This is a genomic window from Bradyrhizobium jicamae, from assembly GCF_018130695.1.
GTDB lineage: Bacteria > Pseudomonadota > Alphaproteobacteria > Rhizobiales > Xanthobacteraceae > Bradyrhizobium > Bradyrhizobium jicamae_B.
Genome location: NZ_JAFCJX010000043.1, coordinates 1 through 55,212 on the forward strand (window position 1 = coordinate 1; position 55,212 = coordinate 55,212).

Genomic DNA, 55,212 nt, shown 5'->3' on the forward strand with positions numbered 1-55,212 from the left:
GTGACGTTCATCCGCCAGCACGGCCAGGCCGCCAAGGTACGCCCGGACATGAAGGTCGTGTTCTTCCAGGAATGGAAGACGCCCGAGGAGCGGCTGATCGGCACGACGGAGATCCTGCGGCAGCTCGCCGTGCTGGCCGAGAGCAAGAAGGCGGCGTAGTCGCCTCCAGTGCTTCCGATTTTGCGCAGCTAGCCCACTCATGGGAGGGAAGATAGCCGTCGATAAAATGAACTCTGCGGGTTGACTGGACTCGACTCGTGTGGAACCCGGTGGTAGCGTTTTAGAATCAGTACTCGCGTTGATTTACTTTCTTAGATTCTGTTTTGCGTACATCATTGCGTTTCGTCTCTTCCGAGGGGGGTATGCAGCGATCTTTCATTGAAGTTTTTGATGATGAGATAAATCTAAGTTCGATGGAGGTCGCAGTATTAAGAGCTGCGGGCGTTAGGTCATTTGAGGACTTACATTGTCTCGTCAATTGCTTTCCTTCGGTAAGTGAAGCCGGCGATTTCCGGTTGCCGCTATTGCAGAAGCTCGCCGAGCAAGGGGTCAGCGCGGCATTTGCAAGTTCAGCGAGTCGGCTTGCCTCAACTCCAAACTCTCACCGAACGCCGAATGGTGTATCGCACCCGCCGAATGCCCGCTGGGACATTGGAGCAACAACACCCGTCCCGATTCTTTCCGCGAGTGCCTCTTCGTCAGCAAGTGCAACCAGCAGGGGCCAGATAGCGAGTGGCCCGGTCAACGTGGTGAACCGGATTTGGCCTGTCGGCGATCAGGGCGATCGCGGCACTTGTGTGGCGTTCGCGTCGGCAGCGTGCGCCGAACTATGTAGCTGTGCCGGGTCGCTGTCACCGCCGACAGACTTGTCTGAGCAGTTTCTGTTTTGGGCAATCAAGAATAAAACTGGCGATCCGCACCCTAACATTGATGCTACGCGTCTGGAATTTGCACGCGACGCCGTTGATCAAATCGGTATTTGTCCTGAGGCGTTCTGGCCGTATAGCCCAAACATCATCCCGGGGGCCGTTTGCCATCATGGATATGGAGGCCCATCCAACGCTGCATTGGCCGCGGCCAGCAAAAACACCTTCAGGTCCAGAAATTACGAAGTGTTCAGCAAGCCAGGAACCGGAATAGCCGCGGTTTTTCGGGCGCTTGAAAAAGGTCGCCCGGTTGCGGCAACGCTACCCGTTTACGCGGACCTTCGGTTCCCGGGAAATCCGGATAATTGGAACACGGCCGTTGGTGAGAACTACGGCCGAGTTATGGATCCGCCTCCCGTGTCGAAAGTTGTTAGCGGGCATGCGATTTGTATCGTGGGTTTTGAGCCTGATCCGATGGAACAGAAAGGCGGTTTCTTTGTGTTCCGAAATAGCTGAGGAACCACTTGGGCCGCTGGCGCGCCGACTAATTCGGGGTACCACTCTCCTGGACCGGGTTACGGCGATATATCGGCTAGCTATGTTGATGATTTCATATGGGAATTGCTTGAATTATAGGGGGCCGGGAGCGATGTCGTGACGTTTAGATCACACTGTTCAACAAACTGGGAGAAGTGCCACAATAGTCAGCAGTCCGCCTACATCCTTAGCATGGAATAAACCATTTTGGGATTACAAGTTCGTTGGCAGACGAAAGGAATCGAAATGGAGCAACTGAAGATCAGGGCAGCCGAAGTTCCGGCAAAGCCTGGTGACTTCGGTGCATCCGTCGTCGGGCATGATTTAGTGGTACCGGAGCAGGTGGCGCGCATTTTCGTTGCGCACGGAGTGCGAGATGCTACCGGGATGTTGTCGTATATTGACGCATTCCCATCGACGGTCGCACACGATTTGCAGTGGAGTGTTTCGGACGTTCTTGAAGGCTTGAAGTCGCTGCGTGTGAGTTTGTCTGGGCACGTATCGGAGGCCTTTCTAAATCCACAGCGTCCCAGGCGACGCGCGTATGGTGCGCTACCGCCACGCGTTCGTTGAACTCTAAACGCCGATTTTACTCTGATCGATTGGCTTCGAGCATCCGTCAGCAGAATCTAGAAGATGCATGGCGATTGGAATCGTCGCCGAGCCAATTTCGAGAAGGTCGACGCTGGTCCGAAGGGCGCGTTGATCGCCTTCCGCGACAACAGCTTTGCCCATCCGGAGCGGCTGGTGACGTTCATCCGCCAGCACGGCCAGGCCGCCAAGGTACGCCCGGACATGAAGGTCGTGTTCTTCCAGGAATGGAAGACGCCTGAGGAGCGGCTGATCGGCACGACGGAGATCCTGCGGCAGCTCGCCGTGCTCGCGGAGAGCAAGAAGGCGGCGTAGGGCTGGCAAAGATTGTAGGGTGGGCAAAGCGAAGCGTGCCCACCACTTCTGTCACAGCAAGAAAGGTGGGCACGGCGCAAGCGCGCCTTTGCCCACCCTACGCAGTCGTCCTACGGCTGTCGCCTACTTCGGATACTTGAATTCCGGGGCGGCCTTCATCGCTTCCTTGGTGGTGTTCATCGTCGCCAGCCACTTGTTGTTCTTTTCGTCGTGGCGGACGCTGACGGACGAGGGGGCGACCGCGACATAATGCTCGCCCATGCCGAGGAAGCCACCGACCGACAGGATCAGTGCTTCGACCTGGTTGTTCTTGATCGCGATATCGGTGATCTCGCCGATCGACTCGTCCTTCTGGTTATAGACGTTGAGGCCCTTCAGCTTTGACGAGAACATCTCGTCCTTGCCGACGGTCGAATACTTGGCTTCGGCCGGCGCGGTGCCGACGGTCTTGACCTCTTCGGCGAGCACCGGCGTTGCGAGCACGGCGACGGCGGCGGTGATCAGTACAAGTTTCTTCATCTTGTCCTCCATTGCAGAATTTGCGGTTCGACAATTCGGGAGGCGAGGGCTTGTTCCTTAGAGAACGGCTTACGACGCTGCGCGCTTGTCCTGTCGGTAGAGTCGCGCGAGCAGCGACTTTGCGGAGTCGTTCGGCAGCAGCGTCGCGACGGTGACATCGGCCTCGCTGCGCGTGTCGCGCCGGCCCTGGCTGGTGTGGCGCATCACGCTGCTGAGCCGTCGGGCGATGGCGTGGGCGTTACGCGGATCGGTTTCGGCGAACACGACGACGATCGAACCGTCATCCTGCACGGCGCCAAAATCCATCTGGCGCATCAGCCTTGAGATGATCCGCGCGCCGTCGAACTGCGCGCGGGGATGGGCGTTGTCGAAGGCGAAGCGTGCGACCGACAGGCTGCCGCCGCGTTCGGTCGTCTGGTAGACGGCGGTTGCGAAGTCGCGGTCGAACGCGGTCGTCGTCAAGAGGCCGGTGCGGGCATCGATCAGGCCCTCGGCGTCGATCGCGCGCAAGGTGCGGCTGAGCCGTTGCTCAAACGCATGCTGGCGCAGCATTGGCAGCGCGATGGAGGCAGCCAGCGCAGGTGGGACCGAGGTGATCTCGAGGTTCGGCAGATCGTGGCTCGGCGCGAGATCGCCGGAGACGACCACGACCGGCAGACTGCGGAAGCGCGTGTCCTCGGTCAGCACGGTGAGGAACGCGTCGACCACGCGCGGCGAAAATCCTTCCGCCAACACGATGCCGTCGATGTCGCGGCTGTTGAGATGCTTGGCCGCCGCCTCGATGCTGAGCGCGCCGACCACGCCAGAGCGCTCGCCAAGCGCGACCGATAGCGCCGGGTAGGCGCCGCCGCGGCCGATCAGGAGCGCGGTTGCTTCTTTTGCCGCGTCGATATCGGAGAACGCAATCGGCACCGGCGGCACCAGGCGGCGCATCACGGTCGCGTGCAGGGCGCGCACGCGCAAGGCCGCATTGAGGCGCGCGATCAGGCGATTGGGCTGGCTCTCGCTCTGGACGAACGGAAGCGCGTTGTCGGGGAGCTCGGTGACGGGATCGACCGCGATCAATGGCAGATAGGGCGCGCGGGCCGCGATCAGCTTCGCCAGAGTTTCGACACGCTGCGGATCGGCGCCGGCCATGCCGGCGATCACGGCCGCCGGCTGCACTGTCTCGATCGCGCGCGCCGCTTCGCTCCAGTCGGTCTCGACGGCTGGAAACAGTTTTGCCGCGCTCAGCGCGGCGGCGAAGGATGGGCGCACTTCGGCGGAGACGACAAGGATCGGGCCTTGCTGAGACATCGCGGACAAAACTCGGGCCAATGGAACAGTGGCCGCGATGCTAGGTCCCGCCGCTTAATGCAGCGTCAACGCAATCGTCGAGTTAGCTGGATCCGGGCGATGAGCGGTCGCGAAATGCTTCCACCATCAACGGGTTAAGCCCGAGCTCGGTCAGCGCGTCGCGGGCCCGCGCACTGTCAGGGGCGCGGCCGGCAAGGCGGTGGCCGCTGAGGCGATCCGGCAGTGCCGTCAGCAGCGAGCCCTGGCCGAGCCGGCGCGACCATTCCTGGAGGTCCTGGGCGAGGAAGCGATAGCCGCCGACGGCCATCACGCCCGAGGGCGGCGCGGTGACGTGGAGGACGCCGGTCGCGCGGTCGACGCGAGCGGCGTATTCGGTGTCGACATAGTCGCGCGGCTGCGATGCGATCAGCGTGTCGCTCGGCGGAGGCGGCGGCGCATAGGCGGCAACCGGCACCATCGGTCCGCGCAGGCCGAGCGTTCCCTTCGGCGTGACCAGGATCTCGCCGGCGATCGAGGAGCTCGGGACTGCGCGCGGCGCGCCATGCGGGCCCGGCTTGATCTGCGCCGCCGCGCCGTCCTCGGCGATGCGGCGGGCGCCGAACAGGCCGGCTTCGCCGAACAGATAGACGTCGGTGAAACCGGCGCGCTGCGAGGTCCATGATGGGCTGGTGCCGACCTGTTCCGGGGCGCGCCACAGCCCGATCACGGTGCGCAGTGTCGGCATCCGCTCGGTGAGGCCGACCTCGTCGAGCCGCAACGCCAGCGGTGCCGGCGCCACCAGTGTGTCGCAGGCGTGGTCGTTGAGCTGCGTCTCCAAAACCTCGTCGTCGAAGGGATGGTGCAGCACCAGGCTGCCGCCGGTCAGCAACCAGATCACCAGCGACGAGCAGAGTCCGGCGAACGACATCGGCGCGAAGGCGGACATCACGGTTGCGCCCTGCTTGACGTCGCTTTCCAGGGAGATCGCGAGCCCACCGGCAATCAGGCTGAAATGCGCGCGGGGCACGGGGCGCAAACCCTCGCTGGTGACGTCGAAGGTGATCAGTGCGGCCTTGCGGCCATCCTGGATCACCGGGCGCGAGGTCGGGGAGTCCCGCAAGATCGCCTGATCGAGCGAGGCCATGCCCTCGGGCAGGTCGGTGCCGAAGCCGCAGACATGGCGGATCGAGAACGCCTCGGCGGCGGCGTTCATCGCGAGGTCGGAATAGGCGACGCCGTCGACCTTGCCTGATGTCACGATGGCGCGGGCGGCGGTGCGGTTGAGCGCCGAGGTCAATTCGGCCTGCCGCCACAGCAGCGGCATCGGCGCGACGACGAGGCCGGCGCGATGCGCGGCCAGCACGGTCAGCGCAAACTCCACGGTGTTCGGCAACTGCACGGCGATGACGGAATTGGCCGGCAGGCCCGACTCGATGAAGTGCGCGGCGAGCGCCGAGATCGCGCGATCGGCCTGCGCATAGGTCAGGCGCTTGCGGGTCTGACCGGTGATGCGCTGCTTGTTGAGTGGATCGACCAGCGCCAACGTCTCCGGCTGCCGCGCCAGGGTCCGCTTGAACAGGGTATCGAGCGTGGGCGAGGCGATCGGCTGGTTCACGGGCTCAACTTCGGTTGCATTGCGTCGGTTGAATCACTCAAGTCGCATCACTCAAGTCGCATGACTTGGGGCGCATCACTTGGATCTGGAATCGGCCTTTTGCCACCACGTCTCCGGCAAATAGCCGGCCAACGCCGTGGTCTTCGGTCGTTCTATCCGATTCCAGCGCGCGATCCATTGCTCGGGCGCGTTTAACACGGGGATTGCGTAGAAACCGGAGATCAAGGCCCGGTCCAGTGACCGCACCGCGGAGACGAACCCCGCACGTTCACGGGCTTCCAGCAGGATGCGGATCAGCGAATCGATCGCGGGGTCCCTGGCGCCCATATAGTTCCGCGTGCCCGGCGTATCCGCCGATTGGGAGCCCCAGTAGAAGGTCTGCTCGTTGCCGGGCGACAGCGATTGATCCCAGCGGTTCTGGATCATGTCGAACTCGTAGCCGAGCCTGCGCTGGTCGAACAGCACGGGATCGACGGCGCGCACGGTGACCGCGATCCCGGCGCGCTTCAGGTCGCGCTGATAGGCCAGCGCGATCCGCTCCTGGTCGCGGGTCGTCACCAGGATCTCGAAGGTGAAGGGCGCCTTGGTGGCGCGGCTCCGCATCACCGTGCCTTCGAGGTCGTAGCCGGCCTCGTCCATCAGCGCGATCGCGGCGCGCAGTGTGGTGCGGTCGCGGCCGGAGCCGTCGCTGACCGGCAGGCGATAGCTGCCATCAAGCACGTCGGGCTCGATATGGGCGCCAGCCTGTTTCAGGAGTGTGAGCTCGCGCTCATCGGCGGAGCGCGTATAGGCCGACAATTCCGAGCCGGCGAACACGCCGGCGCTGCGGCCGTAGAGATTGAAGAAGTAGTTGCGGTTGATCCACTCGAAGTCGAACAGCAAGGTCAGCGCCTTGCGCACGCGGATGTCGGAAAAGATCGGCCGCCGCGTGTTGAACACCAGGAATTCCGACGGCTGCGGCATCCCGGTCTTGATGGTATCGCGGATCACGGCGCCGCTCGCCGCGGCCGGGAAGTCGTAGCCGTCGTGCCAGCGCAGCGGCTCGGTCTCGACGCGGAAGTCGCACAGCCCGCGCTTAAAGGCTTCGAACTGGCCGTTGGACTCGCGGTAATAGTCGAGCCGGATCTCATCGAAATTGTAGAGCCCGCGATTGACCGGCAGATCGCGGCCCCAATAGTCGGGATTGCGGGTCAGCGTCACGCTGGCGCCCGGCCTGACCGCGGTGACGCGGTAGGGACCGGAGCCGATCGGCCCGGTCAGCGTGGTCTCTTCGAAGGTTTCAGGGTTGATGGCGTGCTTGGGCAGCACCGGCATCAGGCCGAGGATCAGCGGCAGCTCGCGGTCGTTGGCCCCAGTGAGATCGAACCGCACGGTGAGGGGATCCAGCACCTCTGCCTTGGCGACCTTGGAATAATACTGCCGGTGATAGGGCCGCCCCTTCTCGCGCAATAGCGTCAGCGAGAACAGCACGTCCTCGGCGGTGACGGGATGGCCGTCCGCGAAGCGGGCGCGCGGGTCGATATGGAAGGTGACGAAGCTCCTGGCGTCGTCGGTCTCCAGCGATTTCGCGAGCAGGCCATAGAGCGTGAACGGCTCGTCGTTGCCGCGCGCCATCAGGCTCTCATAGACGTAGTTGCGGATGTGCTGCACGGCGATGCCGCGCACGATCAGCGGATTGAGGCTGTCGAAGGAACCGAGCTGACACCAGATCAGCCGGCCGCCCTTCGGCGCATCGGGATTTGCATATGGCATGTGAGCGAAGTCGGCCGGCAGCGCCGGGGCGCCGTGCATCGCGATGGCAGTACTTTCGGTTGCCCGAGCCGGGCTCGCACAGCCGACAAGCAGCACAGCCACGCCGGCGGCGAGGCGACCGCTGAAACGTCCGATCAAACGCCCCCGAACGCGTCGATGTGATTCGGCGAAACTCACCCGAAAGCCTTATCACAAAGGCCTGTGCAACGCCGCGATGGGGCTTCAAATACGCTTGTTGGCATTGATCTTTTCGTGTGCCGCTGTATTGAAGGCGTGCAATTGATCCGGCGGTTCAGCCTGTCACGTATCCGCCTCAATTGACGGGGAGACAGCCGCGCGAGCAGCTGTGTTCCGCGGCTATGTGTCGGCGCCTGCAGCGGTTTCGGGTGCTGCCGTTCAGAAAGGGTTTTCCGCAATGAATTTCCGTATCCTGGCCGCCCCGGTCCGGCCGCGTGGGCGAATTGTCGCCTTGATGGCGGCCACCGCGTTCTCCGCCGCGATGCTGGCTCCCGCTGCGCAGGCCCAGACGCCTGCAGCCCCGGCTGCGCCCGCGGCCCCGAAGGCGGCACCCAAGGCGGCCCCGAAGGCGGCGCCAAAGCAGCCGGCGGCTCCTCCGGCTGCGCAGGCTCCTGCCGCGGGTGGCCAGGCCCAGGCGCCCGCCGCTGCACCGCAGCAGCCGCCGCCCCAGGACCAGCAGGTCCAGCTGATCTATGCGCCCTGGACCAAGTTCTGCCTCAAGGGCCAGGAAGCCAACGCCAAGCAGGTCTGCTTCACCGGCAAGGACGGCCGCATCGAGTCCGGTCAGCCCGTGATCGCGGCCGTCATCATCGAGCCGGAAGGCGAGCCGAAGAAGATTCTCCGCGTGACATTGCCGCTCGGCATGCAGCTGGTTCACGGCACCCGCATCATCGTCGACAACAACGCGCCGCTGCAGTCGCCCTATGTGATCTGCTTCCAGAACGGCTGCATGTCGGACTATGAAGCGACGCCGGAAATGATCGCCAGCCTGAAAAAGGGCCAGAACCTGGTGGTTCAGGCGATCAACTCCAACGGCGCGCCGCTGACCTTGCCGCTGCCGCTCGCCGGCGAATTTGCCAAGGCCTATGACGGTCCGCCCACCGACCCGAAGGTGTTCGAGGAGAACCAGAAGAAGCTGCAGGAAGAACTGCAGAAGCGCGCCGAAGAGCAGCGCAAGAAGCTCGAGGACGCGCAGAAGGCCGGCGGCGGTGCTCCTTCCGCCCAAAAATAAGCGCTGAGGCACATCCACAACAAAAAGGCGCCCGAAGGGGCGCCTTTTTCGTTGGAAGAGGGAAGCGAAACTCAGTTCAGCGACGGATTGCGCGGACGGTAGCCGCCCGACTTGTCCTTCACAAAGATCTCGGCGACCTGCGAGTGACGGATCGGCTCACCGGAATCATCCGGCAGCAGGTTCTGCTCTGAGACATAGGCGACGTATTCGGTCTCCGAATTCTCGGCGAGCAGGTGGTAGAACGGCTGATCCTTGTGCGGGCGCATGTCCTCCGGGATCGACAACCACCATTCCTCGGTGTTGTTGAACTCCGGATCGATGTCGAAGATCACGCCCCGGAACGAGAACACCCGGTGGCGGACGATCTGCCCGATCTGGAATTTGGCGGTGCGCGCTTTGATCATGCCTCTGCGATAGACCATGATTGTGGCCGATGCTAGGGGCATTGGCGCGGATTTAACCAGCCGTTTACTGATTCCAGCCCGGTTGAAGCGGCCGGGGCGAAACCGAGAAAACACTTCAGGAATGATCGATATCCTCAATCTGGCATTGCCATATTTCGGTTTGATCTTCGTCGGCTTTGCCTGCGGCAAGGTGAGGAGCCTGCCGGAGAGCGGGCTCGTCTGGATGAACTTCTTCCTGCTCTACGTCTCGCTGCCGGCGTTGCTGTTCGGGATCATGTCCAAGACGCCGTTTTCCGAGCTGAACAACCCGCCGTTCCTGATCGCGACCACGCTGGGAACCGTGACTGCGTTCGTCCTCGCCATGGTCGCCGGCAAGCTGATGGGGGGCTTGAGCCTGCGGGAGGCGACGCTGGCGGGGTTGTCAGGGGCTTACGGCAATATCGGCTACATGGGCCCGGGGCTGGCGCTGGCGGTGCTCGGCACCAAGGCAGCGGCGCCGACCGCGCTGATCTTCTGCTGCGACAGCATCTTCCTGTTCTCGATCGTGCCGCTGCTGATCGAACTGTCCGACCGCGACCATCCTTCGATCCTGCATGCGCTCGGCGTGGTGGCGCGGCAGATCGTGCAGAACCCGCTGATCATGTCGGCGGTATTCGGTGCGCTGGTGGCCGCGTTCCATATCCCGATTCCAGTCGCGCTCGACCGCACCATCCAGTTCCTGCAGAACGCGGCGGCCCCGATGGCGCTGTTCGCGCTCGGCGTGACGGTGGCGCTCCGGCCCTTCGAGCGGGTGCCGTGGGAGGTGCCCGGCGTGATCGCGATCAAGCTGCTGATCCACCCGCTGGTGGCGTTCGGCCTGATGCTGCTGTTCGGCCCGTTCCCGCAGCCCTGGGCCGCGACGGCCGTGCTGATGGCCTCATTGCCGCCGGCGCTGAACGTGTTCGTGATCGCCCGGCAGAACGACACCTGGATCGAGCCGGCCTCCGTCGCCGTGCTGATCGGAACCTTCGCCTCGGTGGTCACGCTGACCAGCGTGATGTGGTTCATCCAGACCGGGCGGCTGGTGTTTCCCTAATGTGTCTTATTTTTTGACGCGTTTTCTTTACGCGAACCGGTACCCACTTCGCTTGAAAACGCTTTGCTGCGCCACGACGGCGCCAGCCCTTCGCGCATCGCGAGCCGCCGCAGCGGGCCGATGGCGCCGATCAGGTGCAGGCCGGTGGCGCGGAGCGATTGCATGGGCAGGAAATCGCTGAGCAGCGAGCGGTTGGCGATGTCGATCGCAAACATCCGGCTGGTGACGTCAGGGCGACGGGCGAACTGGTAGCGCGACAGCACCGGCGGGGCGCCCGGATCCTCGCCCGAGGCGATCGCTCGCCCGACGATGTCCGCGATATCTGCGGCATCGCGCAGTCCCATATTGAGACCCTGCGCGCCGATCGGCGGCAGCACATGGGCGGATTCCCCGACCAGTACGATGCGGTCCTTGGCAAAGCGCTTCGGGCGCTCGATGCCGAGCGGGAACAGGTATCGGCCCGGCTCGACCTCGACGCGGCCGAGGATCGAATGCGACTGCTTCTCGGCGGCCTCCGACAACTCCGCGTCGCTCAATCCCTTCAGCCGTTCGGCCTCCTTCGGCGTGGTCACCCACACCACGCTCGAGCGGTTGCCGGTGAGCGGCACGAACACGCAGGGGCCGTGCGGGGTGTGAAATTCGGTCGAGATGTTCCGGTGCGGCCGGCTGTGGCTGATGTTGAAGGTGAGGGCTGATTGCTGCAGGTCGCGCCTGACGATTTCGATGCCGGCCGCCTCGCGCGCCAGCGAGTTGCGCCCGTCGGCGCCGACCACCAGCCGCGCTGACAGCGTTTGGCCTTGCCGCGTCCGCACGGAGACAGCGTCGTCCGCGGGCTCGACCGTTTCGGCCTCGTCGTCGAAGCGCGCCAGGCCTGGAAGCTCGGCGGCACGTTCTTCGAGGGCTGCGACCAGCGAGCGGTTGTCGATGTTGAAGCCGAATTGTGACAGTCCGATTTCATCGCAGCAAAAGCGCACCTCGGGCGCGCGGATCAGCCGTCCGGTGTCGTCGACCAGCCGCATGGTCTTGAGCGCGGCGGCCTTGTCGGCGCAGCGGCGCCAGACGTCCAGCCGCTCCAAAAGCTCGGTGGAGGCGCCGAGCAGGGCGGTGGTGCGGTTGTCGGCATAGGGCGCACGGCGGGCCAGCAGCGCGGTCCTGGCGCCGGCGTCCGCGAGCGCAATCGCGGCCGAGAGGCCAGCCGGACCGCCGCCGATAACGAGAACGTCAAGGGAAGGCAGGGCATCGTTCATATCGGGACAATTGACATGCCCGGCGGCATTTTCAAGCCACCAAACCCCTCAAAAGTTTCGGGCAAATCGCGCGGCGGAACGCCGCAAGTGCGGATATGCAAAGCCGGCCGATTCCTGATAGCACTGCCCGCGCAATGGATCAGATTGAACAGCGGGAGTCCCGATCGGCGTCGCAGCGTGCGCGGACGGCCGCGTTCGGCGTGCACCTGTTCACGGCGCTCGGCGCCGGGATCGCGCTGCTGGCCATGCTGGAGGCCGTGCGCGAGCACTGGGCCAACATGTTCGGCTGGCTCGGTTTGGCCCTGATCGTCGACGGGATCGACGGGCCGCTGGCGCGGAAATTCGACGTGGCGCGGCTGCAGCCGAACTGGTCGGGCGACACGCTCGATCTGGTGGTCGACTTCGTCACCTATGTGTTCGTGCCGGCCTATGCGATCACTGCGAGCGGCCTGCTGCTGCCGCTGGCGGCGCCGATCCTCGGCATCGGCATCGTGGTCTCCAGCGCGCTGTATTTCGCCGACCGCCGCATGAAGGCCGCGGACAATCATTTCCGCGGTTTCCCGGCGCTGTGGAATGCGGCGGCGTTCTATCTGTTCCTGCTGCGCCCGTCGCCGGTCGTCTCGACGCTCGCCGTCGCGCTGCTGATCGCGCTGACCTTTGCGCCGTTCCACGTGCTGCATCCGGTCCGCGTGGTGCGGCTGCGCTGGCTGACGCTGTGGCTGCTCGCGGCGTGGGCTCTGCTCGCCATGTACACCATCGCGCACGACTTTGCGGTCGACATAACCATCACCTTCGGACTCTGCGCCATCGCCGCCTACATCGTCGGCAGCGACGCGGTGATCCGCCGCATAAGAGCATTCAAGGCATGATCGAACTTCTCTCCAGCCCGGAAGCCTGGGCGGCACTGCTGACGCTGACCGCGCTCGAAATCGTGCTCGGCATCGACAACGTGATCTTCCTGTCGGTGATCGTGTCGCGGATCCCGCCCGCGCAGGCCAAGCGCGCGCGGCAGCTCGGCCTGCTGCTGGCGCTGGTGTTCCGCATTGTTCTGCTCAGCATCCTGGTGTGGCTGATCGGGCTGACCGAGCCGGTCGTCACCGTCAAGGACGTGGCGCTGTCCTGGCGCGACATCATCCTGATCGGCGGCGGCCTGTTCCTGATCGCGAAGGCGACCCACGAGATCCATGGCGAGGTCGAGGCGCGCGAGGGCGAGGACGACGCCAAGGGCAGCGCCGGCGCGTTCTTCCTTGTGATCGTGCAGATCATCATCATCGACCTCGTGTTCTCGCTCGACTCGATCATCACGGCGATCGGCATGGCGCAGGACATCGAGATCATGATTGCGGCCGTCGTGATCGCCTGCATCATCATGTACATCTCGTCGGGGCCGGTGGCGCGCTTCGTCGCCGAGCACCCGACCACCAAGATGCTGGCGCTGGCGTTCCTGGTGCTGATCGGCGTGGCGCTGGTCGCGGACGGATTCCACTTCCACATCCCGCGCGGCTACATCTATTTCGCGATCGCCTTCTCGGCCGCGGTCGAGGCGTTCAACGTGATGGCCAAGCGCAACCGGAGGAAGGTGGCGAAATAGCCGGCTCCGGACGGCTCGGTTGACAAGCCGGCCGCGATGGCATTCGCTTCGCCCCAAGCCACGACATTCAAGAAGGGAGACATCGACATGACCAAGGCCGTGCGCGTGCACAAGGTGGGGGGCCCGGAGGCCCTGACCTATGAGGACGTCGAGGTCGCGGCTCCCGGGACCGGCGAGGTGCGCATCCGCCAGCACGCGGTCGGCCTCAACTTCATCGATGTCTATTTCCGCACCGGCCTCTACAAGGCGCCCGGCCTGCCGTTCATTGCGGGCAACGAGGCGGCCGGCGAGGTCGTGGCGGTCGGCCCCGGCGTCACCAACTTCCATCCCGGCGACCGCGTTGCCTATTATTTCAACCTTGGCGGCTATGCATCGGAGCGGGTGATCCCCGCGGACAAACTCGTAAAACTGCCCGACCACATCACGTATGAGCAGGGCGCCGTGCTGATGCTCAAGGGGCTGACGGTCTGGTACCTCCTGCACAAGACCTTCAAGGTCGAGCCCGGCCATCGCGTGCTGATCCACGCCGCGGCCGGCGGCATCGGGCTATTGGCCTGCCAATGGGCCAAGGCGCTCGGCGCGCATGTGATCGGCACCGTCGGCTCCAAGGCCAAGGCGGATCTCGCGCTGTCCAACGGCTGCGACCACGTCATCCTCTACAACGAGGAAAACTTCGTCGACCGCGTCAAGCAGATCAGCCGCAACGAGCTCTGCGATGTCGTCTATGACGGCGTCGGCAAGACCACGTTCCCGGGCTCGCTGTCCTGCCTCCGGCCGCGCGGCCTGTTCGTCAGCTTCGGCAACGCCTCCGGACCGGTGCCGCCGTTCGCGCTCGCCGAGCTCAACAACCACGGCTCGCTGTTTGCGACCCGGCCGAAGCTCAACGATTATGTCGGCACCCGCAAGGAGCTGCTCGAAGGCGCCGACACGCTGTTCGCGGCCGTGATCAACGGCAAGCTGCACGTGCCGATCAACCACGCCTATGCGCTGAAGGATGCGGCGAAGGCGCATGTCGATCTGGAGAGCCGGGCGACCACGGGCGCGGCGATCCTGCGGCCGTAGGACTCGCCGCCGTCGTTGCGAGGATGCTCGCGACAAAATTGCGAAGCAATTTTGCGCTGAAGCGAACGAAGCAATCCATGCTTCCGCGTATGCGGCACGATGGATTGCTTCGCTGCGCTCGCAATGACAGTGGCGGCGTCACGCCACCCGCCGCGCCGCGCCGACCTTGGTCAGCACGCTGTCGAGGCAGTCGATCATCAACGAGATCTCCTCGCGGGTGACGTTGAGCGCCGGCATGAAGCGCAGCGCGTCTGATTGCGGCGAGTTGAGCAGTACGCCTTCCGCAAACGCCTGCGCGACGATTGCGGCGCCGATCGGCATTTTCAGGTCGAGCGCGAGCAGCAGGCCGCGGCCTCTGATCGCGCCGAGCCCATGCCGCGCCGAGAGCCGCTGCAATTCGCCTTCCAGAAACTGGCCGGTGTCCGCGACCGATTTCAGGAACGACGGCTGGCCGATCTGCCCGAGCACGGCGAGGCCCGCGGCGCACATCAACGGATTGCCGTTGAAGGTGCCGCCCTGGTCGCCGTGCTCGAAGCATGAGGCGTTCTCGGTCGCGAGCAGGGCGGCAAGCGGCACGCCACCGCCGATGCCCTTGCCGAGCGTCATGATGTCGGGCGTGATGCCGGCATGCTCGTAGCCGAACAGCTTTCCGGTGCGGCCCACGCCGGTCTGGATCTCGTCGACGATCAGGAGCAGGCCGAACTGCTGGGTCAACGCGCGCAATTCCTGCAGGAATTCGTCCGTCGCGGGCCACACACCGGCCTCGCCCTGGATCGGCTCCAGCATCACGGCGACCGTCGATTTCGAGATCAGCTGCCGCACCGATTCTATGTCGTTGAGCCTGGCTTTGCGGAAGCCCGGCACCTTCGGCTCGAACAGCGGCTCGAACGCCTTCTTGCCCGACGCCGACATGGTCGCGAGCGTGCGGCCGTGGAAGCCGCCTTCGAATGTGATGATCTCGTGCGCGCCGTTCTTGTATTTGAGCCCATATTTCCGCGCGAGCTTGATCGCGCCTTCGTTGGCCTCCGCACCGGAATTGGCGAAGAACACCTGGTCGAAGCAGCTCTGCTCGACCAGCGCCTTGGCGAGCTTCAGGCTGGTGTCGTTGTAGAAGGCGGGGCTCGGCGTCAGCAGCCGCTTGGCCTGCGCGGCGAGTGCCTCGGCGACGGCCGGCGGCGAATGGCCGAGCGCGTTGACGGCCCAGCCCTGCACGAAGTCGAGATAGCGATTGCGCTGATCATCCCAGAGATACGAGCCGGCGCCGCGGACGAACACGGCCTTCGGGCGCACGGTGATGTCCATCAGCGCGTCATACGGATGGGTAGCGTCGGTCATGTCGATCTCCTCTGGTCTCTTGGGTGAAATGAAGCGCGAAAAGCGAGAAGGCCGCGCTTTGGGGCGCGGCCTTCTCGAAAACCTGGGCTGATTTACTTAATCAGCGCTGGCGTCGGACATGGCGCGACCCGTCATCGTCGTTGGTACGACGCTGGCAGATGGCGCGGCGGTTGGTCCGGTTCAGCTTCATGGCGTGTGCTCCTACAGCACGAGGCCGGCTGGTGTCAAGGACCGTCATTCGACGTTGCCCTTCAGCCGCTCATTGCGCCGGCGCAAGCCTTCCATGGTGGCGAGCAGGATGATCGAGACCGTCGTCAGGATCACCGCCGCCGCCGTGATGGTGGGGCTGATGTTCTCGCGGATGCCGCTGAACATCTCGCGGGGCAGCGTGCGCTGCTCGGGACCTGCCATGAACAGCACGATCACCACCTCGTCGAAGCTGGTCGCAAAGGCGAACAATGCGCCTGACGCGAGGCCCGGCATGATCAGCGGCAGGATCACCCGGCGGAACGCATCGAGCGGCGAGGCGCCGAGCGAGGCGGCGGCGCGCGTCAGGTTGGTGTCGAAGCTTTGCAGCGTCGCGCCGACCGTGATCACCACAAACGGCGTCGCCAGCGCCGTATGTGCCAGGATCAAACCGAGGTAACTGCCGGTCAAGCCGATCGGCGCGAAGAAGAAGTAGAGTCCAACCGCGGTGATGACACCGGGCACGACGACCGGCGACAGCACGAAAGCCAGCACCAGCGGTTTGAACCGGCTCTTCCACTGCGCCAGCCCCAGCGCTGCCAGCGTGCCCAACACCATCGACAGCAAGGTCGAGGCGACGCCGATGATCATGCTGTTCTTCAGCGAATTCATCCAGCGCGGCGAATTGATGAAGTCGTCGTACCAGCGGAGCGAGAGGCCTGGCAGCGGATAGGTGAGGTACGAGCCCGAGCTGACGGACAGCGGCATGATCGCCAGGATCGGTGCGATCAGGAAGATGAACACCAGCGTGGAGACGACGATGGTCGCACGCCACGCGATGCGCTGGCTGGGCGTGCGGAGAGAGGAATTGTCGCTCAATTCTTCATCCCTCCCGTGACCTGCTGGCCCTGCACCAGTCTGCCGTAGACGAGCGCGAGCAGAATAGTGGCCAGCAGCAGCACCGCACCCAGCGCCGAGGCCAGGCCCCAATTCGCCGTCTCTGTCGTGTAGAGCGCGATGAAGTAGCTGATCATCTGGTCGGCGGCGCCGCCGACGAGTGCCGGCGTGATGTAGTAGCCGAGCGCCAGGATGAAGACGAGCAGGCTTCCCGCGCCGATGCCGGGCAGGGTCTGAGGCAGGTAGATGCGCAGGAACGCGGTGAGGGGTGGCGCACCGAGCGAGGCGGCGGCGCGCATGTAAGCGGGCGAGATCGCCTTCATGCTGCTGTACAGCGGCAGGATCATGAACGGCAGGAGCACGTGGGTCATGGCCACGCAGACACCGAAGCGGTTGTAGATCAGGCGCAGCGGCGCATCGATGATGCCGAGCCAGTGCAGGCTGTCGTTGACGATGCCCTGGCTCTGCAACAGCACGATCCAGGCGCAGGTGCGGACCAGCAGCGACGTCCAGAACGGCAGCAGGACGAAGATCATCAGCAGGTTCGACTGGCCCGGCGGCAGGGCCGCGAGCAGGTAGGCGACCGGGAAGCCAAGGATCAGGCACAGTGCCGTGACGCCGAGGCTGATGAGGAAGGTGCGGGCGAAAATGTCGCGGTAGATGGCCTGATCTGCTGGGGCTGCGACGATCGCGCCGTCCGCGTTGCGCGTCAGGTCGAGCGCCGCGAGAAGGTAGAAGCCGGTCACCGGGCCGCCGGCGTCCTTGATCGTGGTCCAGGTGGTGCGTTCGCGCCACGCCGGGTTGATCTTGCCCAGCGTCTCCTTCGCCGTGCCTGTGTCCGGCATCGCCTTGAGATTGCGTGCGGTGCTGGTGAGGATGGTGCGAAAGCCGTTCAGCGCGTAATTCAGCCGCTTGGCTGCGATGGCGATGGTGCCGGCGGTGCGTGCCGCGAGGATGTCGCTTGCCAGCGCCGCGTAGGTCTTTTCGTCCGGCAGGTCCTTGCCGTCCCAACTGGCGAGAGCCGCGATCGTTTGCGGCAGAACCTGACGCACCTCGCGGTCATCGACCGCGCGCCACAGCATGCCGGCGATGGGCCCGGCGAACGTGAAGAGCAGAAACAGCAGCAGCGGCAGAACTAGTGCCAGCGCCTTGATCTGTCGCGCGCGCTCCGCCTGCTTCAGGCGGCGCTTCAGCGGCACCTTGGTCTGGGGATCGGCGCCGGTCAGGGACGCTGCCGTCATCGGGTGAGCCTCTTTGACCAGACACCACTCGCCATTTCGGAGCGACCTGAGCGCGCGCCTCGTCCTTCGAGACGACCGCGGAGCCTGTCATCGGGCCGCGCTTTGCGCGGACCCGGTGGCGGTCTCCTCAGGATGAGGCTCATTGACATCGGCGCCTGTGAAATGGCCGCCGCACGCTCCGTCCTCATCCTGAGGAGCCCGCCTAGGGCGGGCGTTTCGAAGGATGGCCGCAACGTCACTGACTTCAATCCGCGCCGCACGCCGGTGCTGTCGCGCGTTATTTCGCGGCCCATTTGTTGAAACGCTCGGTCAGGCGGTCGATGTTCTCGAGCCAGAAGCCAACGTTGATCTCGACCGCGTTCTTGATGTTGTCGGGCGCGGTCGGCAGGTCCTTCAGCACGGCGGGCGAGAGCCGGCCGGCTGCGTCCTTGTTGGAGGTGCCATAGGCGATGTTCTCCGACAGTTTCGACTGGTTCTCCGCCTTGCCTGCGAAGTCCAGGAACTTGTAGGCGGCGTCCTTGTTCGGGCTTCCCTTCAGGATGACCCAGCTGTCGAGAGTGAAGAGCGCTCCGTCCCACACCATGCCAAAGTTCTTCTTGTCGTTCTTGTTCGCGGTGTCGATGCGGCCATTGTAGACCGAGGTCATCGCCACCTCACCGGAGGCGAGCAGTTGCGGCGGCTGGGCGCCGGCCTTCCACCAGACGATGTCGCCCTTGATGGTGTCGAGCTTCTTGAACGCACGCTCGACGCCCTCGTCGGTCGCCAGCACCTTGTAGACGTCCTGTGGCGCGACGCCGTCGGCCATCAGCGCGATCTCCAGCGTGGTCTTCGGGCCTTGACGCAAGGCGCGCTTGCCCGGAATTGTCTTGGTGTCGAAGAAGTCGGCCCAGCCTTTGGGGGCTTCCTTCAGCTTGTCCTTGTCGTAGCCGAGCACAAAGTCATAGAGGATGGCGCCGACGCCGCAGGAATTGACTGACGGCGGGATATAGGCGGCTTCGCCGCCGATCTTGGAATAGTCCATCTTCTCGAACAGGCCTTCGTCGCAGCCGACCGCCAGCTCGTCGCTCTCGACCTGGACGACGTCCCAGGTGGCGGCGCCACCCTGCACCTTGGCGCGCAATACGCCGACGCCGCCGTCCCAGGACTCGTCGTTCATGGGAATGCCGGCGGCCTTCTTGAACGGCTCGAAATAGACCTTCTTCTGGGCATCCTGATAGGCGCCGCCCCATGACACCACGGTGAGATCACGCGCCTCCGCGACCGTGGACAGTGCAGCGCTGGCGCCGAGCGCCGCGGCGAAACCCAGAGCAATCGTGCCAATCTTGCGCTTCAGCATGGTCGTTGTTCCCCTTCATATGCGTTGCGTTGATGTTGATCGCTGGATCAGACGGGATCGAGGGCGAGGCAGTCCTCGGGGCGGAAGGTGACGAACACGCTTTCACCGTGCCTCAGACCATCATGCGTCCCCGGCTGAAGCTTGACCATAAATTCGCAGTTCCCGGCGACGTCGAGCACGGCCAATGCGTGGTCGCCGAGATAGATCGTGTTCTGCACCCTGGCCGGCAGACGGTTCGACCCGTCGCTGGATGCGCCATCCGGGACAAGGGCGATCCGCTCCGGCCGCACCGACAGCGAGGTCGACGCGCCCGCGCCGGAGACATTGACGGCACGTGCGGTCACGGCGCCACCACCGGCCAGCGCGACGCGGCAATAGTCCTTCTCGACCGTCTCGACGGTGCCGGCCAGCACATTGTTCTCGCCGATGAAGTGGGCGACGAAGCTGTTCACCGGCTGCTCGTACAGTGCGCTTGGCTTGTCGATCTGCTGCACGATGCCGTCGTTGAACACGGCGATGCGGTCCGACATGGTGAGCGCTTCGCTCTGATCGTGGGTGACGTAGACGACGGTGATGCCCATCGTCTCGTGCAACTGCTTGATCTCCAGCTGCATCTGCTCGCGCAGGCGCTTGTCGAGCGCGCCCAGCGGCTCGTCCATCAGCACGAGTTGCGGATTGAAAACCAGGGCGCGGGCCAGCGCCACGCGCTGCTGTTGACCACCGGACAGCTGCCCGGGCCGCCGGTGCGCCAGGGTTTCCAGCTTGATCATGCGCAGCGCCGCCTTGACGCGGTCCTGCACCTCCGCCTTGCTGATCTTGCGAACCGACAGCGGGAAGGCGACATTTTCCGCGATCGTCAAATGCGGGAACAGGGCATAGTTCTGGAACACCATGCCGATGTCGCGCTTGTGCGGCGGCATGTTCTTGATCGGCCGGTCGCTAAGGTAGATCTCGCCCTGGGTCGGAACCTCGAAGCCGGCCAGCATCATCAGCGTGGTCGTCTTGCCCGAGCCCGACGGGCCGAGCAGGGTGATGAACTCGCCCTTCCTGATATCGAGGTCGAGGTTCTTCACGACCAGATGTTCGCCGTCATAGGTCTTCTGGATGCCGGAAAACCGCACCAGCGGTGGGGGCACGATCGGCGTGCCTTCCATTCCCGCCGATGAGCTGCGAGGCGAGACTGTCATCAAGGAGGACTTCCACCGCGTTCACGATAGCGAGCGCAGCTTAGCATCCTCGAATGATAATGCTAGCCCTGAGCGATCGCCGGCGCTTCCGGCACGGCTTGCAGGGTGAGAGCGTTCGTCGACTGCGTGGGCTGACGGTTCCTATTCAACGCCGTAAGGCGCGTAGTCCTTCGCGACATCGGCATTGATTGCGGTGGCAGCGTCGATATCGGCCTGCGCCGCGTCGCCATCGCCTTTCTTGCGCTTGGCGAGGCCGCGGCCGTAGAGCGAGCTGGCGAGCTTTGGATTGGCCTTCAGCGCCGCGTCGAAATCCGTGATCGCTGCGTCGAAGTCGCCGAGTTTGAGATGGGCTGTGGCGCGGCTGTCGAGCGTATAGGCATCGTTCGGCCGCCACTTCAGCGACTGATCGCAATCCGCGAGTGCTTCCTGTGCCCGGCTGAGGATCGTGAGCACCACGCAGCGCGCGTTCAGCGCGGCGGCGTATTTTTCATCGCTCTTGATGGCCGCAGTAAAATCGCCGAGCGCGCGCGGATAGTCCTTGCGGTCCAGATAAACGTTGCCGCGGGAGTAATAATCGCGGGACTCGGTCGGCGCGAGGCGCAGCGATTGATCGAAATCGGCGAGTGCGCGGTCAATCTCGCCGCGGTCGCGGAACACGCGGGCGCGGTTACCGTAGGCAGCCGCGTATTTCGGATCGAACTTGATGGAATTGTTGTAGTCGGCCAGCGCCCGATCGAGATCGTCGCGGTCACGATAGGCGTTGCCGCGATTGTAGTAGGCGAGCGCGAATTTCGGATCGAGCTGCAGGGCGTAATTGTAGTCGGCCATCGCGCGATATTTGTTGCCGGTGTCGGTGTAGGAATTGCCGCGATTGTTGAAATACCAGGCGTCGCTCGGATTGATCCCGATCGCCACGTTGTAATCGGCGATGGCCTCATAGTGCTCGCCGCGGTCGCTGTGGGCGATGCCGCGGTTGAAATGCGCAATGGCATCCTTGGGATTGAGCGCGACCGCCTTGTCGAAATCGGCGACCGCAGCGTCGAAATCGCCCTTGCGGCGATAGGCCTCGCCGCGATTGACCAGCGCCATCTGCCGCGACGATTTGTACTTGATAGCCTCGCTCAGGTCGGCGATCGCCCGGTCGTTATCCTCGCTTTCGAGATACATCGCGCCGCGGTTGAGCAGGGCGCCGGAGCGCTGCTTCTCGGTCAGCTTTTTCATGCCGAGCACGTAAGTGCAGCCGCCGATCCGCTGTGGGGCAGCCACCTTGTTGAAGCACCATGCGCGCGCAGTTGCTGCCGAGGGCGGCTGGGTCTGGGCGGAGGCGGGAGCAGCCGCCAGCAACGCGCAGGCCAACACCGCGCCGGCGATCGGGGCCGCTATCAACCGTTCTGTTCGAGATTGCCGCAAGATCTGCCTCCGCGCGGGCGGGTTGTTGTGATTTCAGGCGTTTGTGGGCGCAGGCCGTGGTTTGGTTCACGCGGAGCGGGCTTGAACGGGGCCGGCATTTGCTTCGACCAAGCAAGGTGCGCCGCGGCGCCTGTGCGCTCTTGCCGGGGAGACCAACATTGTCCGAGGATGCCTATCTGGTCGACGTCGACGCGATCCGCCGGGCGTTTCCGCCCGGCACCGAACCGCCGCAGCTGCTGATGGATTTTGCGGCCTGGCTCGACGGGCGTCCGTGGGGCAGCGTCGGCTGCTTCGATCTGGACGGACGGTCCAGCGACCATGCACCGATCTTCGACGGCAGCCCGCTGCGCGCCGCGTTCGCGTTGTTCCTGCGGCTGCCGGACGGATCATTGGTCGGCTATTGGCAGGGCGTCCCCGGCGGCGGAGCACCGCCGATCGTGCTGGTGGAATCGGAAGGGCAGTACGAAACGCTCGCGCCGACGCTGGAGAGCTTTCTGGCAAAGCTCGCGCTGAAGCAATTTGTCGGCGATCTCAGCCCGTATGACGATGACGACGATGCGACGGAGGAGCTTGCCGCCTGGCTGCGTGGTCGCCTTGGCGAAACCGATCTTGAGAAGCTGACCGAGCAGCCGATCAATTCGCCGGACTTCCGCGCCTGGGCCTATTCATGGGCAGATGAGCGCGAGGCGTTCTGGTCGAAACACCCGATCCTGGCCGAGCTTTCAGGGCTGCTGCATGCCTACCGGCCTGATGGCACCAACCCGTGGGACGGCACGCATTTCCGTGTCGCCATCGCGGGCGGACAATGCGAGATCCGGGATTTGCATGCCGGACCGCAACGCGCAGACGAGGCCAGGGCTGTGGAAGCGGTGCTGCGTCGATTGCGCGACGCGATGTGGCAGGCGCAGCCCGAACTCGGGCTGTGGTTCTGGATGTCGTTCCGACTCGGGGCCGACGGCCGCATCATGCCGAATTTCGATTACGACACGCGGCCGACATTTGCGGGCGCGCCTGCCGATCTCTCCGAAGTCGAGGCCGATTTGATGCGGGCCCCGCGGCCGGATCGCTGGGTGCCGAAGTGGCTGGCGGACGAGATGTAGTTCTCAGAACCCAGCCACCGTCCCGTGCAGATCATACTGATCCGCGCGCTCGATCTTGGCGGTGACGATCTCGCCGACCTTCAGCGGGCGGCGGCTGGTGAGATAGACCGCACCGTCGATCTGCGGCGCATCGGCCTTTGACCGACCCTTTGCAACGGTCGGTCCGACCTCGTCGATGATCACCTGCTGGCGGGTGCCGACCTTGCGCTTGAGGCGGCGGGCCGAGATCTTCTGCTGGCGCGCCATCAGCGCGTTCCAGCGTTCCTGCTTGACCTCGTCGGGCACCACATCGCCGATCGCGTTCGCCGGGGCGCCGGCGACCGGCTCGTATTTGAAGCAGCCGAGCCGATCGATCTCGGCTTCCTCGAGCCAGTCCAGCAACTCGGTGAAATGGGAATCGGTCTCGCCGGGGAATCCGACGATGAAGGTCGAGCGCAAGGTGAGATCGGGGCACTGCTCGCGCCAGGCCTTGATCCGTCCCAGCGTCTTCTCCTGGGCGGCCGGACGCTTCATCGCGCGCAACACCTCGGGGCTCGCATGCTGAAAGGGGATGTCGAGATAGGGCAGCACCTTGCCCTCGTTCATCAGGCCGATGATCTCGTCGACATGCGGGTAGGGATAGACGTATTGCAGCCGCACCCAGGCGCCGAGCTCGCCGAGCTCCTTGGCGAGGTCGTAGAATTTGGCGCGGACGGCGCGGTCCTGCCACGGGCTCTCGGCGTATTTCAGGTCGACGCCATAGGCCGAGGTGTCCTGCGAGATCACCATCAGCTCCTTGACGCCGGCCTTCACCAGCCGCTCAGCCTCGCGCAGCACGTCATTGGCCGGCCGCGACACCAGATCGCCGCGCAGTTTCGGGATGATGCAGAAGCTGCAGCGGTTGTTGCAGCCTTCGGAGATCTTCAAATAGGCGTAGTGGCGCGGGGTCAGCTTGATGCCCTGCGGCGGCACCAGATCGAGATGCGGATTGTGCACCGGCGGCAGCGCGCGGTGCACGGCCTCCAGCACGCTCTCATATTGCTGCGGTCCGGTGATCGAGAGCACGCCGGGATAGGCAGACTCGATCTGCTCGGGCTCGGCGCCCATGCAGCCGGTGACGATGACCTTGCCGTTCTCGGCCATGGCATCGCCGATCGCGGAGAGAGACTCCTGCTTGGCGCTGTCCAGGAAGCCGCAGGTGTTGACGATCACGATATCGGCGCCGTCATGCTTGCGGGCGAGCTCATAGCCCTCCGCGCGCAGGCGCGTGATGATGCGCTCGGAATCGACCAGCGCCTTGGGGCAACCAAGACTGGTGAATGAAATACGCGGCGCTCTTTCGATTGGGTCGCCCAAGGCAGCATCCTGATTTTCGGGTATGCTGTCCAACTAATTGATCTCATGGAAAAATTCAACCGTTGTCGCGGTCCTATCATGGAAAAATCGCGAATGAAATCAATCAATGTCCAGGAGCTGAAAGTTCCTGACGAGCGCAATCGAGCGCGCCGAAGCGATCAAAAATGCGCTCTGGCGGCCGTGCTGGTTGGACGTCTGCCAAACACCGCGATCAGCGCTAGTTGGCGGCGGCGCCCTCGACGGCAAATGTGTGGTACGTGGCGTATTTCTCGCCAACCGCGCGAACTTGCACGTAGGCTGGATCGTTGCGCCAGGCCCGAAGCGCGTCCATGTTCGGATACATATAGATCACCACCCGTTTGGGTGGATCTCCGTCAACGGCAACGACCTGTGAGCCGGTTGCCGCCGCGCCCGCAGCCGCAACCAGCTTCCCGCCATGGGCCTTGATGATTTCCCTCGCTTTGGGGAGATATTCCTTGGCATAGCCATTGGGATCGGAGACGTCGATCTGGCCGATCAGGTAGGCGGGCGGAGCAGCTTCGCTATGGAGTGCTTCGCTGCCAAAGGCGCCCAAGACGATGCCCGTCAACATGACGAGACCGATCCAGCATCCCGAATTCATGTGGGCCTCCTCTCATGCCTTGCCACTGCCGCGAGCAGGAACGAGACAGGACTCTCCACAACAGCTCAAATGCGTCCAATACATATATTTTCTGAAACTTTATGCCGTGATGGTATAAGCCAGAATGAACCTTCGACAGGCCCTCACATTCCTGACCGTGGCCGAGCTCGGCACCGTCTCAAAGGCTGCCTTGCGCTTGCGTGTCGCCCAACCGGCTCTGTCCAGGCAAATCATCGGTTTCGAGCAGGAGCTGGGCTTGCGGCTGTTCGACCGGGTCGGGCGCCGTCTTCTGCTGACCGGTGAGGGCGAGCAGTTGATTGCGGGCTGCCGGCTGCTGCTCAACGGTGTCAATTCGCTGAAGGAGCAGGCTCAGCTGCTCCGTCAGGGAGACACGGGGGTTCTCAGGATAGCCGGCTCGCCGCAACACATCGAAAGCGTGCTGTCAAAATTTCTCCAGCTGTACGCGAAGCGATATCCCAGGGTCGAGATAAAGATCAGGGAGGGGACGGGCAGCGAAATACTGACGATGCTCGAACGCGGGGAAATCCATCTCGGCCAAAATCTGCTGCACGCAGTCAGACTGGACGAACAGCATTTCGGCAGCCTTCCGCTTGGATCCGTGCAGTTGCTGGCTGCCTGCCATCCCTCGACGCCGATCGGTCCCGATCGCACCATCGAGATCGCTGACCTCGCCGGGTTACCGTTGCTGCTGCTGGACAGCGGGTTCGGATTTCGCCGGGCCTTTGATGCGGCAAGCCGGATGGCTGGACTGAAGCCGACGATCAGGTTCGAGAGTCGCAACCCGCACACGCTGCTGGCACTCGCAGAGGCCGGGCATGGGATCGCGATCGTGCCGTCCCAACTTCAGTGCTCGCGCTACCAATTGAGGATCGTCGGTCTCACGCATAGACGCCGCGTGTTGCAGGAACCCCTGACCATCTCATGGGACAAGCGGCGCCCCTTGCCCGTTTTCGCGACGGATTATTGTGCAATGCTCGCGGCGCATATGCGCGAGACGTTTCCGATCACGCGTCCGTCGGAGCCTGCCATCGCAAAACGGGGCGGTCGGTCCCGAACAACGCGCGCCACACGCAGGCAAAACTGATTTTCCGCGCGGCGATCCGGAATCTGCCCGGTGGACGTGCAGGGGCTAGTTCGAATTGCCCATAATTACAACCCTTTGCCCCGCCGTTCGGCGTGCTATGGATGGGCCTTGCCTGGGTTCTGCGAGTGGTTGATGAGCGCCGAGTCGTCTCCAAGAATCGTGATCGTCGACGAAAGCCCGATCCGCGCTGCCATCCTGGAGGAGGGGCTGCGGGAGGCCGGCTTTACCGACGTGGCGCATATCAGCGAGATGCAGGGCCTGCTGGCGCGCATCTATGCCCTGGATCCCGAAATCATCGTCATCGACCTCGAAAACCCCAGCCGTGACGTGCTGGAACAGATGTTCCAGGTCAGCCGCGCGGTGAAGCGGCCGGTCGCGATGTTCGTCGACCAGAGCGATGCGGCCTCGATCCAGGCCTCCGTCGAGGCGGGCGTTTCCGCCTATATCGTCGACGGGCTGAAGAAGGAGCGGATCAAGCCGATCCTGGATCTCTGCGTGTCCCGCTTCAATGCGTTCGCCAAGCTGCAGGACGAGCTCGACCGCACCAAGCACGCGCTGGAGGAGCGCAAGGTGATCGACCGCGCCAAGGGCATTTTGATGAAGATGAAGGGCCTCACCGAAGACGAGGCCTATGTGCTGCTGCGCTCCACGGCGATGCGCGAGAAAAAGAAGATCGGCGAGATCGCGCAGTCGATCCTCACGGCGTCGGAGCTCTTGAAATGACCACACCGCTTCGCATCGGGTTCATTCCGCTGGTCGACGCCGCAGCCCTGATCGTGGCCGTCGACAAGGGCTTTGCCGCCACTGAGGGCCTCGACGTCACGCTGGTGCGCGAGGTGTCGTGGTCGAACGTCCGCGACAAGCTCAATATCGGGCTGTTCGACGCTGCGCATCTGCTGGCGCCGGTGGCGATCGCCTCCAGCCTCGGGCTCGGCCACGTCAAGGTGCCGATCGCGGCGCCCTTCAATCTCGGGCTCAACGGCAACGCCATCACGGTGTCGCCGGCGCTGCATGCCGCACTGATGGCCGAGCTCGACGGCGACCGTTTCGATCCGATGGCGACCGCACGCGCACTGGCGCGCGTGGTGGCGAAGCGGCGGACCAGCGGCGAGGGGCCGCTGACCTTCGGCATGACCTTCCCGTTCTCGACCCACAATTATCAATTGCGGTTCTGGATGGCCGCCGGTGGTGTCGATCCCGACGAGGACGTGCAGCTCGTGGTGTTGCCGCCGCCCTACATGGCCGACAGCCTCGCCAACGGCCATGTCGACGCGTTCTGCGTCGGCGCGCCCTGGAATTCGATCGCGGTCGATCTCGGTATCGGCCACATCCTGCATTTCTCGTCCGACATCCTGCAGAGCGCGGTGGAGAAGGTGCTGGCCGTCCGGCAGACTTGGGCGGAAAAGCATCCCGAAATCGTCGCGGCGCTGGTGCGGGCTCACTTGCGTGCCTCCGAATTCATCGAGGACCGGGCAAACCGGCCGGAGGTTGCGCAGATCCTGGCGCAGCCGGAGCGGATCGGCGTCGACGCCAGCGTCATCCAGCGCACGCTGGATGGTCGCCTGAAGATCTCGCCGGATGGCACGATGCGCGAGAGCGATCGCTACCTCCTGGTCGGCCGCGAGGTGGCGGCACGGCCTGCTCCCGCGCAGGCCGCCTGGCTCTATGCGCAGATGGTGCGGTGGGGGCAGACGCCGTTCAGGCCGGAGGCGCTGCAGGCTGCGATGGCGGTGTTCAGGCCGGATCTCCATGACGCCGCGGCCGGGCGGCCCACCGGCGCGGCTGGCGCCGTGGGCGCGTTCTCGGGGCCGCCGTTCGATCCGAGCGACGTCCCCGGGCATCTCTCGGCGTTCAAGATCGGGCGCTGGAAGCCGTAAGGTTGGGTGAATCGGGTTCCGGACCGCTCAAATCCGCCCGAATGAAATTCTCAAGGCCGCCCCAACAAAAGAATTTTCCACCTGGAACCGGCCCTGCCAAAGGGCCGGCATCGCTATTTTTCCCGCCCGCTTGAATCCGGCCGGGAACGCTATTCCATATGCGGCGGATGTTGCGGTGGAGAATGACAATGCGCGCACTATCGGCGGAAGCCCGCCTGCACCTTTATGCGCGAAACCTTTCGAAGAGGACCGGGACCGGAATTCACACCGCGGCGCTGTACAGCGCCTTTGCGATGATCGCGGCCATCGTGTTCGGCACGCTGTCCGTTCACCCGTTCTGATTCCCCCTGGGAATTGAAAAGCCGCCGCCGAGTGATCCTCGGGCGGCGGCTTTTTTATGCGATGAATTTGTAGGGTGGACAAAGGAGCGAAGTGACGTGCCCACCATCTGCGGCGTGCTCGCGATGGTGGGCACGCTTGCGCTTTGCCCACCCTGCGAGTCCGCGCGAAGCGATCAGTAGCCGTAGCTGGTGCCGCAGGTGTTGCAGCGCGGAGCGACCGGCGCGTAGTAGGAATAGCCCGGCGAGACCATCACGGTGCGTTCCTGGGTGGCGTATTGCGGCGGGGTGCGCTCATAGGAGACGCCGCCCGGCGACACCATCACGGTCTGCGGCACCATCACGGTACGATACTGCGGCGGCGTGCGATGCGCGACGACCGAGCCGGGGGAGACCATCACGGTTTCCTGCACGGTGCGGTACTGCGGAGGCACGGTCTGCATCTGGTAGCAGGTGGTGCAGGGCTGCGGCGGCGGGGTGTAGCAATTGTAGCAGCCGGCGGAGGCCGGGCTGCTGATTGCCGCGGTGGCGATCGCCGCAACGGCGAGGGAGAGCGAGGTACGCAACATGTTTTTCTTTCCAATGTCCTGGACGGGGTTGGAAATCAGCACCTAGCAACCAAACCGGAAGTTTGGGTTTAAGAAGACTCTTAACGAAGTCTAAAGTGCGTGCCTCACCGCAGTGGTCTCACGGTCGCACCGATTTTCCCACCACAACGTGTTCATCGCCTCCGCCATCCCCGGGCGCAAATCCCTGTGTGACCACTTCATGGAGGCGTCACACAATAATACAATTTCAAATTGACAGCGCGATCTGGGCTGACAAAATTCGAGGGTCGTTCGGGTCACGCGACCTTGCGCGACGAACACACCCACATATGGAGGCGAACAATGAAGACTGTTGCTGACAGTGGAAAAATCAAGATCGGCGGTGGCAACATCAATCTGATCAAGCCCCAGGTCGTCGACAAGGGAAGGATCAAGGTCGGCGGCGGGGCGATCAACTTGGTCAAACCTGAGGTCGCTGACAAGGGGAAGATCAAGATCGGTGGCGGGGCGATCAGCCTGATCAAGCCGGTGAAGAAATAGTCCTTGCTGGGACGGGGCGCTTGCGCCCCGTTTGCCTCGGAGGTCGAGATGTCGAACACCGAATCCGACGGAATGGTCACCTTCTTCCGGATGATTCCGGGCTGTCCTCCACCACAACGCGCGGATCGTTCTGCTGGCGGAATGTTGCCGACCCGCGCCTTTCGCTACTGTGATCCAGTAACGACTGCTTCAGCGTTCGGCTGGTACGTCTTCCCGCCATTCGGCTTCGCCTTGCATTTCGACGGCACGAACACGAAGTGGACGTTTGGAGATCAGGAAGCGTGGTACCCGTTAGGTGCTGCACAATTCCCGGATTTTGCGCGCTACTTCGATGAGCATGCGCCGCGCGATCTGACGGGGTGCTCTCCGCCATTCATCACCGCGTTTCCCGAGCCAGGCTATGTGCAGATATGGAGCGGCCTGATCGCGCGCACCAAACCTGGTTGGAGCCTTCTCATCAGGCCCGTGCCCAATTTTCCACGCAGTCTCGGCTTCGAACTCTTTGAAGGCATCGTCGAGACCGATACCTGGTTTGGACCGCTTTTCACCAACCTAAGGATCAGGAAGACAGACGTTCCGGTTGAATTTCAGGCGGGCATGCCGCTGTTCCACATTCAGCCAATCCAGCGGCATCTTTACGAAGGACGATTGTTGGACGATTTTCAGGTCGTTGGCGAGTTGGATGATTGGTCTGAAGCGGATTGGGAGGATTATCGAGCAACTGTCGTCGCGCCCAATCTTGTCGAACATAAATCTCCCGGCAAGCATGCCGTGAAGCTCAGGCGACGGCGGCGCTCTGCGTGATGCTCGGTGCATCAACCTATTTGATCGCCGGCCTGGCCGTCATGTGCCTGGGGCTATCAAAGGGCGGGTTCATCGGCTTTGGCATGATCGCAACGCCGCTGCTTGCGCTGGTCATTCCTCCGCTTCAGGCGGCAGCGCTGCTGTTACCGATCATGCTGACGCAGGATGTGTTTTCTGCCTGGGTATTTCGACATGAGTGCGATTATCGAACTCTTGCCATCATGTTGCCGGGGACACTGGTCGGGATCGCGATCGCCTGGATCTTCGCGACCCACATCGAGCAGGCCATGGTGAGGCTGACCGTCGGCCTCGTCGGCGTCTCGTTTGCCATTTCGCATTGGGGTGGTCTGAAGATGAGGGCGAAGAGCAGCGGTGCTGGCCTGCTGTGGGGCACGGTTGCTGGCTTCACGGGGACCCTGGCAAACGCCGGGGGACCGCCGTTTCTCGTTTTCGCATTGTCGCAAGACTTCTCGAAGATGGTGTTTGTCGGCACCGCGGCGATGTTTTTCCTGGCGCTGAACGCAGTGAAGCTTGGTCCCTTCTTCGCGCTCGGACAATTCTCCAGCGAGAATTTGATGACATCTCTGCTGCTTCTCCCGTTGGCGATCGTCGCCAACGCGGTGGCAATTCGCCTGGTTCGACGAATTCCGTCGTCGGCATTTTATCGCGTTTCCTACGCCCTCGTTTTCGCTGTTTCGGCAGGATTGATCTGGCAGGGCATTACGCAGCATGGGAGATAGGTCATGAACTATGTTCGCGTGCAGCATTCCTTGCCTACGGCGGACGATCTTCGGTTCCAGGCGGAACGAATGATTCCTGATCTGCGTGCGCGCGCTGGTGACGCTGACCGAAATGGCGAATTCCTACCCGAGGCGATACGCGAGTTGCGTCAGGCCGGCTTCTTCCGAATTCTGCAGCCTGCGCGCTTCGGAGGCTACAGCCTCAACCCGACGGCCCTCTGGAACGTGACACGGCAACTTGGGAGAGGTTGCGGTTCGACGGCCTTCCTGGTTTCGCTGCTGACCGTGCATGGCTGGATCGCTGGGATGTTCGAGGCGTCTGCGCAGGAGGAGGTCTTCGAGAATGGAGGCGACACGATCGTTGCTAACCTGAGCGCCGGCGTCAGGCGTCAAGTGAGCGCCGTCATCGAAGGGAAGGGCCTTGTCGTGAGCGGCGTATGGGATTTCGCCAGCGGAATCGATTTCGCGGACTGGGTGATCACCGCCATCGGCGTGCCGACTGCCAACGGCGATCTGGAGGAGCGCATCGCGCTCGTGCCGCGCAAGGAGTTTACCGTGGAAGCAGGTAGCTGGACCATGGTCGGCGCCCGCGCGACGGGAAGCAAACGTGTCGCTCTGAGGGACGCATTCATACCCGATCATCGCATGATTAGATGGGCGGACGTTGAGGCTGGTACGTATCCTGGCCTACGGTGCAACGAAGGACCGCTTTACCAAAGAACCGGCGCGGGGAGCCTCCTCGTTCTCTGTTCGGCCGCTCCTGTCATCGCGATCGCCGGTGCGGTCGTTGACCATTTCGTCGAGACGGTCAACCGACGCAAGCGCGAGCAATGGGCGGTCATTGAATTGGGACGCTCTACCTCCGAGGTCAACATGGCACATGCGTTACTGCTGCACGACACGAACGAGCTCTATGAGGCAGGCCTGCGCGGAGAAGACCTAAGCCTGCCGACCCAGGCGCGACATCGGGCCGATGCCGCGGTCATGTCGCGCGTTGCGTTGTCAGCCTCTGACAGACTGGTGAGCGCACTGGGAGGATCCGTGTTTGGCGCGGGGCATCCCGTCGAACGGCTGTTCCGCGATATCCACACGGTGGCCACACATCATCGGGTCCAACCCGAGCCGGCGTGCGAATTGTATGGCAGGGTGCTGCTCGATGGAGATGCGTGACGTTGAAGTTCGCTTGCGCCTCAGTGTCCTGTCTTGAACGGCGCGACCGCGATCCCCGCGGCCTTCAGCGCGTCACGCACCGCGCGCGCGATCTCGACTGCGCCCGACGTGTCGCCGTGAATGCAGACGGTGTCGGTCTGCATCTTGATGACCTTGCCGGTCACCGACACCACCGCGCCGTCCTCCACCATGCGCACCACGCGGTCCGCGATCTGCCTGGGATCGTGCAGCACGGCGCCCGGCTTCTTGCGCGAGACCAGATTGCCGTCGTCCTCATAGGCGCGGTCGGCGAACACCTCGTGGGCCATGCGCAAATTCGCGGCCTCGCCGGCGCTCACCAGCTTCGAGTTGGCGAGCACCACGAAGATCAGATTGGGATCGACCGCCTTGATCGCATTCGCGATCGCCTTGGCCGTCATGTGGTCCTCGCAGGCGACGTTGGAGAGCGCGCCATGGGCCTTGACGTGCGTGACCTTGTGGCCGGCGGCGGTCGCGATCGCCTGCAGCGCGCCGATCTGATAGGCGACGAGGTTCTCGATCTCCGATGATTTCAATCCGGGCACGGGGCGGCGGCCGAAGCCGTGCAGGTCGCGATAACCAGGGTGTGCGCCGACGCTGACGCCGCGCGCTTTCGCAAGCTCAACCGTGTGGCGCATGATGTCGGCATCGCCGGCGTGGAAGCCGCAGGCGACGTTGACCGAGGTCGCAAGCTCGATCATCGCGGCGTCATTGCCCATTTCCCAGGGCCCAAAGCTTTCACCGAGATCGCAATTGAGGTCGACGGTTTTGGTCATGACGATCGTCCCGTGTTGGTGTTTGGCTTTCTTGTTTGACGCGTTTTCTTCACGCGAACCGGTGCCCACTTCGCTTGAAAACGCTTTAGCCGGTGGGTTCGGCAACTTGCCATGTCGCGGCATCGACGGCGTTGACGGCGTGGCCGGCAACATTGGCATCCCGCAGCGCGTCGACATTGAGGCCGAATTCCTCGATGCCGCGCAGGCGCTCGGGCAGGGAGCGCAGCAGCTCGGCGAATTTCTTCACTTCAGTCTGTGCCTCCGCCATGCTGACCGCCTTGAAGCGGAACGGGCGGCCCGCGGAGATCTGCGCGAAGCGGCCGAAATCGGCCGAGATCACGGTCGCGATCTTCGGATAGCCGCCGCTGGTGCCGCGGTCCGGCATCAGCACGATCGGCTGGCCGTTGCCGGGCACCTGGATGCTGCCGGTGACGGTGCCATCGGACACGATGTTGTGGCCGTGCAGATGCGTGATCGTGGGGCCTTCGAGCCGATAGCCCATGCGGTCGCTGGTCGCGGAGATCTTCCACTCGCTCTCGACAAAGAGCTTTTTGTTTTCCTCGGCGAATTCGTCGTCCTGCGGACCGAACACGACGCGGATCGGCGCGTCCGCCAGCTCGGGCAATTCGATCCGGCGTTCAGCCGCGCTGCTGATCGGCCTGGTCTTCAACTCGTCGCCGCTCTGCAGCGGGCGCGGATAAGGGCTGCCGAGGCCGGCACGGGCGTTGACGGCGAGGCTGCCGAACATCGGCTCGCCTTCGATGCCACCTTCGATCGCGATGTAGCTGAAGGAGCCGCCACGGGCGAAGCCGAGATTGAGCGTCTCGCCGTCGGCGAGCATGACTGAGGCGTCGAAGGCGACCGCGCGGCCGGCGACATCGGCATTGCGCGGGGCGCCGGCGAGGCCGAGGCGGACCGCACCTTCGCGCGCGGTCAGCGTCGCGCCGAACGGGCCGATCTCGATGGCTGCCGCGAACAGCGCATTGCCGACCAGCGTGTTGGCGGCGGCCAGCGCGAGACGGTCCATCGCGCCGCTCGGCACCAGGCCGTAGCGCTGCGATCCCGGACGTCCGCCGTCCTGCACCGAGCTTGCCGGCCCGATCGAGGTGATGACGAGCTTGCTCATGGTGCGATCAATTCCGCGACGAACTCGCCGGCTTCGGCGGCGCGAGTCTGTTCGGCAAAGGTCTTGTCGTCGACCGCGGCAAAGGTGATGGCGTCGCCGGGCTCCAGCAGGAAGATCGGATCGCGATGCAGCTGATAGGTGCGCACGGCCGTGCAGCCGAGCAGGTGCCAGCCGGAGGGGCCGGCGAGGCACTGCACGCCGGTCTGCACGCCGCCGATCGCGATGGTGCCGGCGGGCGTCAGCAGCCGCGGATCCTTTCGCCTCGACATCTGAAGGGATTTGTCGAGCCCGCTGAGATAGGACCAGCCGGGCGTGAAGCCGATCATGGCGACGCGGTAGTCGCCGGCGGTGTGGCGCTTCACGATGTCATCGGGCGTGGTGTTGAGCGCTTTGGCGACGTCCTCGAGGTCGATGCCGTTCTCGCCGCCGTAGGCGACAGGAATGCGCCAGCGCCGCGTTTGGGCGGCGGTCGGCAGCGCCTTGGTAGCGCGCTCCAACAGCTGCTCACCGAGCGCGTCAAAGCCGATCTGGACGGGATCGTAATGCACCAGCAGCGAGCGATAGGTCGGCACCGTCTCGGTGATGCCCGCGATCGGCTCGGATGCAATGACGCGGTCGAGCGCCAGCACGCGCCGGTTGGCGGCATCGTCGATGTTGCGGCTGAACTCCACCGTGATGGCGCTGTCGCCACTCGGCAGAAGGCGGGGAGGGCTTAGGGTGTCGGCCATGGGCTCAAAAGACTCTTCGTCGTCAAGCTAGCGTGTTTCGAGGTGGAACGGAATTCACCTCGTGCAAAATATTGTAGCAACTTCAATAAATTAATCCGCATGCATCCGATAAGATATGATGATCGCAGCAATGCGTTTGCGCCCTTGACGCGACTGGCTGGCCCCGCAAGATGCGCTCCTCTCTTTCCTCCCACCGGAGCCGATCTGTCCGATGTCCCTGTCTGCCGAAGCGATTGCGACGCTGTCGCACGTGACCACCGCCACCATCACCACGGTCCTGCTCAAGAAGGGTCTGCGTAACGTCTGGATGCGCGGCACCAAGCCGCTGAAGCCCGGGCAGAAGCGGCTGGTCGGACCTGCCTTCACGCTGCGCTTCGTGCCGGCGCGCGAGGACCTGGCGACGCCGGAATCCTGGTCGTCGCCGATTTCGACCCGCACCGCGATCGAGGCGATGCCGGAGGGCTGCATCGCCGTGGTCGATGCGATGGGCATCACCGACGCCGGCATCTTCGGTGACATCCTCTGCGCCCGCATGGTCAAGCGCGGCGTCTCGGCGCTGATCACCGACGGTGTGGTGCGTGACATCGAGGGCGTGCTCGGCACGGGTCTTCCGGTGTGGTGCGACGGCTATGCCGCGCCGCCGTCGGTCGCGGGTCTCACCTTCGTCGGCTGGGGCGAGCCGATCGGCTGCGGTGGCGTGGCGGTGTTCCCGAACGACATCGTGGTCGCCGACCAGGACGGCGCGGTGCTGATCCCGCAGGCGTTCCTCGAGCACGTGCTCGCCGAAGGTCCCGAGCAGGAACGGATGGAAGCCTGGATCGTCAATGAGGTGAACAACGGCGCGCAACTGCCCGGCCTCTATCCGATGAACGCCGAGACCAAGGCGCGCTACGCGGCAAGCAAGAAGTAACATCAAGACAAGCGAGGTAAGCCCATGGATATCCACGTCTCGGGCTCGCGGCCGACCCGCCGCGCGCCGAAGGAGAACTTTACCGGCACGGTGCTGCAGGACCCCATCAACATGGCGCCCGCACCGGCGCGGCTGAACGCCTCGCGCGTGTCGTTCGAGCCCGGCGCGCGCACCGCCTGGCACACCCATCCGCTCGGGCAGACGCTGTACGTGATCTCAGGCATCGGCCGCGTGCAGGCCAAGGGCGGACCGATCAGGGAAATCCGCCCCGGCGACGTCGTCTGGATCCCGCCGAACGAGAAGCACTGGCACGGCGCCTCGCCGAACAACAGCATGACCCACATCGCCATGCAGGAAGCGCTCGACGGCGTCTATTCGACCTGGATGGAGCACGTCACCGACGAGGAATACAACGCCAAGCTCGGGTGAGGTGCGCTGCATCGGATCGCGAAAACGAAAAGCCCCGCGAGAGCGGGGCTTTTTGATTCCGGACGTTGCTGCGATCAATTCACCCGCGTCCAGGTCTGGCCGCCGCAGAACATGCCGCCGAAGGCGCAGCCCTGCACGCGCAGCGTATCAGTGTTCTTCAGCGCGATCGTCGAGTCATAGGTGCTGCCGCTGTTCGGATCGAAGATCCGGCCGCTCCATTTGTCCTTGTTGTCCTTGCCGGGCTTCATGTTGATCAGGATCTGCTCGCCATTCGCGTTCGATTTCTTGTCGACCGCGTAGCCGCAGAGATTGGTGCCGCATTGCTCGATGCGGACCTTGCCTTCCTTCTGTTCGGTCAGCCAGACGCCAACCGGCGAATTGGCGGCGACTGCCGCCTTTGGCGCCGGCGGCGGTGACGGCGGAGCGACGGCAACGGTCGCTGCAGGCGCAGGCCTCGCGATAGGCGCAGCCTCCTGCGGCGCAGGGGACGCCTGCGGAGCGGGAGGCGGTGGTGCAACTGCCGTGTCTGACGGTGCGACCGCGGCGGTCGTCGTTGCAGGATCAGGCGTCGCCGACGCTGCTGCGGGGGGCGGTGGCGGAGCCGGCGGAGGCGGTGCGGTGGGAATTGCGGCCTGCTCGGCGGGGGCCGGTGCAGCAGGAGGCGTCGTGGCTGCGGTTGGCGCAGGCGCAACGGCAGGCGCAGTGGCCGTTGTCGGGGCGGGCGCTGTTGGTGCGGCGGGTGCGGCCTGCGGATCGCTCTTGCTGTCGCTCTTGGCTTGCTGCGGGGTCTGCTTGCGCTTCGGCTCGGACTCGTCGGTCTTGGCGCGCTTGGCCTTGCGGCCGGTATTATCGTAGACGCCGGGGATCTGGACGGTGCCGCGGTCGGGATCGACGCGGATGGTGCGGCCGCCATATTCGAAGGTGTACTGGGCCTGCGCAGCGGCCGTGGTCGCCAGCAAAAGCGTGGCGATCGCCAGGAGCTTCTTCATCTCGACCTCCAGTGCAGGGAATCCGCCCCAAGTTACCCAATCGGCGCGTCACACGGCGTGACCTGGGTCACTTTCAAAACATGAGTCGTATGCCCTGCAGCTTTGGTTCAATGGCTGAAATGCCCTCCAGTTTCGTGCGCCCACGCGGTCAATTTGAGGCCGAGATACGCCGCAATTTGCCGCAGCTCATTCGAACCATGTGGCGTAGATCTTCTTGAGCGTGCCGTCTTCGGTCGCGATGTGCAGCCACTGATCGACGAACGCCTTCAGCGCGACGTCGCGCTGCAGCCAATAGGCCTTCTCGGAGAAATCGAACGGTTTGTCGGGATGCACCGCACAGAGCACGCCGGGATGCAGCTTCTGCTGGTAGCGCGTCTCGGACGCGTCGGTCATCATCAGATCGGCATCGCCCTTGGCGATCTCCTCGAAGATCTTGGTGTTGTCGTTGAAGACGCGGATGTCGGCGGCCTTCACATTGGCGCGCGCGAAGCGCTCGTTGGTGCCGCCGGGATTGACGATGACGCGGGTGCCGGCCTTGTCGATGTCGGCGATGGTCTCGTACTTGCCCTTGTCGCTGCAGCGCGCGATCGGCGTCTTGCCCTCGCGCATGATCGGCGTCGTGAACAGGCCCTTCTTCTGGCGGTCGAGCGTGATCGAGACACCGCCCATCGCGATGTCGAAATTGTCGGCCTCGAAATCCTTCATCAGCTGCGGCCAGGCCGTGTGCACGAACTCGACCTTGACGCCGATCGCCTTGCCGAGCGCTTCGGCCATGTCGACATCGAAGCCGCGGAACGTCTTGGTCTCCTTGTCGAGATAGGTGAACGGCATGTAGTCGCCGGTCATGCCGACGCGCAACGTGCCGCGCTTGACGATGTCGTCGAGGCGGGACGGCGCGGGCGCCTGCGCATGCGCGGAGGAGACGAGGAACGCCAAGGCGAGGCCGGCCAAAACACGAAACATCAATTTCTCCGTCAATTCCGATGACACGTCGTTGCCGAGCATTTAGACCAGATGCCGCGATTGGGCCAGCAGATCGAGTGCATGATGACCATCTCCCTCCACGAAGCCTCCGTCGGCGTCTATGTGCCGTATCTCGAGAATCTCGCCGGGCTGCTCGATCATGCGGCGGCGTATGCCGCGGCGCGCAAGATCGACCCGGCTGTGCTGCTTGGGCTCCGGCTCGCGCCGAACATGTACAATCTCCGCCAGCAGATCGGCGAGGCCAAGCGCCACGTCATCCTGAGCTGCGCGCTGCTGGCGGGCGCCGATCCCCTGACATTTCCAGCCGGCGAGCCCGACATCGCCGAGCTGAAATCGCGGATCGCAGCGACGATCGCATTTGCCGAGAGCATGCCGCGCGCGACGATCGATGCGGCCGCGGACAAGGAGGTGGTCTTCACCTTCAAGAGCGGCGCGACGCGCGCCTTCACCGGAAAATCGCTGCTGCTGACCTTCAGCGTGCCGCAGTTCTTCTTCCACGTCGCCACGAGCTACGACATCCTGCGCCACGCCGGCGTCGATCTCGCCAAGAAGGATTTTCTGGGACCGCCGCGCGCACCCGCTGGAAACTAAGCCTCGCCGTCGTCCCTGCGCACGAGATCGGCAGCCGCGGCGCGGCCGATCATTTCACTCTTGAGGCGCTCGAAGCGCTGATGGGATTCGGCGGCGCGGTCGTCGACAAACTTGATCGCGGCGTCCTTGTCCAGGGGGCCGTTGACGAGCGGAGTTCCGGTCTCGCCGATACTCTCGTCGACGAAATACTGCCCGTTGTCCTCACGCACCGTCCATTTGAAGCGTAGCGCGGCCATCGGGCCGGGGCCGATCTTGTAATAGCCGTTCGCCTCCAAAGGAGGAGCTTCTACAGGGGGGGCTTCCTCGAGCGGGGCTTCCTCCGGCGGCGCTTCGACTGGCGGGGCTTCGAGTGGTGGGGCTTCGAGTGGTGGGGCTTCGACCTGTGCGGCTTCAACCGGCTCCGGTTCGGCGGGCGCAGGCGCTACGACGACGGCTTCGGCCTCGACCGGATCGGACGGCAGCGGCGGCGGGACGGGGATCGGCGGCGGCACGGCGGCGGAGGGCTCGTCGAGCGGCGGCGGCTTTGGCGGCTCCGAACTGGCGCGCGGAGCGTCGAGAATGCTGGCGATCGCCGCAAGCGCATTGTCGGTCGGGTCGCTTTGATTCACGTGGATCGCCTCCGGACAGGACAAGATCAGCCACGGGCGGACCGGCCGCCTGCGTCATGGTGATTCCTATGTAGCTGATCTCGCAGGCTTTTGTCAGCCTACGCGCATACCGGCGGCGTTTTGTCCTTCCAGGGGCGCACCTGCTCGAGCTGGCCGGCCAGCCGGAACAGCAGGCCTTCCTCGCCGAGCTTGGCGGCAAACATCATGCCGAGCGGCAATCCGGCCTTGTTCCAGGCCAGCGGCACCGACATCGCGGGCTGGCCGGACATGTTGAACATCGACGTGCCCGGGATGTAGCGGCGCAGGATCGGCGCGATGTGACCGAGGTCCTCGGCCATCGTGTTGAGCTCACCGAGCCGCACCGGTGGCGCGCACAGCGTCGGCGCCAGGAAGACGTCGCAGCCCTCGAAGAACGCCGCCAGCCCGCGCGAAATCTGGAACGCCGCCAACTGCGCGGCGACGTAGTCGGCAGGCGCGAGCTTGTGCGAATTACGCGCGCTGGCCAGCGTCAGCAGTTCGAGATCATCTGACGTCATGGTGCGGCCGAAGCGCTGCTCGAGCTGCCGCACCACCAGCGCGGTGTTGCCGCCGACGATCGTGGTCATCACCGCGGCCGCATCATGCGCCATGACAGGCGCGCGTTCCTCGACGTGATGGCCGAGGCCGGCAAGCAGGTTCGCGATCTCGCGGACGGCCGCGGCGATCTCGGGATCTACAGCCTCGCCATAGGGCGACTTGTCGGTGAAGTGGATGCGGAGCTGGCCGGGATCGCGGCCGACCTCCTGCGAGAACGGCCGCACCGGCGCTGGCGCGACGTAGGGGCTCGACGGCTCCGGCCCGTGGACCGCGTCCATCATCACGGCGCTGTCGCGGACGCTGATGCTCAGGACATGGCCGATCGAAAAGCCGCCCCAGCCTTCGCCGCGGTTGGGGCCGATCGGATTGCGCGCCCGTGTCGGCTTCATGCCGAACACGCCCGAGGCCGAGGCCGGGATGCGGATCGATCCGCCGCCGTCGCTGGCATGCGCGACCGGGATGATGCGGGCGGCCACCGCCGCGCCAGCGCCGCCGGATGAGCCGCCGCAGGAATGATCGAGATTCCAGGGATTGCGGGTGGCGCCGAACAGCCGCGTCTCCGTGGTCGGCATCAGCCCGAATTCCGGGCTCGAGCTCTTGCCGAAGATGGTGAGGCCGGCGTCAAGGAAACGCTGTGCCAGCGTGCCGTTGTGATCGGCGACGAAATCCTTCAGCACCGTCGCGCCCGATGTCGTGCGGGTACCTTCGAGGGGTTCAAGATCCTTCATCAGGAATGGCACGCCGGTGAAGGGTCCGTCGGGCAGGCCTTTTGCCAGTTGGCGCTCGGCGTAATCGTAGTGCTTCACGACGACCGCGTTGATTTGCGGATCGACCTTCGCCGTCCGCGCGATGGCTTCGTTCAGAAGCTCCTTCGGCGTCACCTCTTTCTTGCGCACGAGCTCGGCGAGGCCGACCGCGTCGCAGTTGCCGAATTCCTTGAAGGCCATGTGGAGACTCCCTGCACCGGCCGATCGGGTGATCGGCCGCGGTGCGTCGAGACGAAAGAGTTGATGAGATTAGCCCAGAACGTCCTGATTGATCACGTTCTGCCGCAGCGGCTCGCCGTCCAGCACGCTGAGGATATTGCGCGCGGTCTGCTCGCTCATGCGATTGACGGCCTCGACCGTGACGCCGGCGACGTGGGGCGCCATGATCACGTTGGGCAGTGCGTGCAGGGGCTGGCCGACCGGCGGCGGCTCCTGCTCGAACACGTCAAGACCGGCGCCGGCGAGCCTGTTCGACACCAGCGCGTCGTGCAGCGCCTTCTCGTCGACGATGCCGCCGCGCGCGGTGTTGATCAGATAGGCCGTCCGCTTCATCAGGGCGATCCGCGCGGCATTGAACAGGCCGACCGTCTCGGGGCTCTTCGGGCAGTGAATGGTGACGAAATCCGCGCGCGGCAGCGCAGCGTCGAGGTCCGACACCGGCTCGCAGCCGGCTGCCTTGATCTCCGCCGCCGGCTTGTAGGGATCATACACCAGCACGCTCATTTCCATCGCCAGGCAGCGCTTGGCGGTGCGCGAGCCGATGCGGCCGAAGCCGATGATCAGCACGGTCTTGCTGTAGAGGTCGAACGGCAGCGCGCCGAGCCGGCTCGCCCAGGTGCCTTCCTTGACCATGGTGTGCATCTCGGCGGCGCGCTTGGCGAGCGTCAGCATCATGAACAGCGCCTGTTCGGCCACTGACGGCGAGTTCGCGGTGCCCGCAACCATCAGCGGCACCTTGCGGCGGGACAGGGCCGGCACGTCGACCGCGTCGTAGCCGACGCCGATCCGGGTCACCACCTTCATGTCGCCGGAGGCTTCGAGCTCCGGCTCGCCGAACTTGGTGGCTCCAAGCGCCACGCCATGGACCGGCGCATGCTGCTTCAGCATCGCCTCGAAGTCCTTTGATGTGATCAGGTTTGGAAACTCGATGAGCTCGACGTCGTCCCGTTCGTTGAGGAGTGCGCGTGCGCCTTGCGACAAGGTTTGCGTGATGAAAATCTTCTTCTTGTTGGTCGCCATTTCCTGCCCTTGAGGTTCTCTGCGCCGTCAAAGGACGGCGCCGGTCGCCTCGTTTAGCAGGTGCATATTGTTGAGGTCCACCGCCATTCGGAGAGGGCCGCCATCCTGCGCGCCGGCATTGGGATTGACCCGGCCGCAGACGGCGGTGCCTTCGAGGGTGAAGTAGACCAGCGTCTCCATGCCCATCGGCTCGGTGACGTCGAGTGTCGCATCGAACGGCTCGACGCCGGGCTCGGCGTGGGGGCTCGCTTCGGTCATGTGCTCGGGGCGGATGCCGAACAGAAGCTTGTCGGTGCGCGGCAGGGCATTGTAGCGGGCCGCGCGCGCCGGCGGTAGCGGGAAGGCGAGCCGGTCGGTCAGCCGCAAATGCAGCTTGCCTGCGCTGTCTTCGAGCCGGCACGGCACGAAATTCATCGCCGGCGAGCCGATGAAGCTTGCGACGAATTTCGTGGCCGGCTTGTGATAGAGCTCGTTCGGCGTGCCGATCTGCTCGATGCGGCCGTGGTTCATCACCACGACGCGGTCGGCCAGGGTCATTGCCTCGACCTGGTCGTGAGTGACGTAGACCGTCGTGGTGCGGACCTTCTGGTGGACCTTCTTGATCTCGATCCGCATCTGCACGCGCAGCTTGGCGTCGAGGTTCGACAACGGCTCGTCGAACAGGAACACCTTTGGATTGCGCACGATGGCGCGGCCCATCGCGACGCGCTGGCGCTGGCCGCCGGAGAGCTGCTTCGGCTTGCGGTTGATCAGGTCGGTGATGTCGAGCATCCGCGCGGCCTCGGTCACCCGCGCATTGATCTCGGCCTTCGGGTAATGCTTAAGCCGCAGGCCGAACGACATGTTCTCCGCGACCGTCATGTGCGGGTAGAGGGCGTAGTTCTGGAACACCATCGCGATGTCGCGGTCCTTCGGCGGCACGTCGTTGACGACGTCGCCGCCGATCATGATGTCGCCGTCCGAGATGTCCTCGAGGCCCGCGATCATGCGCAGCGTCGTCGACTTGCCGCAGCCGGACGGGCCGACCAGCACCACGAACTCATGGTCGGCGATGTCGAGATCGATGCCGCGCACCGCCTCGACGTCGTCGTAGCGCTTCACCACCTTACGCAACGTCACGTCAGCCATGAATTCGTATCCCCTCAGTTCAACCCTTGGTCGCACCGGCGGTCAGGCCGGCAATGTAGTAGTCCATCAGGAAGGCGTAGATGATCAGCGGCGGCGCCGCGCCGAGCAGGGCGCCGGTCATGATCTGTCCCCAGTTGAACACGTCGCCCTTGATCAGCGTCGTGATGATGCCGACAGGCAGCACCAGCTGGTCAGTCGAGGTGGTGAACACGAGGGGATAGAGGTATTGCGCCCAGGAGACCGTGAAGGCGAAGATCGTCGCCGCGATCAGGCCGGGGAGGGCAACCGGAATGAAGATCCGGGTCAGCGTCTGGAACCAGGACGCGCCGTCGATGATCGCGGCTTCATCCAGCTCCTTCGGGATCGATGCGAAATAGCCGATCATGATCCAGGTGCAGAACGGCACCGTCAGTGTCGGATAGATGAACAGCAGGACGTACCACTTGTTGATCAGCTGAATTCCGGTCCAGTCGCCGATCACTGCGAACATCTTGAACAGCGGAATGAACAGCAGGCTATCCGGAACGAGGTAAGTCAGAAACACGCCGGTCGCCAGCGTGGCAGAGCCCCAGAACTTCATCCGCGACAGCGCAAACGCCGCCGGCACGCTGATCAGCATGGTGATGGTCACCACGATGATCGAGACCCAGGCCGAATTCCAGAAGAAGCGCAGGAACTGGTTCGACGTCAAAAGCTCGATGTAATTGCTGAGCGTCGGATGGAACACCCACCAGGGATTGGTCGCCGCCGAGATCTCCGCGCTGCTCTTCAGCGAGGTGATCAGCATGTAGATCGGCGGCACCAGCGAGAAGATCGCAAACAACGTCAGGAAGAAATACGACCAGCGCAGCGCCCAGGCGCGGTCGCGGCTCATGCTGCCATACTTGACCTTGCGGGTCGGTCCGGCTTTGTCGATGGTGACCGTGCTCATCAGGCTTCATTCCCCCGCTTGTTGACGTCGCGCAGGATGAAGACCGCCGCGACCGCAAGGATTGGCACCATGAACAGCGACACGCTGGCGCCGAGCGGGATGTCGCTGCCCTCGATGCCGACGCGGAACGCCCAGGTGGCGAAGATGTGGGTGTGATCGAGCGGACCGCCGGCGGTGAGGATGCGCACGATGTCGAAATTGGCAAACGTCACGATCAGCGAGAACAGCGTGGTGATCGCGATGATGTTGCGCATCATCGGCAGGGTGACGTACCAGATCCGCTGCCACCAATTGGCGCCGTCGATCGCGGCCGCCTCATAGAGCTGCTCGGGCACCGATTTCAGCGCCGCCAGATACATGATCATGAAGAACGGCGCGCCGTACCAGACGTTGACCAGGATCACCGAGAAGCGCGCCCACATCGCATCGCCCGTCCACGGGATCGGGCCGATGCCGAAGAACGACAGCGTGTAGTTGAAGGCGCTGTAGGAGGGGTCGAACAGCCACAGCCAGGCTAGCGTGCTCATGGCCGGCGGGATCACCCAGGGCACCAGCAGCATGCCGCGCCATTTGCGCTGCTTGTTGGCGGGCACGTTGTGGACGAAATGCGCGACGATGAAGCCGATCAGCGCTTTCAAGATCACAGCCGAGATCGCGAAGATGCAGGACTGCCTGACCACCAGCCAGAATGTGTCGCGCTTGAACAGGAACTCGAAATTGCCGAAGCCGACGAACCGCGCCATCGACTTGTTCAATGTGGCCAGATGCACGGAATAGAGGGCGGGGTAGAGCACGAGACAGGCGATCAAGAGGATCAGCGGCAGCGTCATCAGGAAGGCGGCGGTCGATTTTCGCTTCAGCGCCTTCTGCAGGCCGGAACGTCTGCGGGTTGCTGTGCGGGCGACGGTGCCTTGCTGAACTACGACGTCGGCCATGGTGGATCTTCCCTGGATGGTTCGCGATGAAACCGGCCTCGGCCGGTTTCCCAGCAGGTGTGAGAGGCGGATGCGCCGTGAGGCCGGCGATCAAGCCGGCGACACGGCGCATGCGCGAGGCGGCTCAGGTCCGCATGAAGCCTTCGCACTCGCCTTCGGCCCAGGCCAGCGTCTTCTCCATCGCCTCGCCCTGGTGATAGCGCAGACACATCTTGGTCAGGGTCGCCTGAGCGTAGATCTGCTGCGCCACCTTTGGCGGAGCGGGCGAGGTCGCGATCGACAGGGTCTGGTGATTGTACGGATTCGGATAGTGATACAGCGTGCCCTTCGGCGGGCCTTCTTCCTGCCAGACCTTCAGCGTGGTGAGCTTCTCGAACGCCGGCAGGTCGTAGCCGCCGCTCGCGACCACCATCTTCTCGATCGAGGCCGGCTTCGACAGATGGACCAGCAGGCTCTTCGCCGCTTCCTTGTTCTTGGAGAAGCTCCAGATGCTCCAGAAGTACGGCAGGAACGGCGCAAAGCGTCCCTTCGGACCGGCCGGGAAGCCGTGCGTCCAGCACTGCTCGGCAACCTGCGGAGCGTCGCGCTTGGCCACCGCCCATGCGCTCGGCGGGTTCATGATCATCGCGCCCTTGCCGGCGACCAGCCATTTGTTGTTGGAGGCGTCGTCCCAGGCCGCGACGTCGGGCGGCAGGAAGCTGATCAGCTTCTTGTAATAGTCGAGCGCCTGGCGCACCGCGTCGGTCTTGACCGTGAGGTTGCCCTTGGCGTCGACCAGCGAGGCACCGAACGACTGGAAGATCGCGCCGCAAGTGTCGACACTGTCAGTGGTTTCACCGAGCCCGATGCCGAACGGCACGCCGCCCTTGTGGCAGGCTTCGGCGGCTTTCAGGAAGGTATCGAGCGTCCAGTTGTCGGCCTTCGGCTGAGAGCCCGCGGGATACATTTCCTGCACGTCGATGCCGGCATGCTTCTTCATCAGGTCGATGCGGGTGCAGGGGCCCTTGATCTGGCTGCCGACGCAGGCGGGCACGCCCATCCACTTGCCGTCGGCCATGCCGAGATACTTCACGGTGCCGTTGACCTCGCCATTCTCGGCGATGATCGGTCCCATGATGTCGTTGACCGACTCCATCTGCTCGGAATTGGCGTGGCACCACCAGGTGGGCATTGAGAAGATGTCGTGGCCGGATTTCGCCTGGGCTTCGGCGGCGATCGTGAGCAGGTTCTTGTTGCCCTGGCTCGTGATGTAGTCGATCTGGACCTCGACCTTTTCCTTGGCGGCCCACTCATTGACGAGCTGGGTCGAGGCGTTGTTGGCATTGGGGACCCAGTGGTCCCAGAAGCCCATCGACAGCTTTCCCGCAGCGTAGGCGCCACGAACGTAGGGCGCAGTAATCAACGCTGCCGATGACAGCGCTGTCGCAGTGACGAATTGGCGACGTGAAAGCTTCTTCCGTGACATGGCGTTCCCTCCCTGGTGAGCCGACGGACAAAGACTTTTTGGAAATCTCTTTTTTTGTTTTGCTCGCCGAAGTGAGGCGGACGCTATGAGATTTCGTTATCGCCGATCAGAACAGAATTGCTTGCGTCTGTCGAGAAATCAGATGCGGTCGCGCATAGAACTAACGTTGTGTGCAAATCGGAGGCAGTCTGCCGCGCTCGCGTCGCAATCGTTGGCATTTGGCAGCGCTACCAGCTTGATTGTTGCGGCGCACGCAGGCGTCAATGCAAATCGTTTTTGCACGCAGTGTGCGCGGTTGAGCCGCAGGTTCCCAGCGGCGGCAGCCTGCGATCCACCGTCATCTTCATGCCCTGCGCAGCCAATAGACTTGCCCGGAACTAAAACGGTAAAATCCGGATTCGCAGGCGGGGCGTTCCGCCACATGGATAATCCTGCCTGAGACACTCGCCAGAGACCTCACGTCAATCATGGAGACCCCGATGATGCCCAGCCCGGTAGCGAAACTGCGTGCACGGTGGAAGCTGTGCGTCGCGCTTGGGGTGGTCGCCATCGCGCTCAGCAATGCGCCGCGCGTTGATGCCCAGATCGTGCAGGGAGTCGAGAAGGGCGCCCGCGAGGGCAACAAGGCCGCCGGACCGGTCGGCGGCGTGCTCGGCGGCGCCATCGGCGGCGTGGTCGGCGCGGTGACGGGGGTCACCGGCGTGCTGACCGGCAACACGGGCAACAACAATAACAACGCCGCCAAGAACGCGCCGGCGCAACAGCAGCAGCCCGCCGCGGCCGGTGACAAGTCTGGCGACAAGCAGGGCACCAAGGCCACCAAGACGGCAAAGGCCGGCAAGGATGCCGCCAAGGGCGGCAAGCAGCAGCCTTCGGTCCTGACCCAGAATGGTGCGCCGCAACTCACCGCCGAGCAGATGGTCGCCAACAGCGACGCGAATATCGAGCGGATCAAGAAGGAGCTGAACCTGACGCCCGAGCAGGAGAAGCACTGGGCCGGGTTCAACAGCGCGATGCACTATCTCGGCCACAACGGCGCCGATCGGCTCAATCTGCGCATCGCCCGTGCGCAGCGCGATCCGCCCGACGACATCATCGAGCAGATGCGCAACGAGGCGCAATTCCTCAATGACCGCGCGGTCGACCAGCGCGGTGTTGCGGATGCCGCCGAGCCGCTGTTCGGGAGCCTCGACGACAAGCAGAAGCAGATCTTCATCACGGAGATGGTGCGTCTCAGCCACGAGCGCGGGCTCGATTGAGACGCGCGGCCAAACACGAGGCGCTTGCGCGGAGATCACGCGCAGCAACGACAAAAGCCTGAAGCGCTGATGCGCTTCAGGGTGGGGACGAATAGCCGGGCCACCAGGCCCTGGGGTAGGTTTAAAGGCACGGCACCCGGCTATCCTGCCGCAGCGGCGCGGCCCGAGCAGATCGTCATCCAATGTTGACCAAAACAGAACCGATTCACGCCCGAGTGATGGCCGTCCCGCGGATTTCTGCGGAAGCCGCCGGCGCAGAATAATTTCGGCCGGCAGTGATGCCGGCCGGACACATGCAAGCGCGAGAATCTTCGCGCTCAGGTTTTCGGGAAGTTCAACTCCACGCCGACACCATCGGGATCGTAGAGAAAGATCTGGGTGTCGCCGGTACGCGGAACAATCTGTTCGCGAAATTGAACGTTCCTGGCCTTGAGGCGCTTGCGCACGCCTTCGACATCGGTTGCGGCAAACGCGATGTGGTCGAGCCGGCCGGTGTCCTCGTATCTCTTTTCGGTGCCGCGCACCACGATGCCCTCGCGCGGCTTGCGCGTGCCCATCAGGTGCACGGTGGCCTGTCCGCCCGAATAGAGCCAGTAGCCGGGGAAATCGAGCGGCGGCCGGTCGCCGTTCTCCAGCCCAAGCACGTCGCAGTAGAACTCCTTCGTCCTTTCGAGATTCTGCGGCTCGATGGTGAAATGCTGTAGTCCGCCCAAGGGCATTGCCGTTCTCCTTCACATCGTGAGTTAGGTTCAGGCCTGCCGCACGGTCGCGGAGCTTGCGACGTCGGACGAGGCCATCAACTCCTTGTCGATCTGCTCGATCGACTTGCCCCGGGTCTCGATGCCGAGGAAGTAGTAGACGCAGCCCGCCATCAGGAACCAGCAACCGAGATAGACGAAGGCGATCGGGATCTGGGGCAGCGGCACGTCGGGCTTGAGATAGTTGTTGGAGCCGATGATCAGCGCGAGCCCGACCGGGCCGATGATCTTGCCGATGCCGCCGAAGCCATAGGCCGAGCCCATGCCTGTCGTGCGCAGATGCGACGGCCAGACTTCCGCGGCATAGGGACCGACGATGGCAAAACCGCCATCGGCGAAGAAGAACGCCGCGGCGAGGATCAGCCAGAACGCCGAATAGCCGAACAGCGTCGCATCGTATTGGTAGCCGGCGATGATCACGAGCGCGCCGGCGCCGAAACCGAGCAGGCCGCCGGCGGTGCGCCGCCCCAAGAGCTCCGAGAAGTACGAGAACGAGATGCGGCCAAGGAAGCCGGAGACGCTGAGCAGGATCATCATCTTGGCGGCTTGCTGCGGCGTCACCTTCAGGAGCAGCACAAACAGCGATGGCGCCCAGAGCGTCACGCCGTAGACGCCAGTCTGCGCGCCGGCATTGCCGAGCCAGGACACGATCAGGCTGCGCGGGTATTTGAACAGGTCGAGGAAGTTCGTGGTGACGACGGGGCCGGCGTCGGCCGCCGACGGCAGCGGCAGCTCCGCGGGTTTCATCTGCAGCGCCCAGGCCAGCGACTTCCGTGCTTCGTCATAGCGGCCCTGGCGGCACAGCCAGCGCGGACTCTCGGGAACCCAGAGGCGGACCAACAGCACCAGCAGCGACGGCAGCACGCCGATCGCAAACAGCAGGCGCCACTGGTCGGTGCCCATGACCGCGCCGAGCACGGCGCCGAGGCCGACGCCGAGCGGGATCACGCAGGTGACGAGCCCGCCGACCCAGCCGCGTTTGTGCGAGGGCATGAACTCCTGCACCAGCGGCAGGTCCACGCAATAGAGCCCGCCGACGCCGGTGCCGACGAAGAAGCGCAGGATCGCGAGATAAACCCAGCCATTGTCGGGCGTGAAATAGAGCAGGCCGGTCGCGATCGAGAAGTTCAGCACGGTGCCGATGAAAACGGGACGGCGGCCGATGCGGTCGGCGAGCCAGCCCCAGAGATAGGCACCGATGATGGCGCCGATGCCGGAACTCATCAGCACCGTCGCCGACTGCCCGAAGGTGAGCTTCCAGGGTCCGATCAGGAAGGCAAGGACGAAACCAATCAGGAAATAATCGAAGAATTCGAGCGCGTCGCCGATGATGGCGGCCGTGAGGATCTTGATCTGGTTGCCGGTCAGATTCGTCCGGCGATCGAGGATCTCGAACATGGCGTCTCCCCATGGCGCCTGTTCTTTGTTGTTTCCAAGCGAGCGTCGCGCCAGCGCATCGCCGATGCGAGGGAAGCTATCTCGCGGCTGCGCGGTACGACAACCCGGAGTGGACGCGGGGCTCGTCTGCGTTGAGCTGATACGCATGGGTTTACTGCTCCGCACAAATCGCGCTGCGAAAGGGCGGGTTGAATCGAACGCGCCGGACCGGACCGCAAATTCCGGACATGCATTCTCGTTCTCGCGACCTCATACCGGTGTCATCACCCGCGTATGCGGGTGATCCAGTATTCCAGAGACGCCAGCGATTGAGCCGATGGGCCGCGGCGTACTGGGTCGCCCGCTCCAGTGCGCAAGTGCGCACAAGGCGGGCGATGACACTGGGATAAGTGTCTGCATTCTCGCGACATGATTTGCCCGAGCTTTACATCTCGTTTCGCCCTCTCCGTTAGCTGAGGGCGCAGGGAAAGCCGGGCGCTCACTTGCACCCGAGGTCTCGTGCGCAATGGAGTAGAAGTTGCGCACACGAGCATACAGGTGCAGCCGAGACAGCCCGACTTCCCCTGCGCGATGGCTTTACGGCTTATACGTGCTCGCCCTGGTGAGACTCTGCATTTGTGTCACCATCGCCAGCGACAGGCGTTAGCCTGTTCGCTTGCTTACCACCAGCATCGGGGCGGCAGGCCCACACGACTTCACCGTACGCCTTGGTGCGTTCGTCTCGTGCACCTTGGCGTCCACCGCATCCCAACCCACGTTCGCGACGACCGCGAAGCGCCCCTCATGCCGGGCGGGATGGACGTAACTTTAGCATATTCCGAAGTTCGTGTAAAGAGGAATATTTTGCCCGTGCCGGCTTGCGCCGTCGGGCAAATCAGTGATCGAATATCGCGGGGAGGGGTGTGGCTGTCACCGTGCCATTGCGAGCGCGCTGATCCCGGTAATTGCGGTCCGGCACCGTCACGTCATTCTAATTGTGCGCTGACATGATGCGCGTGTCGTTACTGCTGCGTTGCGAAAAACACCGGGCCCGCCTTGCCACCGTTGACTTGCGTCGCGGCCCGCGCCAAGCCTGCAGCCACAGTATCCGGGCCGGAACGAATGGACGAAAAGCGCAGGTATCCGCGAACCGAGATCAGCGAGCCGGCCTATATTTCGTCGGGCGGCTCGGTGATGCATTGTGTGGTCGCGAATATCTCGCAGGAAGGCGCGGCGATCGACGTCGATAACCCGGCCTTTGTCCCGGCCTGCTTCCGCCTGGTGATGGCGAAGGACGCCAGCGACGTGCATCATTGCCGGGTGATCTGGACCAAGAAGACCCGGATCGGCGTGATGTTTGTTCCGCCAAAGTGACGCCGGCGGCATCGCGATAAAGGCCTGCCGCTCGGGCGGCTGGCCTGCTAAGCTCGGTTCCGGTCTCGTTGCCGACTGGATGCGGAGCGCCGATGACGCCCGAACCTGCCACGATCTGTCTTGGCTGCTGGCAAAATTTGCACGTGCCGATCCCGCTGCGTGGGCCGCTGTCGGCACCGTTCCGCATCTTCGGGATCAAGCCGAGCCGCATGAATCCCAACATGTGCACGATCTGCGAGATGGCGTTCTCGCGCGTCATGAAGGCGCGCGCGGTAACGATCGACGCCACCATCATGTTCGCCGATCTGCGCGGCTACACCGTGCTGACCCAGAGCCTTCCGCAGGCCGGGCTGACGTCGCTGCTCGACGCCTTCTATGACGACTGCGCCATGGCGATCTGGCACTTTGACGGCATCCTTAACAAAACCATCGGCGACGCCGTGCTCGCGATCTTCAACTTCCCGGTCAAGCAGCAGGATCACGCGATGCAGGCGCTGCTGGCGGCGCGGCAGATCCAGCAAAACTTTGCCAGGCGGCGCGAGGAACTGGTGCGGACCGTCGGCGACATCGAGCTCGGGATCGGCATCGGGATTGACAGTGGTGACACCAATTTCGGCGAGTTCGGCAAGGCCCATCGTGACCTGACGGCTGTTGGCACCGTGGTCAACCGGGCTGCGCGGGTGCAGGCGGCTGCGAAATCGGGCGAGATCCTGGTCACGTCGGCCGTGCGCGATCGCACCGGAGACGTCGTGACGGGAGATGGGGCCGACTACGCGCTGAAGGGGTTCGATCAGCCAGTGCGGCTGTTTCCGGCCTGACGGAAACAAGGAAGGACGGCTCCAACGCCTTTTGCAAAGCGTCGGAGCCGTCCGGGATGGTCGTATGCCGATTTCAACAGGCACCCAACGTGCCGGCGCAGGAAATCGTTCCCAGTGCTCTGAAAATAATTTTAGCTTCCAGCTAGCGCCACATGCCGCGCATCCTGGCGCGGATGTCGATGGTGGGACCCTGGCTGGCGGCTTTCGGCTGGGCGGGGGCGGCGCGGGGCCAGCTGGTCCGCTCGAAGGCCGGCAGCAGCCGTTCCGGGATGAAGCGTGTGCGCGACGCGTACATGTGGCGGTCGCCTCTGGCAGCCTGGCCGTGCACGAAGAAGCGTTGCGGCACCATCAGGTGCAGATCGTCCTTGGCGCGGGTCATGGCGACATAGAGCAGGCGGCGTTCCTCCTCGAGCTCGGCCGAGGTGCCGGCGCCGAGATCGGACGGCATGCAGCCATCGACCACGTTGAGCACATAGACCGATTTCCATTCCTGGCCCTTGGCGGAATGGATCGTCGACAGGATCAGATAGTCCTCGTCGAGCAGCGGCACGCCGGCCTGGTCGCTGGTGGCATCGGGCGGGTCGAGCGTGAGCTCGGTCAGGAAGCGCTCGCGCGAGGGATAGCTGCCGGCGATCTGCTCGAGCTGGACCAAATCCGCGCGGCGGACCTCGCTGTCCTCGTGGATGCGGTCGAGATGCGGCTCGTACCAGAGCCTGGCGCGTTCGATGTCGACCGGCCATTCCGAGTAGCGCAGGTTTTCGACCGCTTCGACGAACGACCGCCAGTCGGTGCCGGCGCGCGGCGGCGAGGGCAGGCGCGCGAGGGCCGCGATCGGATCGGCGGCCTCGGCCATCTGGTCGAGCACGCGCTGCGCGGAGGCGGGGCCAACGCCCGGCAACAAATGCAGGATGCGGAAGCCGGCGACGCGGTCGCGCGGGTTCTCGACAAGGCGCAGCAGCGCCAGCATGTCCTTGACATGGGCGGCATCGAGAAATTTCAGGCCGCCGAACTTCACGAAGGGAATGTTGCGGCGGGTCAGCTCGACCTCGAGCGGACCGCTATGCGAGGAGGTCCGGAACAGCACCGCCTGATGCTTCAGCAGTGTGCCTTCCTCGCGGTTGGCCAGCACCTGCTCGACGATGTAGCGGGCCTGGTCGGCCTCGTCATTGATCACGACGAGCTGCGGCCTGCGCTCGGAGGCCCGTTCGGTCCAGAGGTTCTTGGTGAAGCGCTCCTTGGCGAGCGAGATCACGCCGTTGGCGGCGGACAGGATCGGCTGTGTTGAGCGGTAGTTGCGGTCGAGCGTGACGATCTCCGCCTGCGGTGTGAAGTGGTCGGGGAAATCGAGGATGTTGCGCACCGTCGCGGCGCGGAACGAGTAGATCGACTGCGCGTCGTCGCCGACCACGGTGAGACCGCGTCCGTCCGGCTTCAGCGCCAGCAGCACCGATGATTGCAGGCGGTTGGTGTCCTGATATTCGTCGACCATGACATGGTCGAAGCGGCCGCCGATCTCTTCGGCGAGGCCGGCATCCGTCATCATCTGCGCCCAGTACAACAGCAGGTCGTCGTAATCGAGCACGTTCTGCTTCTGCTTGGCCTCGACATAGGCGGCGAACAGCTGCTTCAGCTCGGCGGCCCAGCCGGCACACCATGGAAAGGATTGGCCGAGCACGGCGTCGATCGCCGTCTCCGCGTTGACGCAGCGGGAGTAGATCGCAAGGCAGGTGCCCTTGGTGGGAAACCGGCTCTCGGTCCTGGACAGGCCGAGATCATGGCGGACCAGGTTCATCAGGTCGGCGGAGTCCTCGCGATCATGGATTGTGAACGCCGGCTCGAGCCCGATGCGTTCGGCATATTCGCGTAAGAGCCGCGCGCCGATGCCATGGAAGGTGCCGGCCCAGCTCAGCGCGTCCGTCATGACGGAGGCCTTGTCGCCCATTACCCGCCGCGCGATACGCTCGACGCGCCCGGCCATCTCGGCGGCGGCGCGGCGCGAAAACGTCATCAGCAGGATGCGGCGCGGATCGGCGCCGGCGACGATCAGATGGGCGACGCGATGCGCCAGCGTGTTGGTCTTGCCGGAGCCCGCGCCCGCGATCACGAGCAGCGGGCTGCCGATGGTTCCGTCTGCGCCGACGCCATGCTCCACGGCGCGCCGCTGCTCGGGATTGAGCGCATCCAGATAGGTTTTCTCGGCAAGGTCAGTCACGAATCACCCCCCGTCAAAACGCTAACAGACATCTGACGCATCGGGGGCAACGGCCAGCAGCGGGTGCAAAGAAATTAGATTGACTTTAACCCGGCGCGGCGCACAACCGCGCCATGGGTGACGTATCCAGTTCCGACACGCCGTTGAAGGCGACGTTCAAGTTGAGGCTCAACGGCGAAACGGTGACGCTTGCGACCGTGGGGCAGGCCTATCGCTTCATCACCAACATCAACGCCGTCGAATGGATGGAATTCCGCTCGCTGCATGACGATGCCGTCCGTGCGCTGGAGAAGGCGGCCGACAACGCGATGCTGACGGTGCAGGCAACCAACGCGCTGCGCACGCTGTTCGTGCGCGCCAAATTGCTTTGAAGACCGACTTGTTCTGAAAAAGAAGCGGGCCGCCCGGTCCTCAGTCTTGCGCGAGCAGGCGATCATAGAGCAGGGCGGACCGTAGATTCACGGTGGCGGTCGTGAGGTAACGCGCTGACTTCATCGCGTTGTTGAACATCAGGATCGCGGTCTTCCAATGCGCACTCTCGCGCTGATCCTCGGTCAGATTGGACAGGAAGTCCGCGGCGTCGCCGACCGTCACGAGCGTGCGCCCATCCTTGAGCGCAAGCGCGAACGCCAGCGGCGAACGCTTTTCCAGTTCCAGCACGACAAGCTCCAGCCCCGAGAGAAACGATCCAACGAGAAACGATCCAGACAGCGTTAGCTGCGTCGGCTCTATCAAGCGTTAAAGCCCCGCCCCGCTGCAAGCCTTGTTTGCCGCAAGCCTTGGGATGGCGTGGCTAAAAGGAATCGGCAAGCGCGATCTCGGCCTTCAGCGCTTCGATCCGCCGCTGGGCCTCCTCGAAGGACAGCCCCTTCGCGAACTGCCTGGGCTGATAGGCCTCCTCGGCCAGGCTCCTCAGCCGGAGCGCCTGGGCGCGGGTCATCTGCGCCCCGACCCGGTCGGTTACGCCGCCAAAAGTGATCGCTGCATTGCTCATGGTCTGCCTCATCAGCCGATTGGATGGCTTGACAATATGTTCTATTTTTGTTCTAACAAGCCATGGACAACAGAATTAATGAAATCAGACGAAAAATCAGTGCGTTGCGCGCCGAGATGACGCTTGTCGAGGCGGCGATCAGCGATCAGATCAAGCGCGACCTCGATTGTAGCGAGACGGCCACTCGGCTGCTCGCGATGCGTGGCCAGCTGACCGAGTTGATCCGGGAGTGGAAGGCGTCCGGCGGCGGGGAACAACTGCCGACGGTTCGGGAGCGGCTCAGCCGCACCGCCGAGCGGCGCCCGGCCGAAAAGCTCAAGCTGAACTTCAAGCGGAAGCCGGCCGCCGTCG

55 protein-coding genes and 1 pseudogene (1 of these 56 only partly in view) are annotated in these 55,212 nt (G+C 64.0%); 24 read left to right on the forward strand and 32 right to left on the reverse strand.

Annotation, left to right across the window (positions count from 1 at the left end):
• The first annotated feature begins 362 nt into the window (after positions 1-362).
• Together JQ604_RS38145 and JQ604_RS38150 are read left to right on the forward strand one after the other, a co-directional pair.
• Positions 363-1,382 carry a C1 family peptidase gene (locus JQ604_RS38145; RefSeq protein ID WP_212365902.1) on the forward strand — a complete coding sequence of 340 codons (1,020 nt, stop codon included), beginning with the start codon at positions 363-365 and terminating at the stop codon, positions 1,380-1,382.
• Between the two features lie 678 nt (positions 1,383-2,060).
• Positions 2,061-2,309 (forward strand): annotated as a pseudogene (locus tag JQ604_RS38150) (hypothetical protein); the annotation flags it as partial.
• A 123-nt stretch (positions 2,310-2,432) separates the two neighbouring features.
• Here the strand turns inward: JQ604_RS38150 and JQ604_RS38155 are convergent.
• The 4 genes from JQ604_RS38155 to JQ604_RS38170 form a co-directional block, all read right to left on the reverse strand.
• A complete protein-coding gene (locus JQ604_RS38155; protein WP_212365903.1) occupies positions 2,433-2,828 on the reverse strand; it encodes a PRC-barrel domain-containing protein in 396 nt (131 codons plus the stop codon).
• Between the two features lie 69 nt (positions 2,829-2,897).
• Positions 2,898-4,124: a GGDEF domain-containing protein gene (locus JQ604_RS38160; protein WP_212365904.1), complete on the reverse strand. Its 1,227-nt coding sequence runs from the start codon at positions 4,122-4,124 to the stop codon at positions 2,898-2,900.
• An 82-nt stretch (positions 4,125-4,206) separates the two neighbouring features.
• Positions 4,207-5,718, reverse strand: coding sequence for an AMP-binding protein (locus JQ604_RS38165; protein WP_212365905.1), 1,512 nt, complete (start codon positions 5,716-5,718; stop codon positions 4,207-4,209).
• 75 nt (positions 5,719-5,793) lie between these two features.
• Complete coding sequence (locus JQ604_RS38170; RefSeq protein WP_212365954.1) at positions 5,794-7,509, reverse strand: extracellular solute-binding protein; 1,716 nt, start codon at positions 7,507-7,509, stop codon at positions 5,794-5,796.
• A 376-nt stretch (positions 7,510-7,885) separates the two neighbouring features.
• On the opposite strand from JQ604_RS38170, the gene JQ604_RS38175 reads away from it, so the two are divergent.
• A complete protein-coding gene (locus tag JQ604_RS38175) occupies positions 7,886-8,719 on the forward strand; it encodes an invasion associated locus B family protein (RefSeq protein ID WP_212365906.1) in 834 nt (277 codons plus the stop codon).
• A gap of 71 nt (positions 8,720-8,790) precedes the next feature.
• Here JQ604_RS38175 and hspQ read toward each other — a convergent pair whose 3' ends face one another.
• Positions 8,791-9,123, reverse strand: a complete 333-nt coding sequence (gene hspQ / locus JQ604_RS38180; protein WP_024584048.1) for a heat shock protein HspQ — start codon at positions 9,121-9,123, stop codon at positions 8,791-8,793.
• Positions 9,124-9,244: 121 nt separating this feature from the next.
• Between hspQ and JQ604_RS38185 the strand changes: the two genes are divergently transcribed.
• Positions 9,245-10,198, forward strand: a complete 954-nt coding sequence (locus tag JQ604_RS38185) for an AEC family transporter (protein ID WP_212365907.1) — start codon at positions 9,245-9,247, stop codon at positions 10,196-10,198.
• Here JQ604_RS38185 and JQ604_RS38190 read toward each other — a convergent pair.
• Complete coding sequence (locus tag JQ604_RS38190; RefSeq protein WP_212365908.1) at positions 10,195-11,445, reverse strand: UbiH/UbiF family hydroxylase; 1,251 nt, start codon at positions 11,443-11,445, stop codon at positions 10,195-10,197. The genes JQ604_RS38185 and JQ604_RS38190 overlap by 4 nt on opposite strands.
• 134 nt (positions 11,446-11,579) lie before the next feature.
• Here JQ604_RS38190 and pcsA point away from each other — a divergent pair, with 134 nt between their 5' ends.
• The 3 genes from pcsA (at position 11,580) to JQ604_RS38205 (ending at position 14,098) form a co-directional block, all read left to right on the forward strand.
• Entirely contained in the window at positions 11,580-12,314 is a 735-nt protein-coding gene (gene pcsA, locus JQ604_RS38195; RefSeq protein ID WP_212365909.1) for a phosphatidylcholine synthase, read from the forward strand.
• Positions 12,311-13,036, forward strand: coding sequence for a TerC family protein (locus tag JQ604_RS38200; RefSeq protein ID WP_212365910.1), 726 nt, complete (start codon positions 12,311-12,313; stop codon positions 13,034-13,036). Before pcsA ends, JQ604_RS38200 begins: the two co-directional genes overlap by 4 nt.
• Positions 13,037-13,123: 87 nt before the next feature.
• Entirely contained in the window at positions 13,124-14,098 is a 975-nt protein-coding gene (locus tag JQ604_RS38205; RefSeq protein WP_212365911.1) for a quinone oxidoreductase family protein, read from the forward strand.
• A gap of 138 nt (positions 14,099-14,236) precedes the next feature.
• Here the strand turns inward: JQ604_RS38205 and JQ604_RS38210 are convergent, their stop codons facing one another.
• The 6 genes from JQ604_RS38210 to JQ604_RS38235 all read right to left on the reverse strand — a co-directional run bounded on the left by JQ604_RS38210 (position 14,237) and on the right by JQ604_RS38235 (position 21,690).
• Positions 14,237-15,433 carry an acetylornithine transaminase gene (locus tag JQ604_RS38210; protein ID WP_212365912.1) on the reverse strand — a complete coding sequence of 399 codons (1,197 nt, stop codon included), beginning with the start codon at positions 15,431-15,433 and terminating at the stop codon, positions 14,237-14,239.
• A gap of 234 nt (positions 15,434-15,667) precedes the next feature.
• Positions 15,668-16,498, reverse strand: a complete 831-nt coding sequence (locus JQ604_RS38215) for an ABC transporter permease (RefSeq protein WP_212365913.1) — start codon at positions 16,496-16,498, stop codon at positions 15,668-15,670.
• Positions 16,495-17,757: an ABC transporter permease gene (locus tag JQ604_RS38220; RefSeq protein ID WP_212365914.1), complete on the reverse strand. Its 1,263-nt coding sequence runs from the start codon at positions 17,755-17,757 to the stop codon at positions 16,495-16,497. The genes JQ604_RS38215 and JQ604_RS38220 overlap by 4 nt, the downstream gene beginning before the upstream one ends.
• Before the next feature lie 277 nt (positions 17,758-18,034).
• Positions 18,035-19,093, reverse strand: a complete 1,059-nt coding sequence (locus tag JQ604_RS38225) for an ABC transporter substrate-binding protein (RefSeq protein WP_212365915.1) — start codon at positions 19,091-19,093, stop codon at positions 18,035-18,037.
• A gap of 47 nt (positions 19,094-19,140) precedes the next feature.
• The gene (locus tag JQ604_RS38230; protein WP_212365955.1) at positions 19,141-20,247 is read right to left on the reverse strand and encodes an ABC transporter ATP-binding protein; all 1,107 of its coding nucleotides are present in this window, start codon (positions 20,245-20,247) and stop codon (positions 19,141-19,143) included.
• A 174-nt stretch (positions 20,248-20,421) separates the two neighbouring features.
• Positions 20,422-21,690 (reverse strand): tetratricopeptide repeat protein, encoded by a 1,269-nt coding sequence (locus JQ604_RS38235; RefSeq protein ID WP_212365916.1) that lies wholly within the window; start codon positions 21,688-21,690, stop codon positions 20,422-20,424.
• 158 nt (positions 21,691-21,848) lie between these two features.
• Here JQ604_RS38235 and JQ604_RS38240 point away from each other — a divergent pair, with 158 nt between their 5' ends.
• Entirely contained in the window at positions 21,849-22,790 is a 942-nt protein-coding gene (locus tag JQ604_RS38240) for a hypothetical protein (RefSeq protein WP_212365917.1), read from the forward strand.
• A 3-nt stretch (positions 22,791-22,793) separates the two neighbouring features.
• Here the strand turns inward: JQ604_RS38240 and rimO are convergent, their stop codons facing one another.
• Together rimO and JQ604_RS38250 are read right to left on the reverse strand one after the other, a co-directional pair.
• Positions 22,794-24,113: a 30S ribosomal protein S12 methylthiotransferase RimO gene (rimO, locus tag JQ604_RS38245; RefSeq protein ID WP_212365956.1), complete on the reverse strand. Its 1,320-nt coding sequence runs from the start codon at positions 24,111-24,113 to the stop codon at positions 22,794-22,796.
• A gap of 229 nt (positions 24,114-24,342) precedes the next feature.
• Positions 24,343-24,747, reverse strand: coding sequence for a DUF1330 domain-containing protein (locus tag JQ604_RS38250; RefSeq protein WP_249159272.1), 405 nt, complete (start codon positions 24,745-24,747; stop codon positions 24,343-24,345).
• 124 nt (positions 24,748-24,871) lie between these two features.
• On the opposite strand from JQ604_RS38250, the gene JQ604_RS38255 reads away from it, so the two are divergent.
• From JQ604_RS38255 to JQ604_RS38270, 4 genes are all read left to right on the forward strand, one after another.
• Positions 24,872-25,852 (forward strand): LysR family transcriptional regulator, encoded by a 981-nt coding sequence (locus JQ604_RS38255; protein WP_212365918.1) that lies wholly within the window; start codon positions 24,872-24,874, stop codon positions 25,850-25,852.
• A gap of 132 nt (positions 25,853-25,984) precedes the next feature.
• Positions 25,985-26,575, forward strand: coding sequence for an ANTAR domain-containing response regulator (locus tag JQ604_RS38260; protein ID WP_212365919.1), 591 nt, complete (start codon positions 25,985-25,987; stop codon positions 26,573-26,575).
• On the forward strand, positions 26,572-27,729 hold the full coding sequence (locus tag JQ604_RS38265; RefSeq protein WP_212365920.1) for a CmpA/NrtA family ABC transporter substrate-binding protein: 1,158 nt from the start codon (positions 26,572-26,574) through the stop codon (positions 27,727-27,729). The genes JQ604_RS38260 and JQ604_RS38265 overlap by 4 nt, the downstream gene beginning before the upstream one ends.
• A gap of 188 nt (positions 27,730-27,917) precedes the next feature.
• A complete protein-coding gene (locus tag JQ604_RS38270; RefSeq protein WP_212365921.1) occupies positions 27,918-28,070 on the forward strand; it encodes a hypothetical protein in 153 nt (50 codons plus the stop codon).
• Positions 28,071-28,243: 173 nt separating this feature from the next.
• Here the strand turns inward: JQ604_RS38270 and JQ604_RS38275 are convergent, their stop codons facing one another.
• Entirely contained in the window at positions 28,244-28,636 is a 393-nt protein-coding gene (locus JQ604_RS38275) for a hypothetical protein (protein WP_212365922.1), read from the reverse strand.
• Between the two features lie 321 nt (positions 28,637-28,957).
• Here JQ604_RS38275 and JQ604_RS38280 point away from each other — a divergent pair, with 321 nt between their 5' ends.
• Genes JQ604_RS38280 through JQ604_RS38295 form a run of 4 tightly spaced genes read left to right on the forward strand, consistent with a single transcriptional unit; the run spans position 28,958 to position 31,869 of the window.
• Complete coding sequence (locus JQ604_RS38280) at positions 28,958-29,155, forward strand: hypothetical protein (RefSeq protein WP_212365923.1); 198 nt, start codon at positions 28,958-28,960, stop codon at positions 29,153-29,155.
• A gap of 48 nt (positions 29,156-29,203) precedes the next feature.
• Positions 29,204-29,959 carry a DUF6065 family protein gene (locus tag JQ604_RS38285; protein WP_212365924.1) on the forward strand — a complete coding sequence of 252 codons (756 nt, stop codon included), beginning with the start codon at positions 29,204-29,206 and terminating at the stop codon, positions 29,957-29,959.
• On the forward strand, positions 29,959-30,699 hold the full coding sequence (locus tag JQ604_RS38290; RefSeq protein WP_212365925.1) for a sulfite exporter TauE/SafE family protein: 741 nt from the start codon (positions 29,959-29,961) through the stop codon (positions 30,697-30,699). The genes JQ604_RS38285 and JQ604_RS38290 overlap by 1 nt, the downstream gene beginning before the upstream one ends.
• Before the next feature lie 3 nt (positions 30,700-30,702).
• Positions 30,703-31,869 carry an acyl-CoA dehydrogenase family protein gene (locus JQ604_RS38295; protein ID WP_212365926.1) on the forward strand — a complete coding sequence of 389 codons (1,167 nt, stop codon included), beginning with the start codon at positions 30,703-30,705 and terminating at the stop codon, positions 31,867-31,869.
• A 20-nt stretch (positions 31,870-31,889) separates the two neighbouring features.
• Here JQ604_RS38295 and JQ604_RS38300 read toward each other — a convergent pair whose 3' ends face one another.
• The 3 genes from JQ604_RS38300 to pxpB all read right to left on the reverse strand — a co-directional run bounded on the left by JQ604_RS38300 (position 31,890) and on the right by pxpB (position 34,517).
• Positions 31,890-32,663 carry a LamB/YcsF family protein gene (locus tag JQ604_RS38300; protein WP_212365927.1) on the reverse strand — a complete coding sequence of 258 codons (774 nt, stop codon included), beginning with the start codon at positions 32,661-32,663 and terminating at the stop codon, positions 31,890-31,892.
• A gap of 85 nt (positions 32,664-32,748) precedes the next feature.
• Positions 32,749-33,789, reverse strand: a complete 1,041-nt coding sequence (locus tag JQ604_RS38305; protein WP_212365928.1) for a biotin-dependent carboxyltransferase family protein — start codon at positions 33,787-33,789, stop codon at positions 32,749-32,751.
• Positions 33,786-34,517 carry a 5-oxoprolinase subunit PxpB gene (gene pxpB / locus JQ604_RS38310; protein ID WP_212365929.1) on the reverse strand — a complete coding sequence of 244 codons (732 nt, stop codon included), beginning with the start codon at positions 34,515-34,517 and terminating at the stop codon, positions 33,786-33,788. Before pxpB ends, JQ604_RS38305 begins: the two co-directional genes overlap by 4 nt.
• 211 nt (positions 34,518-34,728) lie before the next feature.
• Between pxpB and JQ604_RS38315 the strand changes: the two genes are divergently transcribed.
• Positions 34,729-35,427, forward strand: coding sequence for a ribonuclease activity regulator RraA (locus JQ604_RS38315; protein WP_212365930.1), 699 nt, complete (start codon positions 34,729-34,731; stop codon positions 35,425-35,427).
• Between the two features lie 24 nt (positions 35,428-35,451).
• Positions 35,452-35,856, forward strand: coding sequence for a (R)-mandelonitrile lyase (locus tag JQ604_RS38320; RefSeq protein WP_212365931.1), 405 nt, complete (start codon positions 35,452-35,454; stop codon positions 35,854-35,856).
• A 74-nt stretch (positions 35,857-35,930) separates the two neighbouring features.
• Here the strand turns inward: JQ604_RS38320 and JQ604_RS38325 are convergent, their stop codons facing one another.
• Both JQ604_RS38325 and JQ604_RS38330 read right to left on the reverse strand, forming a co-directional pair.
• Positions 35,931-36,845: a DUF2147 domain-containing protein gene (locus JQ604_RS38325; RefSeq protein WP_212365932.1), complete on the reverse strand. Its 915-nt coding sequence runs from the start codon at positions 36,843-36,845 to the stop codon at positions 35,931-35,933.
• Between the two features lie 186 nt (positions 36,846-37,031).
• Complete coding sequence (locus tag JQ604_RS38330) at positions 37,032-37,808, reverse strand: transporter substrate-binding domain-containing protein (RefSeq protein WP_249159274.1); 777 nt, start codon at positions 37,806-37,808, stop codon at positions 37,032-37,034.
• Positions 37,809-37,892: 84 nt separating this feature from the next.
• On the opposite strand from JQ604_RS38330, the gene JQ604_RS38335 reads away from it, so the two are divergent.
• Positions 37,893-38,420, forward strand: coding sequence for a DUF1993 domain-containing protein (locus JQ604_RS38335; RefSeq protein WP_212365934.1), 528 nt, complete (start codon positions 37,893-37,895; stop codon positions 38,418-38,420).
• Here the strand turns inward: JQ604_RS38335 and JQ604_RS38340 are convergent.
• The 7 genes from JQ604_RS38340 to JQ604_RS38370 form a co-directional block, all read right to left on the reverse strand.
• Positions 38,417-39,028: a hypothetical protein gene (locus tag JQ604_RS38340; RefSeq protein ID WP_212365935.1), complete on the reverse strand. Its 612-nt coding sequence runs from the start codon at positions 39,026-39,028 to the stop codon at positions 38,417-38,419. The genes JQ604_RS38335 and JQ604_RS38340 overlap by 4 nt on opposite strands.
• 98 nt (positions 39,029-39,126) lie before the next feature.
• Positions 39,127-40,551 (reverse strand): amidase, encoded by a 1,425-nt coding sequence (locus tag JQ604_RS38345; protein WP_212365936.1) that lies wholly within the window; start codon positions 40,549-40,551, stop codon positions 39,127-39,129.
• 69 nt (positions 40,552-40,620) lie between these two features.
• Positions 40,621-41,610 (reverse strand): hydroxyacid dehydrogenase, encoded by a 990-nt coding sequence (locus JQ604_RS38350; RefSeq protein WP_212365937.1) that lies wholly within the window; start codon positions 41,608-41,610, stop codon positions 40,621-40,623.
• Positions 41,611-41,637: 27 nt separating this feature from the next.
• Complete coding sequence (locus tag JQ604_RS38355; RefSeq protein WP_212365938.1) at positions 41,638-42,738, reverse strand: ABC transporter ATP-binding protein; 1,101 nt, start codon at positions 42,736-42,738, stop codon at positions 41,638-41,640.
• A gap of 19 nt (positions 42,739-42,757) precedes the next feature.
• A complete protein-coding gene (locus JQ604_RS38360) occupies positions 42,758-43,669 on the reverse strand; it encodes a carbohydrate ABC transporter permease (protein ID WP_212365939.1) in 912 nt (303 codons plus the stop codon).
• Positions 43,669-44,604, reverse strand: a complete 936-nt coding sequence (locus JQ604_RS38365) for a carbohydrate ABC transporter permease (RefSeq protein WP_212365940.1) — start codon at positions 44,602-44,604, stop codon at positions 43,669-43,671. The genes JQ604_RS38360 and JQ604_RS38365 overlap by 1 nt, the downstream gene beginning before the upstream one ends.
• Before the next feature lie 124 nt (positions 44,605-44,728).
• The gene (locus tag JQ604_RS38370; RefSeq protein ID WP_212365941.1) at positions 44,729-46,069 is read right to left on the reverse strand and encodes an ABC transporter substrate-binding protein; all 1,341 of its coding nucleotides are present in this window, start codon (positions 46,067-46,069) and stop codon (positions 44,729-44,731) included.
• Between the two features lie 482 nt (positions 46,070-46,551).
• Here JQ604_RS38370 and JQ604_RS38375 point away from each other — a divergent pair, with 482 nt between their 5' ends.
• Entirely contained in the window at positions 46,552-47,328 is a 777-nt protein-coding gene (locus tag JQ604_RS38375) for a Spy/CpxP family protein refolding chaperone (protein ID WP_433996330.1), read from the forward strand.
• Between the two features lie 317 nt (positions 47,329-47,645).
• On the opposite strand, the gene JQ604_RS38380 is transcribed toward JQ604_RS38375, so the two are convergent.
• Both JQ604_RS38380 and JQ604_RS38385 read right to left on the reverse strand, forming a co-directional pair.
• Entirely contained in the window at positions 47,646-48,047 is a 402-nt protein-coding gene (locus tag JQ604_RS38380) for a VOC family protein (RefSeq protein WP_212365943.1), read from the reverse strand.
• Between the two features lie 30 nt (positions 48,048-48,077).
• Positions 48,078-49,484 carry an MFS transporter gene (locus JQ604_RS38385; RefSeq protein ID WP_212365944.1) on the reverse strand — a complete coding sequence of 469 codons (1,407 nt, stop codon included), beginning with the start codon at positions 49,482-49,484 and terminating at the stop codon, positions 48,078-48,080.
• A 1,101-nt stretch (positions 49,485-50,585) separates the two neighbouring features.
• On the opposite strand from JQ604_RS38385, the gene JQ604_RS38390 reads away from it, so the two are divergent.
• Both JQ604_RS38390 and JQ604_RS38395 read left to right on the forward strand, forming a co-directional pair.
• Positions 50,586-50,837, forward strand: coding sequence for a PilZ domain-containing protein (locus JQ604_RS38390; protein ID WP_212365945.1), 252 nt, complete (start codon positions 50,586-50,588; stop codon positions 50,835-50,837).
• A 92-nt stretch (positions 50,838-50,929) separates the two neighbouring features.
• Complete coding sequence (locus JQ604_RS38395) at positions 50,930-51,655, forward strand: adenylate/guanylate cyclase domain-containing protein (RefSeq protein WP_212365946.1); 726 nt, start codon at positions 50,930-50,932, stop codon at positions 51,653-51,655.
• Positions 51,656-51,797: 142 nt separating this feature from the next.
• Here JQ604_RS38395 and JQ604_RS38400 read toward each other — a convergent pair whose 3' ends face one another.
• Positions 51,798-53,867 carry an ATP-dependent helicase gene (locus JQ604_RS38400; protein ID WP_212365947.1) on the reverse strand — a complete coding sequence of 690 codons (2,070 nt, stop codon included), beginning with the start codon at positions 53,865-53,867 and terminating at the stop codon, positions 51,798-51,800.
• Between the two features lie 113 nt (positions 53,868-53,980).
• Here JQ604_RS38400 and JQ604_RS38405 point away from each other — a divergent pair, with 113 nt between their 5' ends.
• Entirely contained in the window at positions 53,981-54,238 is a 258-nt protein-coding gene (locus tag JQ604_RS38405; protein ID WP_212365948.1) for a hypothetical protein, read from the forward strand.
• A gap of 40 nt (positions 54,239-54,278) precedes the next feature.
• Here JQ604_RS38405 and JQ604_RS38410 read toward each other — a convergent pair whose 3' ends face one another.
• A complete protein-coding gene (locus JQ604_RS38410; RefSeq protein ID WP_212365949.1) occupies positions 54,279-54,527 on the reverse strand; it encodes a hypothetical protein in 249 nt (82 codons plus the stop codon).
• Between the two features lie 133 nt (positions 54,528-54,660).
• Positions 54,661-54,861 carry a DUF3072 domain-containing protein gene (locus JQ604_RS38415; protein WP_249159277.1) on the reverse strand — a complete coding sequence of 67 codons (201 nt, stop codon included), beginning with the start codon at positions 54,859-54,861 and terminating at the stop codon, positions 54,661-54,663.
• Positions 54,862-54,965: 104 nt separating this feature from the next.
• Here JQ604_RS38415 and JQ604_RS38420 point away from each other — a divergent pair, with 104 nt between their 5' ends.
• A protein-coding gene (locus JQ604_RS38420) for a hypothetical protein (RefSeq protein ID WP_212365950.1) crosses the window boundary here: on the forward strand, positions 54,966-55,212 show its 5' portion. Its footprint extends 14 nt past the window's final position; only the first 247 of its 261 coding nucleotides appear in the window; it begins with the start codon at positions 54,966-54,968; the stop codon falls past the right edge of the window.

What these genes read in the sequence shown, in the direction of transcription:
- JQ604_RS38145 (WP_212365902.1), top strand. Translation starts at nt 363, where the DNA reads ATGCAGCGATCTTTCATTGAAGTTTTTGATGATGAGATAAATCTAAGT.
- JQ604_RS38155 (WP_212365903.1), bottom strand. Translation starts at nt 2,828, where the DNA reads ATGAAGAAACTTGTACTGATCACCGCCGCCGTCGCCGTGCTCGCAACG.
- JQ604_RS38160 (WP_212365904.1), bottom strand. Translation starts at nt 4,124, where the DNA reads ATGTCTCAGCAAGGCCCGATCCTTGTCGTCTCCGCCGAAGTGCGCCCA.
- JQ604_RS38170 (WP_212365954.1), bottom strand. Translation starts at nt 7,509, where the DNA reads ATGCACGGCGCCCCGGCGCTGCCGGCCGACTTCGCTCACATGCCATAT.
- JQ604_RS38175 (WP_212365906.1), top strand. Translation starts at nt 7,886, where the DNA reads ATGAATTTCCGTATCCTGGCCGCCCCGGTCCGGCCGCGTGGGCGAATT.
- hspQ (WP_024584048.1), bottom strand. Translation starts at nt 9,123, where the DNA reads ATGATCAAAGCGCGCACCGCCAAATTCCAGATCGGGCAGATCGTCCGC.
- JQ604_RS38185 (WP_212365907.1), top strand. Translation starts at nt 9,245, where the DNA reads ATGATCGATATCCTCAATCTGGCATTGCCATATTTCGGTTTGATCTTC.
- JQ604_RS38190 (WP_212365908.1), bottom strand. Translation starts at nt 11,445, where the DNA reads ATGAACGATGCCCTGCCTTCCCTTGACGTTCTCGTTATCGGCGGCGGT.
- pcsA (WP_212365909.1), top strand. Translation starts at nt 11,580, where the DNA reads ATGGATCAGATTGAACAGCGGGAGTCCCGATCGGCGTCGCAGCGTGCG.
- JQ604_RS38200 (WP_212365910.1), top strand. Translation starts at nt 12,311, where the DNA reads ATGATCGAACTTCTCTCCAGCCCGGAAGCCTGGGCGGCACTGCTGACG.
- JQ604_RS38205 (WP_212365911.1), top strand. Translation starts at nt 13,124, where the DNA reads ATGACCAAGGCCGTGCGCGTGCACAAGGTGGGGGGCCCGGAGGCCCTG.
- JQ604_RS38210 (WP_212365912.1), bottom strand. Translation starts at nt 15,433, where the DNA reads ATGACCGACGCTACCCATCCGTATGACGCGCTGATGGACATCACCGTG.
- JQ604_RS38220 (WP_212365914.1), bottom strand. Translation starts at nt 17,757, where the DNA reads ATGACGGCAGCGTCCCTGACCGGCGCCGATCCCCAGACCAAGGTGCCG.
- JQ604_RS38225 (WP_212365915.1), bottom strand. Translation starts at nt 19,093, where the DNA reads ATGCTGAAGCGCAAGATTGGCACGATTGCTCTGGGTTTCGCCGCGGCG.
- JQ604_RS38230 (WP_212365955.1), bottom strand. Translation starts at nt 20,247, where the DNA reads ATGGAAGGCACGCCGATCGTGCCCCCACCGCTGGTGCGGTTTTCCGGC.
- JQ604_RS38250 (WP_249159272.1), bottom strand. Translation starts at nt 24,747, where the DNA reads ATGAATTCGGGATGCTGGATCGGTCTCGTCATGTTGACGGGCATCGTC.
- JQ604_RS38255 (WP_212365918.1), top strand. Translation starts at nt 24,872, where the DNA reads ATGAACCTTCGACAGGCCCTCACATTCCTGACCGTGGCCGAGCTCGGC.
- JQ604_RS38260 (WP_212365919.1), top strand. Translation starts at nt 25,985, where the DNA reads ATGAGCGCCGAGTCGTCTCCAAGAATCGTGATCGTCGACGAAAGCCCG.
- JQ604_RS38265 (WP_212365920.1), top strand. Translation starts at nt 26,572, where the DNA reads ATGACCACACCGCTTCGCATCGGGTTCATTCCGCTGGTCGACGCCGCA.
- JQ604_RS38270 (WP_212365921.1), top strand. Translation starts at nt 27,918, where the DNA reads ATGCGCGCACTATCGGCGGAAGCCCGCCTGCACCTTTATGCGCGAAAC.
- JQ604_RS38275 (WP_212365922.1), bottom strand. Translation starts at nt 28,636, where the DNA reads ATGTTGCGTACCTCGCTCTCCCTCGCCGTTGCGGCGATCGCCACCGCG.
- JQ604_RS38280 (WP_212365923.1), top strand. Translation starts at nt 28,958, where the DNA reads ATGAAGACTGTTGCTGACAGTGGAAAAATCAAGATCGGCGGTGGCAAC.
- JQ604_RS38285 (WP_212365924.1), top strand. Translation starts at nt 29,204, where the DNA reads ATGTCGAACACCGAATCCGACGGAATGGTCACCTTCTTCCGGATGATT.
- JQ604_RS38290 (WP_212365925.1), top strand. Translation starts at nt 29,959, where the DNA reads ATGCTCGGTGCATCAACCTATTTGATCGCCGGCCTGGCCGTCATGTGC.
- JQ604_RS38295 (WP_212365926.1), top strand. Translation starts at nt 30,703, where the DNA reads ATGAACTATGTTCGCGTGCAGCATTCCTTGCCTACGGCGGACGATCTT.
- JQ604_RS38300 (WP_212365927.1), bottom strand. Translation starts at nt 32,663, where the DNA reads ATGACCAAAACCGTCGACCTCAATTGCGATCTCGGTGAAAGCTTTGGG.
- JQ604_RS38305 (WP_212365928.1), bottom strand. Translation starts at nt 33,789, where the DNA reads ATGAGCAAGCTCGTCATCACCTCGATCGGGCCGGCAAGCTCGGTGCAG.
- pxpB (WP_212365929.1), bottom strand. Translation starts at nt 34,517, where the DNA reads ATGGCCGACACCCTAAGCCCTCCCCGCCTTCTGCCGAGTGGCGACAGC.
- JQ604_RS38315 (WP_212365930.1), top strand. Translation starts at nt 34,729, where the DNA reads ATGTCCCTGTCTGCCGAAGCGATTGCGACGCTGTCGCACGTGACCACC.
- JQ604_RS38320 (WP_212365931.1), top strand. Translation starts at nt 35,452, where the DNA reads ATGGATATCCACGTCTCGGGCTCGCGGCCGACCCGCCGCGCGCCGAAG.
- JQ604_RS38325 (WP_212365932.1), bottom strand. Translation starts at nt 36,845, where the DNA reads ATGAAGAAGCTCCTGGCGATCGCCACGCTTTTGCTGGCGACCACGGCC.
- JQ604_RS38330 (WP_249159274.1), bottom strand. Translation starts at nt 37,808, where the DNA reads ATGTTTCGTGTTTTGGCCGGCCTCGCCTTGGCGTTCCTCGTCTCCTCC.
- JQ604_RS38335 (WP_212365934.1), top strand. Translation starts at nt 37,893, where the DNA reads ATGACCATCTCCCTCCACGAAGCCTCCGTCGGCGTCTATGTGCCGTAT.
- JQ604_RS38345 (WP_212365936.1), bottom strand. Translation starts at nt 40,551, where the DNA reads ATGGCCTTCAAGGAATTCGGCAACTGCGACGCGGTCGGCCTCGCCGAG.
- JQ604_RS38350 (WP_212365937.1), bottom strand. Translation starts at nt 41,610, where the DNA reads ATGGCGACCAACAAGAAGAAGATTTTCATCACGCAAACCTTGTCGCAA.
- JQ604_RS38355 (WP_212365938.1), bottom strand. Translation starts at nt 42,738, where the DNA reads ATGGCTGACGTGACGTTGCGTAAGGTGGTGAAGCGCTACGACGACGTC.
- JQ604_RS38360 (WP_212365939.1), bottom strand. Translation starts at nt 43,669, where the DNA reads ATGAGCACGGTCACCATCGACAAAGCCGGACCGACCCGCAAGGTCAAG.
- JQ604_RS38365 (WP_212365940.1), bottom strand. Translation starts at nt 44,604, where the DNA reads ATGGCCGACGTCGTAGTTCAGCAAGGCACCGTCGCCCGCACAGCAACC.
- JQ604_RS38370 (WP_212365941.1), bottom strand. Translation starts at nt 46,069, where the DNA reads ATGTCACGGAAGAAGCTTTCACGTCGCCAATTCGTCACTGCGACAGCG.
- JQ604_RS38375 (WP_433996330.1), top strand. Translation starts at nt 46,552, where the DNA reads ATGCCCAGCCCGGTAGCGAAACTGCGTGCACGGTGGAAGCTGTGCGTC.
- JQ604_RS38380 (WP_212365943.1), bottom strand. Translation starts at nt 48,047, where the DNA reads ATGCCCTTGGGCGGACTACAGCATTTCACCATCGAGCCGCAGAATCTC.
- JQ604_RS38385 (WP_212365944.1), bottom strand. Translation starts at nt 49,484, where the DNA reads ATGTTCGAGATCCTCGATCGCCGGACGAATCTGACCGGCAACCAGATC.
- JQ604_RS38390 (WP_212365945.1), top strand. Translation starts at nt 50,586, where the DNA reads ATGGACGAAAAGCGCAGGTATCCGCGAACCGAGATCAGCGAGCCGGCC.
- JQ604_RS38395 (WP_212365946.1), top strand. Translation starts at nt 50,930, where the DNA reads ATGACGCCCGAACCTGCCACGATCTGTCTTGGCTGCTGGCAAAATTTG.
- JQ604_RS38405 (WP_212365948.1), top strand. Translation starts at nt 53,981, where the DNA reads ATGGGTGACGTATCCAGTTCCGACACGCCGTTGAAGGCGACGTTCAAG.
- JQ604_RS38415 (WP_249159277.1), bottom strand. Translation starts at nt 54,861, where the DNA reads ATGAGCAATGCAGCGATCACTTTTGGCGGCGTAACCGACCGGGTCGGG.